This window comes from Pseudomonas defluvii (assembly GCF_001695625.1).
In the GTDB taxonomy this organism is placed as follows: Bacteria; Pseudomonadota; Gammaproteobacteria; order Pseudomonadales; family Pseudomonadaceae; genus Aquipseudomonas; species Aquipseudomonas defluvii.
This window is the reverse complement of sequence record NZ_MBPN01000025.1, coordinates 1-56,195: the sequence shown is the minus strand read 5'-3', so window position 1 is coordinate 56,195 and position 56,195 is coordinate 1. Positions and strand designations below refer to the sequence as shown.

The following is a 56,195-nucleotide window of genomic DNA, read 5'->3' as shown; positions in this document are numbered from 1 at the left end:
CAGATACGGCCGATGTTCGGCGGGGCAGGCGTCCAGTCGGCGCTGCCATTCGGCCTGCGCCTTGGCCAGTTCATCTGCCGCGAACAGCTCGGAGGCCTTTGGCACCTGCAGGCTCGGGTCGGCGTCGCTCCACTGGGCATAGGCCAGGTAGTGCGCCGGGAACAGGCGATAACCACCGAGAATCTGCCGGTCGATCGCCGCTGCCAACTGCTTGGTGTCTTCGTAAGCTTCGGTGATCGGCGCGGCGAAGTTGATGTGCACTCGGCCTTTGTAGCCGGTGATGCCCTGGGCAATGCTCAGGTCATCTTCACCTGGTGCCTTGGTGTAGCTGCCGGTGGTGGCGCGAATGTAAAGCTCGCGGGCCTTGGCCAGGTCGCAGGGGTCGTATTCGTAGCTGATCGACACCGGGCTCAGGTTCAGCGAGCGAATCACCTCACCGAATGGCTCGTCCTTGCGGCTCATGTGGAACATCTTGAGGATCGCCGAATCGGTGCGATCATCGCCATCTTTCGCCCGGCCTTCGGCCTGGGCAATCCAGATCGACTGGCCGTCGGTACGGATCGAATGGTTGATGTAGGCCGAAAGCAGTTGATAGGCCGCCAGTTTCTCACGGCGGCCGGTCAACGAACGGTGCACGATGAAACTCTTGTTCAGGCGCATCATGTCGCTGACAAATGGCTTCTGCAGCAGGTTGTCACCGATGGCGATGCGCGGGGTTGGCAGGCCGGCATGGTACACGGCGTAGTTGACGAAGGCCGGGTCCATCACGATATCGCGGTGATTGGCCAGAAACAGGTAGGCCGTACCGGACTTGAGCCCCTCGACGCCGGTGTAGGTCACGCCGTCGGTAGCCCGTTCTATAGTGTGATCGACGTAGAACTCGACCTTGTCCTGCAAGGTTGATACGCAGGTAACCCCGGCGAATTCATGGCGCAGGCGGCGGGCGATCAGGGGCTTGAGCAGCCAGCCGAACGCGCCAGCCATGCGCGGGAAGCGAAAGTGGGTGAGGATATCGAGGAAAGCCGGGTCGCTGAGCAGGCGTGCCAGAACGGCAGGGACCTCAGCGTCGTTGTACGGTCGGATGGCATCGAATTCGCCCATCATGCTCTCTTGTTGGAAACGGCTAGGGTAATAGTAAGGCCTGGGTCTGAAAAAACGGCTCAGACACGCAAAGGGCTTGTAAACAGACCGGTGATTATACGCACAAGTCACGCTGGAGGCCGCGATGCTGGAGACTGAGTTCCATGATTGTCCCTACTGCGGGGAGGAGTTTGAAGCGGTGCTCGATCTGTCGGGCGGCGATCAGGAGTATGTCGAGGACTGCCCCGTATGTTGTCGACCGATCGTGTTCATGCTGCAGGTTCACGATGGCGAGTGGATGCTCGATCTAAAACGTGAGGACGAGTGATGCAACGGATCTATGAGCCGGAGAATCTGCTTGAGGCTGAATTGCTCTTTGGCATGTTGGTCAGCGAAGGTATCGACGTGTACCTTGCGGGTCGCCACCTGCTGGGCGGTGTCGGCGAGCTTCCCATGCAGGGGTTGCTGGGGCTGACGGTGCCGGACGAGCAGGCAGAGCGCGCACGTCGGCTGATCGCCGAGTACAATGTTGCTCAACCCCTCGCGGGTGATGAACCGGAGAGCCTCCCCGGTATTCTGATTTGCTAGGTTGCCTGCCTCATGTGTGGACGTTACGCCCTGTTTCGCTGGTCTTCGGCCTTTGCCGCCTTGCCTGGCTTTCCCGCCGACCAGCAGGCGCAGTGGAACATTTCGCCCGGTGCGTCGGTGCTGATACAGCGCCGTGTCGACGGTAACCTGGAGCTTGCCAGGGCGCGTTGGGGGCTGACGCCGGCCTGGCTGACCGACCTGTCGCGCACACCGGCTCATGCGCGCGCCGAAACCCTGGCAGAGCAGCCAATGTTCCGCGACGCCTTCCGTTTGCGCCGTTGTCTGATGCCGGCCAACGGCTTTTACGAATGGCGCGGTTCAGTGCGCAAGCGGCCTTACTGGTTGACGCCGGGGGAAGGAGCTTCGCTATTCTTTGCGGCTGTCTGGGAAGCCTATCCGGTGCAGGAGCAGGTGTGGTTGAGCACGGCAGTGGTAACCCAGGCTGCGATGAGCCAGCGTCGGCCGCTCATTCTGGACGAGGCTGGCCAGGCTGCCTGGCTGAACCCCGAAACGCCGCTGGCCGAGCTGCATAGCCTGCTGGCCAGCCCTGCCGCGGCACTGCGTGAACGGGTGCTGGCGAACCTGGTCAATGACCCCAAGCTCAATGCACCGGAGTGCCTGACGCCGGCGTAAGGCCGGCGCTAAAGCAGCACAGGCCCTCTGCGCAGGTGCCTGGTCGTCTGAGGCTCAGACCTTGAACTGGTTGATCAGCCGCCGCTGCTGTTCAGCCAGTTTGGTCAGTTCGGCGCTGGCGTTGCTGGACTCGTCCGCACCACCGGCGACCTCGTTGGCCACCTGGCCGATGTTGATTACGTTGCGGTTGATGTCTTCGGCCACCGCACTTTGTTCTTCCGCCGCGCTGGCGATCTGGTTGTTCATGTCGTTGATCACCGAAACGGCCTGGGTGATGCTCTCCAGCGCTTCGGCTGCCTTGGCTGCCTGTTGCACGCTGTCGTCGGTCTTGCCCTGGCTGTCTTCCATGACCTTGACGACATCGCGGGTGCCTTGCTGCAACTGCTGAATCATCTGCTGGATTTCTTCGGTGGCCTTCTGGGTTTTCTGTGCCAGGTTGCGTACTTCGTCGGCGACCACCGCAAAGCCGCGACCTTGCTCACCTGCACGGGCGGCTTCGATGGCTGCGTTCAGGGCCAGCAGGTTGGTCTGCTCGGCGATGGCGCGGATCGCCACCAGAATGGCGTTGATGTTCTCGCTATCGCGGGCCAGGTTTTGCACGACCCCCACCGCACGGCCTATTTCATTGGCCAGTGCGCTGATCGAGTTGGAGGTGCTGCGCACGATCTGCAGGCCTTCGTTGGCGGCCTGGTCGGCGCTGCTGGCGGCTTGGGCTGCATGGGTTGCGTTACGGGCCACGTCCTGCGCCGTGGCGGTCATTTCATGTACTGCCGTGGCTACCAGGTCGATTTCGGCCATTTGCTTGTGCACACCCTGGTTGGTGCGAATGGCGATATCGGCGGTGTGTTCAGAGGAGTCGCTGACTTTCTGTACCGAGCTGACCACCTGAGTGATCATTGCCTGCAGTTTACTCAGAAAGGTGTTGAAGCCTTTGGCAATGGCGCCGAGTTCGTCGCTGCGATCACTGGTCAGTCGCCAGGTCAGGTCACCTTCACCCTGAGCGATGTCGTTGAGCATGGCCACCATCTGCCGCAAGGGTCGTGCGATACCGTGGGCCAGCAGCCAGATCACCAACAGGCCGAGTGCGGCGATAGTCAGGCCGACCAGGGTCATTCCGGTGATATCAGTGGCTCGTTGTGCACTCAAGTCGCTCTGCAGCTTATCCAGCTCGGCCATCACCGCGCTGATTGGCAATTGCAGCATCAGGGTCCAGCGAGCGTCGGTATTGCCGATGCGAAACGGCAAGAACAGCTCGATCTGGCCGTTGCTACGGTCAATCTCGTAACGCAGGTTATCGCCGGTCAGGCTATTCAATGCCTGAGCTTTATTGGCGCCAAGCACATCGCTGGCTTTTTCGCCGAACTTGCTTTCGTCCTTGGTGTAGGCCACCAGGCGTCCGTTGCTGGACACCAGCGCGAGTTCACCGGCGCCATTGTAGAGTTGGCTGTCGGCGGCCTTGAGCATGTCCTGAATGAAGTTCACCGACAGGTCGGCACCCGCAATGCCCTGGAACTGACCGTCTACCATGATGGGCTCGATGAACGAGGCAAGCATGACCACCTTGTCACCCACCTTGTAGGGTGCCGGGTCGATGACACAGGCCTTTTTCGAGTCTTTCGAGCACAGGTAGTACTCGCTGGCGCGCACGCCCGTGGCTAGTTGTGTCGGGTCGTCGACATCGGCCAGTTTATCCACGCCCAGGCTACCGTCGTCGTTGCGGAACCACCAGGGCAGGAAGCGTCCGGTGGCGCTGTCGATGCCGATGATCGAGGTGCCGACGAAGCGCGCATCGTCGTGGTCCAGCGCGTTGGGCTCCCAGCCGAGATAGCTACCGAGGATCAGTGGGTTGCTTGCTACGGTCTGCTTGACCATGGCGATCAGTTGTTCACGCTCGATGTTCAGCAGAGGCTTACCCGTAGCGTCCTTCATGCCCAGCATGGCGTTGCTGGTCGCCAGGCTGCGGGCGATCAGCAGCGGCGCTTCGAGGCCGCGCTGAATCTGGCTGACCTGGGTGCTCGCCAGCGCCGTCAGGCGTTGCTCAATGACGGTTTCGAACTGCTGCTGGGTGCGGCTTTGTACCAGCGTCTGAGTCCGTGCGCCGGAAAACACGGCGTACAGCACCAGTGCGGCAACGATGCTCAACACGATGGCGCCAGCAAGGGCTGCCACGGAAAACTGGATCGACTTGAACTTCATCAGGGGCTCCGAGCACACGTAATGGCGTCTGCACAGCGTTATCGGCCCGAAGTGTGAAAAGCATGAGTGCCGTTCGCGAAATGTTCGCGAACGGCAATAGCGTAGTTATCCTAGTCGGCCTAGGATACGCAGCGTGTTTGAATGGAGTGTTTTCATGCGTAAGTTATTTGTAATGGGTGCCTTGAGTGCCAGCGTCCTGCTCAGTGGTTGCCAGGCAATCAATACCACCAGCGGCGGAGCGGTCGGTGTCGAGCGCAAGCAGTACATGTTCAGCATGCTCTCGACCGATGAAGTCAATCAGATGTACGCCCAGTCTTACCAGCAAACGCTCGGCGAAGCGTCGAGCCAAGGCGTGCTCGACAAGACCAGCAGCAATGCGCGCCGCGTTCAGGCCATCGCTGATCGCCTGATTGCCCAGGCACCACAGTTCCGTCCCGATGCTGCGCAGTGGAAGTGGGAAGTCAACCTGATCCAGAGTGACGAGCTCAACGCCAACTGCGGGCCTGGCGGCAAGATCATTTTCTACAGCGGCCTGATCGACAAGCTGAAACTCAGCGACGATGAAATTGCTGCGGTCATGGGCCATGAAATCGCTCACGCCCTGCGTGAACATGGACGTGAAGCCATGTCCAAGGCGTATGGCATTGAAATGGCCAAACAAGGTGCCGGCGCATTGCTCGGCCTGGGCCAGGACAGCATGGCGCTGGCCGATACCGTGGTGCAGTACAGCCTGACACTGCCCAATAGCCGCGACAATGAAAACGAAGCTGACCTGATTGGCCTGGAGCTGGCCGCGCGAGCCGGTTACAACCCGAATGCCGCGATCACCTTGTGGAACAAGATGAACCAGGCGTCGGGTGGCGCATCGCAGCCTGAGTTCATGAGTACTCACCCGGCCTCCAGCAGCCGGATTGCTGCGCTGCAAGCGGCCATCCCGAAAGTGATGCCGCTGTACCAGCAAGCCAAGCGATAACGCCATACCCCTTGCAAGCAATGAAAACCGCGCCTCCTGATTGAGGCGCGGCTCCATCCTCGATAACAGGCGCTTGTGTCAGCTTATCCAGCCGCTGACTTGCATCGCCGAGTACACCGCTACTGCGGCCAGCACGAAGAAGGCTGCGGCTGCCAGGCGACGGATCAGCGTCAGTGGCAGTTTTTCGGCCGCAAAGTTGCCTGCCAGTACCACGGGCACGTTGGCAATCAGCATCCCCAGGGTCGTCCCTAGAATGACCAGGATCAGGTGAGGGTACTGGGCGGCCAGCATCACTGTGGCCACTTGGGTCTTGTCACCGATCTCGGCAATGAAGAATGCAATCAGCGTGGTCAGGAACGGGCCGAAGCGTCGTGCCGTGCTGCCTTCGTCATCGTCCATCTTGTCTGGAACCAGGGTCCACAGGGCAGTGGCGGCAAAGCAGGCGGCGAGGATCCAGTGCAAGGTCACGGCGGAGAAGAAACTGCTGACCCATGCACCCACCGCACCCGCAGCGGCGTGGTTGGCCAGGGTTGCGGCGATGATACCGGCAATGATTGGCCAGGGTTTGCGGAAGCGAGCCGCAAGGATGAGCGCGAGCAGTTGGGTCTTGTCGCCAATTTCGGCGAGCGCGACGATTGCGGTTGGGACTAGCAATGATTCCAGCATCAGGATTCCTACGGGGGCGGGTCGACACGGCTATGACACGTACGACCTCCCCGCCCCGGGTAAGGTGTGCGTGTCATAGGTCTTGTCAAACCCTGGGCTCGCTTTGCGGGCCGTGGGTCGCACGCGCCATGGTCTGTGGACCAAGTATGTTGACGCGTACCGGGCGAGCAGGGCGCTCGCGGGAGACTACTCCCCTAGGACGGAGCGGATTCTGCCTAGGCCAAGCCGATTCGGCAAGTGCTGTTTTAACTGCGGGTTGCCTGGTAGATCCGAAAGCCCTGCGCTTCGATGCGCAGCTGGCAGTTACCCAGCGCAGCCTCGATCAGCGGTTGATAGCGCAGGAAGTTGTTGGCGACCAAGCGCAGTTCTCCACCTTTTTTCAGGTGTTTGGCTGATTTTTGCAGCAGGTTCTCCGATGTCTGGTAGTGAGTGTGCACCCCGGTATGGAACGGCGGATTGCTCAGGATCAGGTCCAGATTGTCGGGGGCGGCGTCGATACCGTCACCACAGATGACCTCACCTTCCAGGCCGTTGGCGGCCAGGGTCAGGCGGCTGCTCTCGACGGCGAAGGCATCCACGTCGAGCAGGGTCACCTGGCTCTGTGGATAACGGCGTTTGACTACTGCGCCGAGCACGCCGGCACCGCAACCGAAGTCCAGCACATGGCCGATCGGTAGCTGCTCCAGGTGTTCGAGCAGCAGTGCGCTGCCGTGGTCGAGCCGGCCATGGCTGAACACGCCCGGCAGGCTGACCACGGTCAATGGGCCTTCGGCCAGCGGCAATTCGAAACGTTGAGCCAGGCTGTGCAGGTTTGGCGCTTCAGGCACGTTATCGACGGTCACCTGCCACAGTTGGCAATGGCGAGCACTGTCGAGTTTGCGCGGTTTGCCGAAGGCCTGCAGTTGCTTGGCCGCGCCCTCGATGCCGCCGCGTTTTTCCCCCACCAGGTACAACTCGCGGCCCGCCAGGCGTGAGGCCAGCGCGTTGAGCAGGTAACTGGCCAATTCACGGGACTTGGGCAGAAACAGCACCGCCGCCTCGAATGGCTGGGGCGTGACCTCTACTCCAAAATGGCTGCGGCCGCTGAAGCGCGCCTGCAGCGCAGCCTGATCGCCAGCATGCCAGCTCCAGCCGTGGGCCGCAGGCAGTTGGCCGAGCAGGTCGTCGGCGGGCAAGCCGGCCAGCAACAGCGAACCCTGAAACAAGTCGGCCTGTCGAAGCAACACTTCACTGCGCGGGTCCATGGACGGCGGCTCCTTAAAAAAGGGACGGAGTTTACCAGAAGCCTGGGTGTCAGCTGACAACCCGGCGTGGCTGGCCGGCAAAAAACGCCTGGGCGTTTTCGTGCAACTGCTCGACGATGCGCTGCCGCGCCTCGCGAGCACCCCAGGCGCTGTGTGGCGTGACGATCAGGCGCGGGACATCGGTGGCCAGCAATGGGTTGCCGTTAACGGGGGGCTCGACGCTCAACACATCCGTCGCAGCACCACCGAGATGACCCGAGCGCAATGCATCGGCCAGCGCCTGTTCGTCGATCAGCCCGCCACGGGCCGTGTTGACCACGAATGCACCGGGCCTGAGCAAGGCCAGTTCACGGGCGCCGATCAGGTTGCGGGTGTTGTCAGTGAGTGGGCAGTGCAGAGTCAGAGCATGCACCTGTGGCAACAGTTCATCCAGCGGCAGGCGGTCTTCACGGGGTGGGCGTCCTGGCAGTTGGCCAAACAGCACGCGCATACCGAAGGCTTCGGCCAGGCGCGCCACCGCTCCACCCAATTCGCCATGCCCGAGCATGCCCAGTGTCTTGCCTTCCAGTTCGACAATCGGGAAATCCAGCAGGCAGAACTGTTTCGCCTGCGCCCAGCGACCCGCGGCGACAGCCTGCTGGTAGTCCGTCAGGCGTGTGGCCAGGGCCAGCAACAGGGCCAGCGTGTGCTGGGCCACCGAGGGCGTGCCATAGCCCTGGCAGTTGCTGACGACAATGCCTTGGGCCCGGGCGGCATTCAGGTCGACATTATTGGTGCCGGTGGCGGCTACCAGGATCAGCTTCAAGTCCGGGCAGGCGGCCAGTGTGGCGGCATCCAGCACGACTTTGTTGCTGATGGCCACTGTGGCTCCTCGCAGGCGTTCAACAACCTGGTCCGCTGTGCTGGAAGGATACAGCTGCAACTCGGCGAAACCTTCACGCAGCGTACCGAGGTCAAGGTCGCCCAGATCGAGGGAGCTGTGGTCGAGGAAAACAGCGCGGTGAGGGGTATTCATCGAGGAAGGATTCCAGGTCGGCAAGGAGGTTTGGAAACACGGGCAGTGTGGCTACTTGAGGATCTTAGCGCTCCCCAGCCGCCCAGGAAACGTAGGGCTTTCGTATTTCAGCTCATCGCGGGTCGCGCCTCTTCCAGGCGGCTCAGCTCGAAGCTGCATTGCGCACGGGCGTCCTGAACGCTGGCTTCAAATTCGACCAGGCCATCATGCAGGCTTTGCAGCGTGTCGATCTGGGCGCGCAATTCGTGCTTTTTGTCGGCGATTGCCTGCTGGGCCAGGTCCCAGGGAATTTTATCGCCACGGTAATCCTGGAAAATCGCCTGCATTTCCTTGAGCTTGAAGCCCAGTTGCTGAGCGCATTTGATGAACGACAGCAGTTCGACACTCTGCTGGTTGTAGATCCGGTACTTGCCTTCGCGCACGGGCTCGGGCAGCAAACCGATCTTTTCATAGTGGCGGATGCATTTGACGGTGGTGCCTGAAAGCTGGGCTGCTTTGCCGATGTACATCGATAGTCCCTTCGTTCCTTGAAAAGTGGCAACGCACATGCCAACTCCCCGGCGCAGCCGTGCAGGCCTTAGCGACCGGCGAGGGTTCTGGTCTGGGCCAGCCAGGTTTCGCGCTGTGCCGGTGTCGAGCCAAGCATCGGCCCGAACGTCAGGGTACGGGTCGGCTTGATGCCGCAGAACGCCAACGTGGTCTTGCGTATCTGGTGCAGGCCGGGCATGCGGTAGATCCAGCGGTAATACCACGGTGGCGTGTCCATCGTCACCAGCAGATGGGCCGTTCGTCCCTTGAGCAGCTTGTCCGGAAAAGCGGAGTCGCTGCGGTATTTGAAGGCGAACCCGGGCAGGAAGACCCGGTCGAAGAAGCCCTTGAGCAAGGCTGGAATGCCGCCCCACCAGATCGGGTAAACGAAGGTCAGGTGATCCGCCCAGAGAATCTGCTTCTGTGCCTCCAACAGGTCGGGCTCAAGTGCCTGGATCTCCTTGTAACCCTCATGCAGGACCGGATCGAAATCCAGTGCCGGGAGGTTCAGCAGGCGAACCTCGTGGCCTGCTTCGGTGGCGGCTTTGACATAGGTGTCGGTCAGCGCGGCACAAAAGCTGTCGGATGAGGGGTGGCCAAGAACGACCAGAATACGTTTGCTCATGGTGACTCCAACGACAGGATGAAGTCGATGAGGGTAGAGTCTGCCCCTAACGGTAGAGTCAAGCAAAAAATCGTTGGTAACTGTGTCTGTTGCTCGAGGTATCGACTGGTCTAAGGTAGGCACCTTACTTAAATCCGTGACAAGGAGTCCCCATGTATTGGGCTGAGTTTCTCACCGTTGCCCTGATTCACTTGCTGGCAGTCGCCAGCCCCGGCCCGGACTTCGCAGTCGTGGTTCGTGAAAGCGTGACCCATGGTCGACGTGCGGGTACCTGGACTGCATTTGGCGTGGGAACAGCGATCTTCCTGCATGTGGGCTATTCGCTGCTGGGCATCGGGCTGATCGTGTCGCAGTCGATCATGCTGTTCAATGCGCTGAAGTGGCTGGCGGCGGCGTACCTCTTGTACATCGGCTTCAAGGCCTTGCGTGCCAGCCCCGCCAAGCCTGGTAGCGATGAGGTGCAGGCTGCAACGGTAGAGCGCACCCCGCGCGGTGCCTTTGTCGCCGGTTTCATGACCAACGGCCTGAACCCGAAAGCCACCTTGTTCTTCCTGTCGCTGTTCACGGTCGTCATCAACCCGCATACCCCCCTGCTGGTACAGGCAGGTTATGGTGTGTACCTGGCACTGGCCACTGGCCTGTGGTTCTGCCTGGTGGCGATGTTGTTCAGCCAACAGCGGGTGCGTGCCGGTTTTGCCCGCATGGGTCACTGGTTCGACCGTGCCATGGGAGCTGTACTGGTGGCGCTGGGTATCAAGATCGCGTTTACCGAGATGCATTGATCGATGCCGTTTCCAGTAGGCCGCTGATCCCGGCGTCGTTCAAATCATTCCTTTGGCTGATTTGGACGGCGCAGCGGCGTTCTAAAGTGAAGGTCTGTTTTGACCCAGACCATGCACTTCAGAAAAGGGACACTTCATGTTGCAGACTCGCGTCATTGCCCCTGCCGAGGGCGCTTATGAGTACCCGTTGCTGATCAAGCGCTTGCTGATGTCTGGCGGCCGCTACGAGAAAACCCGCGAGATCGTTTACCGCGACCAGCTGCGCTACAGCTACCTCACCCTGAATGAGCGTATTGCAAGGTTGGCCAACGTATTGACCGAGGCTGGGGTCAAGGCGGGCGACACGGTGGCGGTGATGGACTGGGACAGCCACCGTTACCTGGAGTGCATGTTTGCCATTCCGATGATTGGTGCGGTGGTGCACACCATCAATGTGCGCCTGTCGCCGGAACAGATTCTCTACACGATGAATCACGCCGAAGACCGTTTCGTGCTGGTCAACAGTGATTTTGTCGGCCTTTATCAGGCTATTGCCGGTCACCTGACCACCGTTGAAAAGACGCTGCTGTTGACCGATGGCGAGTCAAAAACCGCCGAGTTGCCAAACCTGATCGGTGAGTACGAACAGCTGCTGGCTGCGGCCAGCCCGCGTTACGACTTCCCGGATTTCGATGAAAACTCGGTGGCAACGACGTTCTATACCACCGGCACGACCGGCAACCCGAAAGGGGTGTACTTCACGCACCGGCAACTGGTGCTGCACACCTTGGGTGCAGCGGCTGTGACCGGCAGCATCGACAGCGTCCGCCTGCTCGGCAGCAACGATGTGTACATGCCGATCACCCCGATGTTTCACGTGCATGCCTGGGGTATCCCTTATGTGGCGACCATGCTCGGCATCAAGCAGGTCTACCCTGGGCGTTACGACCCGGAGCTGCTGGTGGAACTGTGGCGCAAGGAAAAGGTCACGTTCTCCCATTGCGTGCCGACCATCCTGCAGATGCTGCTCAACGCCAAGGGCGCGCAGGCCGAGGACTTTGCCGGCTGGAAGATCATCATCGGCGGCAGCGCCCTGAACCGTGCGCTATATGAGGCGGCCAAGGCCCGCGGTATCCAGCTCACGGCGGCTTATGGCATGTCGGAAACCTGCCCGCTGGTTTCCTGCGCTCACTTGAACGATGAGTTGCTCGCGGGCAACGAGGATGAGCGCATCACTTACCGGATCAAGGCCGGTGTACCGGTACCCCTGGTAGAGGCGGCGATCATCGACAGTGACGGCAACTTCCTGCCTGCTGACGGTGAGTCCCAGGGCGAGTTGGTGCTGCGAGCCCCTTGGCTGACCATGGGGTATTTCCGTGAGGAGCAGAAGGGCGCCGAGCTCTGGCACGGCGGCTGGTTGCATACCGGCGACGTGGCCACGCTGGACAGCATGGGCGTGATCGACATTCGCGACCGGATCAAGGATGTGATCAAGACCGGCGGCGAGTGGGTGTCGTCCCTGGAGCTCGAGGACCTGATCAGCCGTCATTCTGCGGTGCGTGAGGTCGCGGTGGTCGGTATCGCCGATCCGCAGTGGGGGGAGCGGCCGTTCGCATTGTTGGTGGTGCGCGAGGGGCACAGCATTGACGCCAGGGGCCTCAAGGAGCACCTGAAACCGTTCGTGGAATTGGGCCATATCAACAAGTGGGCTATCCCCACTCAGATCGCCCTTGTTACCGAAATTCCCAAGACCAGTGTTGGCAAGCTCGACAAGAAGCGTATCCGCCTCGATGTCATGCAATGGCAGGCCAGTAACAGCACCTTTCTTTCCACGCTCTGAGCCCCCGGGGTTCGCGCCGGTCGCGGTGCGAACCCCGAGCCAGACACCTCGCGACTTGTAAAAAGGTAATTTTCAGCCATGCTTGGCGCCGCTCAGGCAGGGGCATGCCCATTAGGGCCATGCCTGCCTGCTTGTACACAGCAAATCACACTTTAGAGGGATCAAGCCCTGGTACCTGCTGGCTATAGTCGGCCCAGGGGATTTTTAGAAACGGGGGGACGTGCAATTGAGCATGCATTCCATTGCGCCGTTTTTAGAAGGACTCACTGCCATAACAATAAAGAACATGGAGTAGCGTCGATGACATCTGCACATCTGTTTTGGCGTCGGGCAAAACTGCCTTTGGCCGTCAGCCTCGCTTCTACGCTCGCTGGCCCAGCATTCGGCGTCAGTTTCAACATCGGTGAAATCGAAGGCCAGTTCGATTCGTCGCTGTCCGTTGGGGCTAGCTGGTCGACAGCCAAGCCGAACGAGAACCTGATCGGCGTCAACAACGGCGGCAAGGGGCTTTCGCAGACTTCTGACGATGGCCACCTGAACTTCAAGCGCGGTGAGACCTTCTCGAAGATCTTCAAGGGCATCCATGACCTGGAGTTGAAGTACGGCGATACCGGCGTATTCGTGCGCGGCAAGTACTGGTACGACTTCGAGCTCAAGGATGAACACCGCGAGTTCAAGGACATCAGCGACTCCAACCGCAAGGAAGGCGCACAGTCTTCTGGCGGGCAGATTCTTGATGCCTTCGTGTACCACAACTATTCCATCGCCGATCAACCCGGTTCGGTACGCCTGGGCAAGCAGGTGGTGAGCTGGGGAGAGAGTACTTTTATCGGTAACGGCATCAACTCGATCAACCCGATTGATGTGGCGGCTTTCCGTCGGCCAGGCGCCGAGGTGAAGGAGGGCCTGATCCCGGTCAACATGTTCTATGTTTCCCAGAGCCTGACCGACAACCTGTCTGCCGAAGCGTTCTACCAGATCGAGTGGGACCAGACCGTAGTGGACAACTGCGGCACCTTCTTCTCGCAGCCGGACATCATCGCGGATGGTTGCTCGAACAACCTGCGCCTGCTGAACAGCAGCCGTAGCGTTCCAGGAGCGTTCCTGCCGTTTCTCGCTGCCAACGGCGTCGATATCAACGAGGAAGGTGTTCTGGTGCGCCGCAGTGCCGACCGTGATGCGCGTGACAGCGGTCAGTTCGGGGTGGCGTTCCGCTACATGTTCGAACCGCTGGATACCGAATTCGGCGCGTACTTCATGAACTACCACAGCCGCGCGCCAATTTTCAGCGCTACCGGCGCAGACCCGGCTGTGTATACGGGGGTTGCTGGTAACCCGCTGGCGCCGCTGATTGTCGCGGGCAATTCCAGTTATTTTGTCGAGTACCCCGAGGACATTCGTCTATACGGGCTGAGCTTCTCGACCACCTTGCCTACTGGCACGGCCTGGAGTGGTGAAATCAGCTACCGGCCAAACGCTCCGGTGCAACTCAATACCACCGATATCCTGTACTCCGCTGTGGTTCCACTGGGTGGCCGATACACCAACGCCTCCCTGCTGACCGGCGTGCCGGGCGAGGACCAGCACGGCTACCGTCGCAAGGAAGTCACCCAGTTCCAGACCACCCTGACCCATTTCTTCGATCAGGTCATGGGGGCCAGCCGCCTGACTGTTGTCGGTGAGTTGGGTGTTACCCATGTGGGTGGCCTGGAGGACTCCAGCAAACTCCGTTATGGCCGTGACCCGGTCTACGGCCCTGGCCCACTGCCAGCTACCGGAGGGTTGAATACCTGCTCGGCAATTCTCAACACCGGCACAATCAACGGTGCGGGCCCAGGTGCTTCAACCGCCAACCTCAGCCGCAATTGCGAAGATGACGGTTTCACCACCAGCACCTCCTGGGGTTACCGCGCACGGGCCATCTGGGATTACAACGACGTCTTTGCCGGGGTCAACCTCAAGCCGAACATCGCCTGGTCCCATGACGTTTCCGGCTACTCCCCAGGCCCTGGCGGCAACTTCGAGGAAGGCCGTAAAGCCGTCAGCCTGGGCCTGGATGCCGAGTACCAGAACACCTACACCACCAGCCTGTCGTACACCAACTTCTTTGATGGCAAGTACACCACGGTGGACGACCGCGACTTCATCGCCCTCAGTTTCGGCGTGAACTTTTAAGCGCACTGATTCAGGAAGAGCACAACTATGAAAACAACCAAGAGTCTGCTGCAAGCCGGTGTGCTGGGCCTGACCCTGCTGGCCAGCAGTGTCATGGCAGCCGTTCCCGCCAGCGAAGCTGCCAAGCTCGGCGCCAGCCTGACACCGATGGGGGCTGAAAAGGGCCCTAACGCCAATGGTTCGATCCCGGCCTGGAGCCCGTTGCCGAAAACCGCCGGCTCGGTGGATGCCAAAGGGTTCCTCGCCGACCCTTACGGTAACGAGAAGCCGCTGTTCACCATCACGGCGCAGAACGTCGATCAGTACAAAGACAAGCTGGCGCCGGGCCAGGTTGCGATGTTCAAGCGCTACCCTGACACCTATACGATTCCGGTCTACCCAACGCACCGTGGTTCTACTGTTCCCGACGAGGTGTTTGCGGCGATCAAGGAAAACGCCACCGCCACCAAGCTGGTGCAGGGCGGTAACGGCCTTGAGAACTTCAAGACAGCCATTCCGTTCCCGATTCCACAGAGTGGTGTCGAGGTCATCTGGAACCACATCACCCGTTATCGCGGCGGCAGCGTGACCCGTCTGGTGACCCAGGCCACCCCTCAGGCCAACGGTTCGTACAGCCTGGTGTACTTCCAGGACCAGTTCGTTTTCCGCGACAAGATGAAGGATTACGACCCGAACAACCCGGGCAACATCCTCTTCTACTTCAAGCAGAAAGTGACGGCGCCAGCGCGTTTGGCCGGTGGTGTGCTGCTGGTTCACGAAACCCTCGACCAGGTCAAGGAACCGCGCCTGGCGTGGGTCTACAACGCCGGTCAGCGTCGTGTGCGGCGTGCCCCGCAAGTGTCCTATGACGGCCCGGGTACGGCGGCGGATGGCTTGCGTACCTCCGACAACCTGGACATGTACAACGGCGCGCCGGATCGCTACGACTGGAAGCTTGAAGGCAAGAAGGAGATGTACATCGCCTCCAACAGCTACAAGCTCGACTCGCCGAACCTGAAGTACGCGGACATCCTCAAGGCCGGCCACATCAACCAGGACCTGACCCGTTATGAGCTGCGCCGTGTCTGGCATGTGGTGGCAACCCTCAAGCCTGGTCAGCGTCATATCTATGCCAAACGTGACTTCTACATTGACGAAGACACCTGGCAGGCAGCAGTAATCGACCACTACGACGGTCGCGGCCAGCTGTGGCGTGTGGCGGAAGCCCATTCCCAGGACTACTACAACGTTCAGGTGCCGTGGTACACCCTCGAGACGATCTACGACCTGCAGTCCGGTCGTTACCTGGCGCTGGGCATGAAGAACGAAGAGAAGAAAGCCTACGACTTCGGCTTCACGGCCAACACCAGTGACTTCACCCCTGCAGCGCTTCGCCAGGACGGCGTGCGCTAACGCTGTAACCTCCGTGTGATCCCCAGAACGCCCCGGCTTGCCGGGGCGTTTCTGTTTGCGCCGGTCGCCTGTCTGGCAATCCGTCGGTGGCTGATGCGATGTGCGTGCGGGGCGCTGACTTTTTTTGTTGTAGTCTTTTTTGGGTAATACGCGGCAATTGTCTTCAAATGTGCAGGTTAAGCCGTTAGTCTGCCCTGATCCGTTCTGCCGACAATCCAAACCAAAACGAGCCGGTCATGACTGATCTGTCCCGCACGCAAGGATTTTCCAGCCTGGCCGTCAGCGCCCTGGAGGGACGTTTCTATCGTCCGCCATTGCCCGACGCTCATGTGCCGCGCCCGAGGCTGTGCCAGCGTTTGCAGGCCGGATTGGGTGGGCGCCTGTTGTTGGTCAGTGCGCCGGCCGGTTTCGGTAAAAGCTCGCTTGCGGTGGAGTTCTGTCAGGGCCTGCCAGCGCACTGGCAAAGCCTGTGGTTGAGCCTGAACCGACGCGACAGCGACCCGGGGCGTTTCCTTGAACGCCTGCTTGAAGGGCTTCAGCATTACTGCCCGGCTCTGGGCGCCCAGGCCTTGGGCTTGTTGAAAATGCGCCAGCGGCATCAGCCATTCGCTTTCGAGGAGTGGCTCGACGGCCTGCTGGATGACCTCAGCCGGCATTTGCAGCCCAACAACCCGCTGTTGGTGGTGCTGGACGATTACCACCTGGCACAGGGGCCGGTGCTCGACCGTTGCCTGCAGTTCTTTCTCAACCATCTGCCGCCGGGGCTGGTGCTATTGGTCACCAGCCGTCAGCGCCCTGACTGGCACCTGGCGCGGCTGCGTTTATCGCGCCAGTTGTGTGAGCTCAACGAACAAGACCTGCGCCTGACGCCGGATGAATCCCATGCGGTGCTCGTACAGCACCCTACAGCCCTGCGTGGTCAGGCCCTGGACAACCTGATCCAGCGCAGCGACGGCTGGGTCGCCGGCCTGCGATTCTGGCTGCTGGCAGCCAGCGAATCCGGTACCGACAACGCCTTGCCCCAAGCCCTGCATGGCGGGGAGGGGTTGATTCGTGATTACCTGCTTGAGGAGGTGATCGACTGCCTGCCCAGTGAGGTCCAGGCGTTCCTCTACGACACGGCCTGTCAGGAGCGGTTCTGCAGTGAACTCTGCGATGCCCTGCGCGAGAGCCATGACAGCGCCGACATTCTGCGTTTTCTGCAGGCGCATCAGGTGTTCCTGGTGCCGCTGGACGAAAACGGTCGTTGGTTCCGTTACCACCACCTGTTTTCCGACCTGCTGCGTAGTCGGCAAACCAGTTTGCCGCTGTCGAGCCTGCATCTGCGCGCCTGTCGCTGGTTCCACAGTCAGGGATTGCTCGATGAGGCTGTCGAGCAGGCGCTGCGTGCCGGGCATCTGGACGTAGCCGCCAACCTGGTGCAGAACCTCTCGGAAGAGCAACTGTTGGCCGAACAGAACGTTGGCATGCTGCTGCGCTGGAAGATGGACTTGCCCGACAGCCTGCTGGTCAGTACGCCACGGCTGATCGTGCTGTACAGCTGGGCGCTGGGGTTGGCCTGCCAGCTGGATGCCGCCGAAGAGTTGGCCAGTCACCTGAGCCGCTTTCTGCCGGCGCCGTCCGCCACGGCTCAAAAGTCGATGCTGGCTCAGTGGCTGGCCTTGAGTGGGGTGATCGCCCGGGGGCGTGGTGATCGCGCGCGCACCTTGGCCTACTGCACCGAGGCCCTGCGCAGCCTGCCGCAGAAGCGCTACGGGCAGCGGCTGGTGTGTTTGTCGACCTTGTCCAACCTGGCGATTGCCGATGGTGATTTCTGGCGTGCACGTGGCTGGAACCGTGAGGCCCTGGAGTTGGCCCAGCGGGTGGGCAACCCGTTATTCGAGGCCTTGGCCCATTACGACCGGGCGCGCGTGCTGCATGCCCGTGGCGAAATACTCCGGGCGCAGGATGAAGTGCGCCAGGGGCTGCAGCGCCTGCAAGGGCTTTCGGCCCAGCGGCTGTACGCGGCGCGCGCCCGCTTGACCCTGTATGAAGGGTATCTGCTGGCCGCGCGTCTGCAGCCCCAGGCGGGTCGCAGCCGCTTGCGCGCGGGAGTGGTCGAGGCGCGGGCGTGTCGGGACATCAGCGTGTTGATCGGTCATTGCATGATCGCCACGCTCGATGGTCGTGAAGGACGCTTTACCGAGGCGTATGCCGAGCTCGCCGAAGCCGAACGGCTGATGCATATCTGGGACGTGCCACCGATTTTCTATCTGGCAATGATCACCTTGGTCAAATGTGAGCTGTGGTTGGCGCAAGGGCGCATCGACCTGGCTGACGCCTGGTTGCAGCGCCTGGGGCAGACCTATGGCGGCAAACTGGCCGCCGCTGCACCAGAGTTTCACCCGCTGTTGCCGTTGCATATCGAGCTGCAGCAAGCACGTTTGGAGCGCGTACAGGGGCGCAACGAGCAGGCCGAGCAGCGCTTGCTTGCCTTGAATGAGCGGGGGCAGGCCAACGGTGGGCAACTGCTGTGTGTCATGGCGTTGTGTCAGCTAGTGGCCTTGAAGCTGGCCGGCGGTCGCGAGAGCGAAGCCCGCAGCCTGCTGGTGCAAAGCCTGGACGCGGCGAAGGGCGGTACCCTGCAACCTTTCCAGATCCTGCTGAACGAACAACCGGGCTGGCTGCGCGAGCAACTGCTTGGGCAACCTGTCGGGCCGGTTCGAACCAGTTTGCTGGCCTTGTTGCCGGTGCCTGAAAGCGACACGTCAGGGGCGCCCAGCGAGGCACTGAGTGCGCGGGAGCTGGCAGTACTGGAGCTGATCGCCCAGGGTTGCTCGAACCAGGAAATCAGTGAGCGTCTGTTCATCTCCCTGCACACGGTGAAAACCCACGCCAGCCATATCAACAGCAAGCTTGGCGTGGAGCGACGCACCCAGGCGGTGGCGCGCGCCAAGGCGTTGGGCCTGTTGAACTAGCGATAAACGATGCTTGGTGATTGCAGCAAGCTTTACGTTAACGTAAAAGAGCAGGAGTGGTGTCCTCGCCGTTTCCTTGGCGTGGGACTTGCTTGAATCGGACAATCCGATCCGGAGCAGCTCATGAACAGAATAAAAACAACAACTGAAGTTCCGCCGTTCGATGCTCGCCTTGCGCGTGAGCGGCTGTCGCTGGAAGGGCAATTGCCCGACGGTATTCTGCGTGCCGAAATCGATGCGTCCTGGCGCCGTAGCCTGGGCCATGGGGTGCCGCTGAACAGCCGTCACGACTTCGACTTGAGTTCGTCGGCCAACCTCGACCTGCTGCTGGCCAGCAACCGCGTGTTGTTGGATGCAGCCACTGCCGAAATCGATTACCTGCGTGCGCGCCAGGGCAAGGACAGTGTGATCATCCTGGCCAACGCCGACGCCACCATCCTGACCATCGAAGGCCAGGCTGACGCCCTGAAGCACGCAGGCCTCGGCGACATCAGGCCGGGCACGTGCTGGAGTGAATCGGCACGTGGCACCAACGCTCTGGGTACCGCACTGGTTGAGGCGCGTACGGTGCAGATCGATTGTGGCGAACACTACCTGGAGCGGCTCAGTGATTTTTCCTGCACCTCGGTGCCGATCCATTGCCCGCAGGGCGACCTGCTGGGTGTCCTCGACCTGACCCGCCAAGGGCCGTTGGGTCGGGTGCAGGATCGCACCGCGCTGCTGGCGCTGGCAGTCAGTCAGATTGAAGGCCGTTTGTTCAACACCAGCTACCCGGACCAGGTGGTACTGGCATTTCACAGCCGCCGACAGTTTCTTGATTCGCCCTGGCAGGGGCTGGTTGCCCTTGGGCTTGACGGGCAGATCCTCGCCGTCAGTAATCAGGCCTGCCAACTGCTGGGTGTGGCCCGTCCCCAGTTGGTCGGTCAACAGTGTGAAAGCCTGCTGGGCATGCGTTTGGAACAATGGTTGGCGCGCCTGCAATTGGGGCGCGTCGACGCCATCGAGACCGCCAAGGGCGCATTTTTCTACAAGACCCTGCAAGTGCCGCTGCGAGCGGTGAGCGTGCCTGTCACGCCCCGGCGCAGTCCTCGCCCGAACATGGAACATCCTGACCTGCAAAGCCTGGGTGCGGGCAATAGCCGCTACGCCCGCGCCCTGCGCATGGCCCGCCAAGGGCTGGTCGGTGAGTTGCCGGTAGTGCTGTTGGGGGAGACCGGTAGCGGTAAGGAAGTGGTGGCGCGTGCGTTGCACCTGGCCAGCCCACGGGCAGCGAAACCCTTTGTCGCGGTCAACTGCGCGGCGATTCCCGAGGGCCTGATCGAGTCTGAACTGTTTGGCTACCGTGAGGGCGCCTTTACCGGTTCCCGGCGTGGCGGTGTGGTCGGGCGCTTGCAGCAGGCCCATGGCGGCACACTGTTCCTCGACGAAATCGGTGATATGCCACTGGCCTTGCAGGCTCGTCTGTTACGGGTGCTGCAGGAGCGCAAGGTGGCGCCGTTGGGGGCCGCCGAAGAACAGGACCTGGATGTTGCGTTGATCTGCGCTACTCACCGCGACCTGAAGCGTCAGGTCGAAGAACGCCACTTCCGCGAAGACCTGTACTACCGCATTAATGGTATCAGCGTGCAACTGCCGCCCCTGCGTGAGCGGGAAGACCTCATGGCGCTGGTTGCCAGCCTGTTGGAAAAGCTCGGCGGCAAAGGGGCGTACCTGTCCGATGAATTGTCGGCGCTGTTCATCGGTTACCACTGGCCGGGCAACATCCGCCAACTGGAAATGACCGTGCGCACCTTGCTGGCCATGCGCGAGGAGGGTGAGCTTGAACTGGGCCTTGAACACCTGCCGGACAACCTGCTCGAAACCTTGCGGGGCACCCAAGCGGCTCAGGCCAGTGGGCGGATACGGGACAACGAATTGACCCTGATTCGTCAGGCGCTGGAGCGCCATCATGGCAATGTGTCGGCGGCCGCCCAAGACCTGGGCATCAGCCGTGCCACGCTCTACCGCAAGTTCAAGCAGTTGCAGTCATGATGCGCTGGCTTGCCCGTTTGATCGATCACAAGGACCCCGAAGCCTTGCAGCAGTCCCTGCGCTGGTTGTACGGCTTCGTTCGGCCGCAGCGCATGGCGATTGCCGGGCTGTTGGGGTTGTCCTTGTGTGCCACGCTGCTGGTGCTGGTGCAGCCGTGGCTGACCAAACTCTTGATCGATGATGGCCTGCTGGCGCGTAATTTCCCGGCCCTGGCCACCATTGCTGGCGTGATGGTCGTGGCCGGTATCCTCGGCACGCTGCTGTCGGGGCTCAACCGCTACCTGCACACGCGGCTGTCCGGGCGCATTCTGTTTGCCCTGCGCGATGAAATCTATCGCCACCTTCAGGGCTTGTCGCCGACCTTCTACGGCCAGCGGCGGATTGGTGACTTGATGTCGCGGCTCGACGGTGACGTGGCCGAGATCCAGCGCTTTGCCGTCGACTCGCTGTTCTCGGCCGTGTCCAGCGTGATCGGCTTGGTCTGTGCGCTGGGCATGCTGCTGGCGTTGTCATGGAAGCTGTCGTTGCTGGCGTTGGTGTTGATCCCGCTGGACGTGCTCTGGCTGCGCTGGATGCGGCGCAAGGTCGAGCGAGAGGTGCGCCAGTTGCGCGAGCGTTCGGCGGATGTGTCTTCGTTTCTGGTCGAGACTCTGCCCGCGATGAAGTTCATTCAGTCTGCTGGCCAGCAGCAGCGTGAAGCGCGGCGCCTTGATGGGCTCGGCCAAGGCTACATGCAGCAGTTGCTGCGTTTGCAGGTCACTGAGTTTTTCACCCAAGCCGTACCCGGTACCCTGACTTCGCTGTCGCGCGCCTGCGCCTTTCTGGTGGGCGGCTATTGGGTGGTGCAGGGTACCTGGCAACTGGGTGCACTGATTGCCTTTTCGACCTACCTGGGCATGGCCGTGGGGCCTGTGCAGAGCTTGCTCGGCTTGTACGTGGCGATGCAGCGCATGAGCGTCAGCCTTGGGCGGGTGATGGAGCTGCGCGGTGAGGTGCCGAACGTGGTCAACCCGGCATCACCCCGTGCGATGCCGAGCACGTCCGACTTGCAGTTCGAGGGGGTGTGCTTCGCCCACCCCGGTCGGCCGCCGTTGTTACGTGAGGTACAGGCGTCGATTCCTCAAGGCTGCAAAGTGGCATTGAGTGGTATTTCCGGCGCAGGTAAATCGACCCTGATCGACCTGCTGCAGCGTTTTTACGATCCCCAGGCCGGGCGAATCGTGCTGGGCGGCTGCGACCTGCGTGAGCTGGACCTGTTCGAGCTGCGCCGCCGGGTCGCGGTGGTCAGCCAGGACATTGTGCTGTTTCGCGGCAGCCTGGCCGACAATCTCGCCTACAGCGTGCCGGATGCCAGTCGTGAAGCCATTGCCGAGGTTGCACGTCTGGCGCAACTGGACAGCCTGATCGCCAGCTTGCCCGAAGGCCTCGACAGCCCCTTGGGCGAGCGCGGCCAGCAGTTGTCGGGTGGGCAGAAGCAGCGTATCGCGATTGCCCGGGCCTTGCTTCAGGACCCACTGATTCTGGTGTTGGACGAAGCCACCTCGGCGGTCGATGAAGCGACTGAGCGTGAGGTGATCGGCGCAATTGATCAGCTGTTCCGTGGGCGTACGCGGATTTTGATCAGTCACCGTTCTTCGACCCTGGCCGATGCCGATCTGCGCCTGGAATTGTTTGACGGTCAGTTATCCACAACTGGAGCCGTGAGCCATGAAGCCTGAGGTGCGTATTGGCGTGGTCGACAGTGGCCATGACCTCAGCGAGCAGCCGCCTGTGGCTGCCCGCCGGTTTGCCCTGGCGCACGCCGGTTTGCTTGAACACGAAGCCGAAGCAGATGCATTGGGCCATGGCAGCGCGGTATCTGCGGCCATTCTTGAGCGGGCTGGCGAGGCGCGTTTGTACGTGGCGCAGGTGTTCGATGGCCGTGGGGTGACCAGTGCCTTGCAGGTTGCCGCTGCCATTGAGTGGCTGCTTGCCTGCCAGGTGCGGGTGATCAACCTGAGCCTGGGGCTGCGCGAAGATCGCCCCGCACTGCGCCAGGCCTGCGCCTTGGCGGTGGAGGCCGGCATCCTGCTGTGTGCTTCGAGCCCGGCGCAAGGTTCACCGGTGTACCCAGCAGCCTACCCAGGGGTGTTGCGGGTGACCGGCGATGCCCGTTGCCTGCCGCAGCAGTGGAGCTGGCTGGGCAGCGCCCAGGCCGATGTGGGGGCTTGTGTGCGCAGTGCCGATGGCCGGCTGTCCGGGGCTAGCCTGGGGTGTGCGGCCCTGACCGGGCATCTCGCAGCATTCTTGCAGCAGCACCCGGATGCCAGCAATCAAGGGATCCGTGACTGGCTGCATGAGCAGGCACACTATCACGGTCCTGAACGGCGGCTGGCACCATGAGCCGGGTACTGGTGCTTGGCGCCGGGCCGGCGGGTGCTGCCGTCGCTCTGGGCTTGCGGCGGCTCGGCCATGACGTGTGCGTGGTCAGTGAGTGGCGCCGTTTTGCGGCCCTTGAGGGCGTTTCACCGCGTGTACTCGAAGGCCTGCGTGGGGCGGGGTTGTTGCGTGCCCTGGCCGCTGCCAGCGAGCCTTCGCAGCGGCAGGTGCAATGGAACGGGCAGAGCACGGCACAGAACCTGGAATACCTGCTCGACCGACCGCGCTTTGATCAAGGCCTGCGCGATGATCTGCACGCGGCGGGAGTAGCGCTGATCGAAGGGCGGGTGCTGAGTGTCGAGCGTGACGCTGGTCAGATGGGCGTCACGCTTGAAGGTGCGGCGCCCGTGTTTGCTGATTTTCTGGTGGAGGCCCGTGGTCGACAGGCACCGCAGGCGAGCAAGGCGTCGTCGGGCAGGGCCTGGCGCGGGCCGGAAACCCTGAGCCTGTTGAACCGCTGGCAAGGGCGACCAGGCCCGAATGCCAGCGCGGTGCAGAGTTTTGCCGATGGTTGGGCGTGGATGGCACGCCAAGCGGATGGTCGTTGCTACTGGCAACTGACCCTCGACGTTGCCAGCACTCAACTGCCGGACAAGGCCGCGCTGCTGGACTACTGCCGTGCACGGCGTCAGCAATCGGAAATGGTCTGTCGCTTTTTCGGTGCCGACGAGGAACACGACCTGCACCTGCATGCCCGCAGCAGCACAGCCATTCTCAGCCGGCAGACCGGCGCAGAGGGCTGGCTGCGTGTTGGCGATGCGGCGATGGCCGTCGATCCCTTGTCGGGCAACGGTATCTTTCAATCGCTGTCGTCGGCATTGCAGGCGCCAGCGGTGATCAACACGCTGCTGCAACGGCCTGAACGTGCGGCGTTGGCGTTGCAGTTTCACCAGCAACGGGTCGAGCACCTGTTCTGGCGCTTTGCCCGTAATGGGCGAGACTTCTACGCTCAGGAGCAACAATGGCCTGATGCGCCGTTCTGGCAGGCTCGCAGTTGCTGGCCCGACCAGGCGCCCGCACACCAGGAGGCAGACTTTGCTGCCTTGCAGGTGCAGGCCGGCCCGGTGCTTCGGGATGGCTGGGTGGATGAAGTGGAGCTGGTGGTGAGCCCTGATCAGCCAATGGGGATCTGGCATGTACAGGGCGTGGCGGTGGCGCCGTTGGTGAAGCGCCTGAAGCACGAACCGGCCGAGCAGGTGCTGGCCGGTCTGGAGCCTGAGCAGGCGCGGATGATCCGCAGCTGGTTGCTCAGTCAGGGCTATCGCCCCTGAGGCTTACAGCTTGATCAACACCGACTTGAGTTCGGTGTAGTGCTCGATGGCTGCTGCGCCCATCTCGCGGCCCACACCGGACATCTTGTAGCCACCGAACGGCAGCGCCGGGTCGAGGGCGCTGTGGCAGTTGACCCAGACTGAGCCGGAGCGAATGCGTGGGATCATCCGGTGGACGGCGGCCAGGTCGTTCGACCAGATACTCGCCCCCAGACCATAGGGGCTGTCGTTGGCCATGCGCAGGGCGTCGGCCTCGTCATCGAATGGAATCGCCACCAGCACCGGGCCGAAAATTTCTTCCTGCACCAGTGGGTGACGCTGATCGACATCGACGATGACCGTTGGTTTGACGAAGTAGCCGGGACCAAACTGTTCACCTCCACAGGCAATGCTGGCACCGCTGTTGCGGCCTTGCTCAATGTAGTTGAACACCCGCTGTTGCTGCCGTGCGGAAATCAGCGGGCCCATCTCTACGCTGGGGTCCAGGCCGTTGCCGAGCTTCATGGCGTTGGCAATACCGGCGATATCGGCGACCACATTGTCAAAATGCTTGCGCTGCACATATAACCGCGAACCGGCGCAGCAGACCTGCCCCTGGTTAAAGAAAATCGCACTGGCAGCACCCGCCGCCGCGCTGACAAGGTCGGCATCGGCCATGACGATGGTGGGTGATTTACCGCCCAGCTCCAGGGTGACCCGGGTCATGTTGTCCATGGCGATCTTGCCGATCTGCTGGCCGACAGCGGTCGAGCCGGTGAAGGTCAGTTTATCCACCCGTGGGTTACGGGTCAGGGCATCGCCAGCGACGACGCCGGTGCCGGTGACCACGTTGAAGACCCCGGCCGGGTAGCCGGCTTCGAGAGCCAGTTCGGCCAGCTTGAGGGCGCTCAACGGCGTTTCATCGGCGGGCTTGAGTACCACTGTACACCCGGTTGCCAGCGCCGGGCCGAGCTTCCAGCAGGCCAGCAGCAGCGGGAAGTTCCAGGCCACGATAGCGCCGACGACACCGACGGCTTCACGGCGAATGAAACCGTGAAACTGATCGGCGGGCATCAGCGGCATCGACACATCCACCGTGCTGCCTTCGACCTTGGTGGCCCAGCCGGCCATGTAGCGCAGAAAATCGATGGACAGCTGCACGTCCATCACCCGTGCCACGGCGGCGCTCTTGCCGTTGTTCAGGCATTCGAGCTGGGCCACGATCTCGGCGTCCCGCTCCAGCAGGTCAGCCAGGCGCCACAACAGGTTCTGCCGTTCGCGCGGGCGGGTGCGGCTCCACGCCGAGTCGTCAAAGGCCTTGCGGGCGGCGAGCACGGCGCGTTCGACATCGGCTGGCGTGGCGCTGGGCACCTGGCACAACGGTTCGCCAGTGGCAGGGTTGCGCAGCGTCATCAGCGCACCGTCGGTGGCTTCAACCCAATCGGCACCGATCAACATACGGGGAGCACGCTGCAGAAACGCCTCAACGGCAGGCAGCAGGGGGGCAGTGGCGGACATGGCAAACCTCGTTCTTGTGAGTGAATGCCGTGGGTATTCGCAACCCTTGTGCCAAGCTCAAGAACCCCCTGAAAACAGGGGGCTTGGCTGCTTGAGGCGGGTTCTGGCGTCTCAAACTGAGACAGTGCTGAGACGCGACAACTGCCCTGTTGAAAACAACGCCCTGCGCAGAGGGCGTTGCTGCAGGGTCAGACTTTGAACTGTGCCACCAGCCCGTTCAGTTGCACGGCCAGGTGTGCCAGTGATTGGCTGGCGGCGTTGCTCTGGTTGGCGCCGGCCGAGGTTTGCATCGACAGGTCGCGGATGTTGATCAGGTTGCGATCTACCTCGCGGGCGACTTGGGCCTGCTCCTCGCTGGCACTGGCAATCACCAGGTTGCGTTCGTTGATGGCGGCAATGGCCTGGGTGATCTGTTCCAGCGCATGGCCTGAGGCCAGTGCAGCATCCAGGGTGGCGTGTGCCCGTTCATTGCTGTTGCGCATGGCACTGACTGCGCCCTCGGTACCCTGTTCGATGGTGCCGATCATCGACTCGATTTCCTGGGTCGACTGCTGGGTGCGGTGCGCCAGTGCCCGCACTTCATCGGCCACCACGGCAAAGCCACGGCCCGCATCGCCTGCGCGGGCCGCTTCGATCGCGGCGTTGAGGGCCAACAGGTTGGTCTGCTCGGCAATCGCTCTAATCACTTCAAGCACCTGGCCAATGTTGCGCACATCACCGGCGAGGTGTTCAACCTGTTCACAGGTACGGGTGACGTCTTCGGCCAGCAGGCCAATGGAATCGACGGTCTGTTGCACCTGCTGACGACCATGGCGTGCGGTCTGGTCGGTTTCGCCCGAGGCCTCGGAGGTGCTGACCGCATTGCGGGCCACTTCCTCGACCGCGGTGGTCATTTCGTTGACCGCCGTTGCCGCCTGTTCCACTTCGTTGCTCTGCTGGAGCAGGGTCTTGGTGGAGTCATTGGTGACGGCTTGCAACTCTTCTGCGGCCGACGCCAGTTGGCTGGAAGAGTCGGCGATGCGCTGAATGGTCGTGCGCAGGCTGGTCTGCATGCGCTTGAGTGCCTGCAGCAGTTGTGCCGGTTCGTCGCTGCCGACCACGGTCACTTCGCTGCACAGATCGCCACTGGCGATCACTTCGGCGACGCTCACAGCCTGGCTCAGCGGGCGCACGATGCTGCGGGTCAGGACAATGGCGAGCACGACCGTCAGCAGCACGACGACAATCATCATGGTCATGACCAGTTCATTGGCATTACTGAATACCGTGTCGCTTTCCAGCGAGGCCTGCTTGGCCCCTTGTTTGTTCAGGTCGATCAGTGCGATCAAGGCCTTGACCATGGCATCCGCGTGTTCATAGAGGGTGCCGTTGGCAATAGTGATGGCCTGGTCCTGGTGGCCCTGCTGTGCCAGTGCGCTGAGCCGTTCCTGCTCAGCCATGTACTGCGCCTTGGCGTTCTGGAAGTTTTCATAGGCAACCTTTTCTTCGTCCAGGCTGATGAGCTGTTCATAGCGCTGCTGCTGGGTTTGCAGCAGTTGCTTGAGCTCGGTGAGACGTTCCAGGTTGCTTCGCATGTCCTCGTCGGTGCGTACGGTCAGCAGGCGCAGGGTGATTGTTCGTATGCGCGATACGCTCAGAGCCGTGTCATTGAGGGCGAGAATCGAAGGCAGCCAGTTGCGATCAACCACACGCGACTGTTCGTTCATGCGGCGCATTTCCAGCAGCGAGAAGCTTCCTAGCAGCAGCGCCATCAGCGCGATCAAGGCAAAGCCAAGGCCCGCGCGGCGGGAAATTTTCATCGTTCTCAAGAGCATCTGTGTATTCCTTGTGGCAGCAACAAGCGCGACCTGCGAAGCCATTCGCAGGCCAGCGTCAATGCGGCGCTCTTAGGGTGGTAGACCACGGCGTCGTCAGGTTGTGCAGGCAAGGGGTGATGCAACGCACCGTCGAGTCACGCGAGAGGTGCTTGTCTTATGATGGTTTTTTATGACATGCAGGGCGTGGGAGCCCTGATGGAAAGTGGCTCAATGATGGCATTTTGTGCCAGAACGGTAAAGTGCAAGCCGTTCTGTCGCGCCGTCTCAGAGTGCTACAGCTGTCGCGAAATTAAACGCAGCGCAAGCGGTAAAAGTGCTGGAAGCCCTGTAGGAACGGGGTTTTGAGTTCTTGGCATGCAATATGTATCGCTACTGACAGTACCTCTTCAGCCTGTGCATTGCCTGATCCATCCCGGCCGGCAGGAAGAGACCACTAAAAAACAACGATAAGAATAAGCCCCGTGGGAGGTCAGACATCGATGAAGAGAACATTCCGGTTCGCCAGTGCCGGTGGCCTGCTGGCGTTGGCGGTAAGCCTTGCCTTGCAGCCCCAGACCAGCCAGGCACGCGAAGCCCAGGCCATCCTCAAGGAAACCTGCATGGGTTGCCATACGCCTGAGGGTGAGAATGCCTTTAGCCGCATCAGCCATCAGCGCAAAACCCCCGAGGGGTGGCTGATGAGCATTGCGCGCATGCAGACCATGCACCAGTTGAAGATCAGCGATGAAGATCGCCGCACCCTGGTCAAGTACCTGGCCGACAACCAAGGCCTGGCACCCAGCGAAACCGACGGTGTGCGTTATGCATTGGAGCGTCGCCTGAACACCGTCGAGCAGTTCGACGACCAGACCAAGCAGATGTGCGGTCGTTGCCACTCGGGGGCACGGGTGGCCTTGCAGCGTCGCCCGGCGCAGGAGTGGGAGCACCTGGTGAACTTCCACCTCGGCCAGTGGCCGTCGCTGGAGTATCAGGCACTGTCTCGCGACCGCGACTGGTTCGACCTGGCCCGTAAGGAAATGGTGCCATTGCTCGCCAAGCGTTACCCGCTCGACAGCAAGGCCTGGGCTGACTGGCAAAAGTCGATGCCCAAGGCTCAGGCCCTGGTCGGTGACTGGACGTTCAGCGGCCACCTGCCAGGCAAGGGCGAGCTTAACGGGGTGATGAAGGTTACCGCTGCCGAGGGCGATCATTTCACCCTCAGTGTTGATGGCCAGTACGCCGATGGCAGCCCGTTCAAGGGCCAGGGTACGGCCATTCTCTACAGTGGTTATGAGTGGCGCGGTAACGTCGATATCGACGGGGTGAAAATGCGCCAGGTTTTTGCTGCCAATGGCGCGCAGCTCAAGGGCCGGATGTTTGAGACCGCGCACGATGAGCGTGGCCTGGACTTTATCGCTGCGCGGCAGGATCACCCACAACTGCTGGCGGTTCAGCCGGGTTACCTGAAGGCCGGCAGCGAAACCGAAGTCAGCCTGATCGGCAGCGGCCTGAACGGTACGCCATCGTTCGGCAAGGGGGTTGAAGTGGTCAAGGTGCTGGAGCAGAGCCCGCAACGTGTGCGCGTGCTGCTCAAGGCCGCCGCCGATGCTCCGGCCGGGTTGCGCGAGGTGACTGTCGGTGCACTCAAGGGCCAGCAATTGGCGGTGTACCGCGACATTGCCGAGGTCAAGGTAGTGCCGGCGTTCTCGGTGGCCCGTATCGGTGACAACGGTGGTTCGACACCGAAGGTTCAAGGCCGCTTCGACGCCGAAGCCTGGGGCCGCAGCGCGGACGGCAAGGCCTACCGCATTGGTGTGTTCCCGGCGCAATGGAAGGTCGAGCCGTTTGATGACCGTGCCCGCGAGGATGAAGACGTCAAGTTTGCCGGCAGCATGCAGGCCGATGCGGGTGTATTCACCCCAGGTGATGCCGGGCCAAACCCAGAGCGCAAGATGTCGACCAACAACGCCGGCAACCTCAAGGTCATTGCGGCGGTGGACGATGCAGGCAAAGCCCACACGGGTGAGGGGCATCTGATCGTCACTGTTCAGCGCTGGAACAATCCACCGATTCCTTGATACGGGCCTGTTACCCCAGCCATATCAGCGGAATGAAAAGGGGGCCGGCAATGCCCGGCCCCGCTTGAGGAGGTTGCGATGGGCGTTACCTTGAACCTGGTGGAGCGCAACCTGCACGAAGTGCAGGTTGATGACGCACGCATGTTGTTCCATATCCCCAGCAGCTCGCTGTTCGCCAGCGATGCGCTGACCGGGGAAATTATCGACGTCCTGCGTGGTGAGGGCTGTTCCAGCGAAACGCTGCAGCAGCGCCTGGCCCCGCGTTTTGGCGGCGAGCAAATCAATGAAACCCTGCGCGAGCTGATCGCCCTGGAACTGGTCAGCGACGGTTCGCCGTTGACCCCCGAAGTGGCGACTAGGCGGGTCGAGCGCACGGCGATCAACACGGTGGTGTTGAACGTCAACACCGGCTGTAACCTGAGCTGCACCTACTGCTACAAAGAGGACCTGGACAAGCCTTCGCAAGGCAAGCGTATGGATGTCGAGACCGCCGTGGCCTCGGTGGAAATGCTGCTCAAGGAGTCGCCGGACGAGTCGGTCTACACCGTGGTGTTCTTCGGCGGCGAGCCGCTGAGCAACCGCAAGCTGATCGAGTACATGGTCGACTACTGCGAGCGGCGTTTCAGTGAGGCGGGCAAGCGGGTCGAGTTCGTCATGACTACTAATGCCACCTTGCTCACCGAAGACATCGTCGATTACCTCAATGCCCACCGATTCGGTTTGTCGGTGAGTATCGACGGGCCGAAGACCGTGCACGACCGCAATCGCATCACGGTCGGTGGGCAGGGCACCTACGATGTGGTTCGGCGCAAGGTCGACATGTTGCTGTCGCGTTATGACAGCCGCCCGGTCGGCGCCCGTGTCACCCTGACCCGGGGCGTCACCGATGTCGAAACCATCTGGAACCACCTGTTCAACGAACTGGGCTTTGCGGAGGTCGGCTTTGCGCCGGTGACCTCTGGCGATATCAGCGATTACAACCTGAGTAGCGAAGAGCTGGTACAGGTGTTCGCCAACATGAAAGCCCTCGGGCGGCGGTACCTGGAGGCAGCGCTGGAGCACCGCAGCATCGGTTTCTCCAACCTGCACCAGTTGATCACCGACATTCATGAAGGGCACAAGAAGGCTCTGCCTTGCGGGGCCGGGCTGAAGATGCTGGCGGTCGATCACAAGGGGGAGTTGAACCTCTGTCATCGCTTCACCGGCTCGTCGTTGCCAACGTTCGGTAACGTCCACAGCGGGGTCAAGCAGGTCGAACTCAACGACTTTCTCTCACAGCGCCTGGACCGCACCAACACCGGGTGCGACAGCTGCCGCATTCGCAACCTGTGCTCAGGCGGCTGCTACCACGAAAGTTACGCTCGCTATGGCGACCCCGCTCACCCGACCTATCACTACTGCGAACTGATGCGTGACTGGGTGGACTTCGGCATCGAAGTCTACAGCCGGATCATGGCCGAGAACCCGGCCTTCATCAGCCGCTACATCACTCCGCGCAAGGTCCACTGACATGAAGCATCTCAAGCCGATCAATAACAAAGCGCTCAAGCTCGAACAGGCTGCCGACGAGAACCGCATTGAAGAGGTTGTGGCCATGAACTCGGTGGCCGGGTGTGCCTCGACCACAGACCCGGGCTGGGAAATCGATGCCTTCGGTGGCGTTTCGTCGCTGTGCCAGCCGATGGAATCAGACCTGTATGGTTGCTCTGACCCTTGCTGGTGGCCGGCCCAGGTGCCGGACATGATGAGCACTTACCCGGACTGGAACAAAGACGCCCAGGCCTCCAACGACAATTGGCGCAACCTGGGGACCGTGTTCCCGGAAGACAAATGAGCCCCCAGCCGAACAAGAGGGATACCCGCATGCTTCAGACTGCAACGCGCGGCCTGGCCGCCATTCTGGTGCTTGGCGCCTGCTCCGGGCCACTGTTGGCCGACGAGGGCAAGGCGCTCAACCGTGGCCACGAGTACATGGTCACCACCAACTACCCGAACAACCTGCACATTCTCGACCTGGCCACCGACAGCCTCTACAAGACCTGCCAGATGCCGGACGCCTTTGGGCCGGGCACCGTGCAACTGTCGCCAGACCGCACAATTGCCTATGTGTTGAACAACCATTACGCCGACATCTACGGGGTCGAGCTGGACACCTGCAAACAGGTGTTCCATGCCAGCATTACCCAGCAGCCGGGGGAAAAGGCTCGTTCAATGTTTTCCTTCACTGTCAGCCATGATGGCAAGGAGTTGTACACCGTCGCCAACCCGACACGGATGCTCAACGATCGCTATGAAGTGCAGCAGCCGCGCCTGGATGTCTACGCCACCAATGCCGGCATGAGTGCCAAGCCCGTGCGCAGCTTCCCGGCGCCACGCCAGCTGACCATCATGCAGACCGGTGACGACGGCAGCCTGTACATCGCCGGGCCGGACATCTACAAGGTCAACGTGCAGACCGGCAAGTTCGACGTGCTGGTGCCGAGCCGACACTGGAAGCGCCCGCTGTACAGCGCCCCGGATGTGCTCTACGTGTGGAACCAGCAGACCTACCGGCATGATTTCTCGCTGCTCTACACGGCCGCCAAGTTCAAGGACAAGAAGGAAGACCCGGCAACCGCTGACTATGTTTACGGCTTCTTCAACATCGACCTGGCCACCGGCAAGACCAAGACCGTCGACTTTGGCCCGCTGACCGAGATCTACTTCAGCGGCATGGTGTCGCCCAAGGACCCGAACCTGGTCTTTGGCGTGCTCAACCGTCTGGCCAAGTACGACATCAAGCAGAAGAAAATGCTCCAGGCAGCGACCCTGGATCATTCCTACTACTGCATTTCGTTCAACAAGGCCGGCAGCAAGATCTACCTGGCCGGTACCTTCAACGATGTGGCGATTTTCGATGCTGACAGCCTGAAGCCACTGGGCAAGATCAAGTTGCCGGGGGGGGACATGGCAATCACCACGGCCCAGGTCTTTACCCGCTAGTAGAACCGGCGTGGATCTGGCGAGTCGATCAGGCTCGCCAGTTCCCGCCTCACCGAAACGGACCATCGGGTTAGCAGGCTTTTGTGTACAACTTGCTTCGATTAAGATGGCGATTAGCCATTTATTATCGAGTGCCCCGCTGTCATGACGGCAGTCCTGAACGTGCTACTTCTCTGGATGTGCCTTGGCATCGTGGTGCTGCTGATAGTGTGGCGCCGTGCGCTGCACCGCGAGCGCGACCTGAGTGCTCGCCTGGCTGAGCTTCAAGCGCAACTGGCGGGCTCACCGCCGGGCGTTTGCAGCCAATGTGCCCAAGCGAGCGCCATCCTCCCTGACGACATCGAGCGTTTCAAACGCAGCCAGTACTTTGCCCGCATTGGCACCTGGGACTGGGATGTCGACACCGAGCAGTTGTACTGGTCTGAAGCCATCTACGGCATGTTCGGCTATCAGGTGGGCGAGATCACCCCCAGTTATGAACACTTCTGCAACAGTGTCCACCCGGACGACCGTCAGCAGGTCAGGGCGGGCGAGTTGCGCTGCATTGAAACCGGCGAAAACCATGACGAGGAGTACCGGGTGATCTGGCCCGATGGTACGGTGCGTTGGCTGCGCGAGACCGGCAATGTGATCAAGGACGCCCACGGCAAGGCCATCAAGATGATGGGGGTGGTACGCGACATCACCGAAGAAAAAGCCTGGGCCAACCAACTGCACAGCATGGCCCATCAGGATGCGCTGACTGGCCTGGCCAACCGCCTGGTTCTTGAGCAGCGGCTGTCGGCGGCACTTGAGCAGGCACGCATCCAGCGCACCCGAGTGGCGCTGATTTTTCTCGACCTCAATGGCTTCAAGGCGATCAACGACAGCTACGGTCACGCTGCCGGCGATCAGGTGCTGATTACCACGGCCAAGCGCCTCAAGAATTTGGTGCGTACGGCCGATACAGTGGCACGTATCGGGGGCGATGAGTTCGTGCTGGTGCTCGAAGGTTTGTCGTCCGACCTGAACATACAACAAGAAATCCATGTGCTTTGCGAAATGATTATCCGGGCACTTTCAATGCCGATGGAGATTGCCAGTGAAACGTGTGTGATCGGCACCAGCCTGGGTGTGGCGGTATTTCCCGACCACGCCACGAGTATGGATAACCTGATCCACACCGCAGACCTGGCGATGTATGACGCCAAGCGCTCGGGGAACAATCAATATCGTCTGGGGAGCCAATTGGGTGTGTGACAGGGTGGTGTTGCAGTGCGTGATAGCCCAACCGTTGGTTATCAGCTGTGCGCCATAGCGGGCTAAAGGGATGAGCCTGTCGTTGTAATCGTTGCTTGCGTGTATCTCCTTACTACCCCATGACAGGTTCCTTGGATGTTGGTTTACAGCCAAAAAAGTTTTCTCATTGTCGATGACTTCTCCGACTTCCGCAGCTCTGTCCGCTCCATGCTGCGCGAGCTGGGCGTGCGTGACGTCGATACTGCTGACTGCGGCGAGCAGGCGCTGCGCATGTGTGCGCAGAAACGCTATGACTTCATCCTGCATGACTTTCACTTGGGCGATGGCAAGAAAAACGGCCAGCAAACCCTCGAAGACCTGATGGTCGACAAGCTCATTAGCCATGAGTGCGTGTTCATCATGGTCACGGCTGAGAGCAGCCAGGCAGTGGTGCTCAGTGCTCTGGAACATGAGCCTGATGCCTATCTGACCAAACCGTTCAACCGGATCGGGCTGGCCCAGCGGCTGGAAAAGCTGGTACAGCGCAAAACCTTGCTCAAGCCGATTCTGCAGGCGCTCGACCGTGGCAAACCCGCCGAGGTCCTGGCCGCGTGCGAGAACCTCTGCCGCCAGGACCAGCGTTTTGCGCCGTTGTGCCTGCGCTACCGAGCCAACGCCCTGCGTGACCTGAACCGCTATGAAGACCTTGAGCGATTCCTCAAGGCCATCCTCAGCAGCCGTGCCACGCCCTGGGCTTATGCCGCCCTTGGCGCATTACTGTTCAAACGTGGCCAGATTGGCCAGGCCCAGGGCATCTATGAGCAAGCCTTGAAGGCCTTCCCGCTGATGCCTGGCCTGTACGACGGCCTGGCCGACGTACTGACGGCCACCGGCGAAACCAAGCGCGCTCAAAGCGTGCTTGAAGAGGCGGTGCGCCTTTCGCCACTGGCAGTGCGTCGGCAGATGCTGTTGGGCAAGCTGGCGCTGGGCAACGAAGACTTCGACAGCGCTTCACGCGCCTACCGTCAGGCGGTCAGCCAGGGCCAGCATTCGCGTTTCAAAGACCCTGAAAGCAACCTGGGCCTGGCCCAGGCCTTGATCAGCAAGAACGGTGGCGGCGGCATGGATGCGCGCACGCGGGTAGAGATCAACTCGGCCTTGAGCGAAGTGGCCAAGGAGTACACCGACGACCAGGGCCTGCAAGTGCGCGCCCGCCTGATGAAAGCCACCAGCCTGATCAAGGCTGGCGACCCCGAGACCGCCGCCAAGCTCACCGAGCAGGCCATGGCTCGCATCGAGGGCATGGACCAGTTCTTCTCTGCCGAAGCAGCCTTGCTGGTGGCGACCCAACTGCAACAACTCGGGCAGGAAGCGGCCAGTAACGGCATCTTGAAGAACTGCGTTGAGGTGTATGGCGACGACCCGGCGGTGATGAAAAACATCGCAACCCTGACCGATGACCCGGCGATTCTGGGTGGGGGCAACGAAGCCGTCGACCTTAACCGCCAAGGCGTGCGCAGCTACCAGGCCGGCAACCTGGGTGGCGCCCTGGACCTGTTCCGTCGAGCACTGGTGTTGCAGCCGAAGAACATCAGCATCGCCCTGAACACTACCCAGGCACTGCTGCGCCTGGCCGGTGATACGCCAACCGCAGCCGTACTGGAAGAGTGCCGCGCCTGCCTCAGCCGGGTGGCCGGTATTCCTGAAAGTGACGCGCGCTACGAGCGCTATCGCAAACTGCATATACGGGCATTTGGTGGATGAGCGAAAACAAGCAGGGGCTCGACTTCTCCACGGTGATCGCCTCCACCGTACACGACATGAAAAACTCCCTGGCGATGCTCATGCAGACCCACAGCCAATGGCTGGCCCGTTTGCCTGACACGCAACGTGGCGGCAGTGAGCTGGGCGTCATGGAACACGAATTCGCCCACCTCAACGGCATGCTGGTGCAACTGCTGGGCCTGTACAAACTGGGCGTCAACCAGTTGCCGATGTGCCCTGGCTACCATGAGCTGGACGACTTCATCGAAGCGCAACTGGCGGCGCACCAGGACGTACTGAGCCATCGCGACCTGCTGGCCAGCTACCGGATCGACACCGTCAACCCGCTGGGCTTCTTTGACCGTGAGCTGATTGGGTCGGTGGTGTCCAACATCCTCAACAACGCCATCCGTTACGCCGGCCACGCCTTGCTGATAACCGTCAGCGAAGAAGACGACCAACTAGTACTTAGCGTCAACGATGACGGCCCAGGTTATCCTCTGCAGATGCTCGAACGCCAGAGCGACTACGTGCAGGGCATCAACCCCAGCAGCGGCAGCACCGGCCTGGGCCTCTACTTCGCGGCCCGCATTGCTGCGCTGCATGAACGCGACGGGCTGCAGGGGCGCATTGAAATCGGCAACGGCGGGCCGTTGGGCGGCGGCGTGTTCAGGCTCTACCTGCCGTAAGTGCGCTGTATCGTTGCCATTGTGCTAATACTCCAGCATGTAGCATGGCTTAATGCTGGAATATTGGCACTTTGGGTCTTCTACACCGGCTATTGGATGAGCTGCATACGTTGGGAACCCTGCGGGTTCCATCGCCACCAAGGTGTGCTCCCACGGTAGGTGCGCCACCACTGGCAAGTCATCTGCTCAAGTGCTGCTTTCAATGCTCAGCAGCAACGCTTCAACCAGCCCTTTAGACATATCCAGCGCATTGCGGGTTGCCCAGAGCAAGTGACGGGTTTGTGCATCGACCAGATCGCAGGCTTGGTTGTTGGCGGCATCCGCGCTGCGAAGCAGGACCGACAAATGCACCAGCGCATGTTCGGCCTCAACGCCGGCGCACACTCGGAACAGCGGGGCATGGCTGCCTTCGCAGGAGCCAAAGGTGGTTGTGGTGGTTGTCAGGGGTGAGCCGGCTGGCGGGGGATCGGGGACAATTTTTGTCATAGTGGATCTCCTTTTGCTGTGGAGCCGCCCAACATCACTTGCAGTTGATAGGGAGGCGGCTGCGTGCGGGTCTGCAAGACCGGGGCAAAAGGAACCCGGCAGACCCGAAGGTCTCCCACACGCAGCCACCACAAAGCAGAATCAACGGCACGAGAAAGCGCCGATAACTCGGGTGGTGGCGGAATGCGCCTTTTGCTTGCCGGGCTTGCAGTCCCGGTCGCTGAATTGGCAGCGACTGGGTGATGTTAGCGGGGTTGGGGGAGGGGGACAAGGTGGGTTGAGCAGTGATGGGTTACCTGAAACTTGCCCATTTTGCGTGTGGCGCATACATTAGCCCCAACACGGCCCCCGCCTCTTGGTTCCTAGTGAGCTTACGCGGGGGTTTTTGTTTCCAGCTCCAGCAATCCCCTGACCTGACAGTTTTCCTGCCCGACCATTGCCGTATATGCCTTGAGTAACGGCCATGTCCTACTACGGAGGGCGCGAGCTGCTTAATTTTCCTCGCTATGCCTCTTGGATTTAACCATTACTCGCCAAGTGGCAGTACTCGTCGCACTGAATGTTGAAGGTATCGTCTATTACGTCACCGCCTGTTCAACAAGGGTGCTAGCCAACTGCTCATTGATCTGGCTTGCCTGGGTTAGGCAGGTTTTCAGTTGGTCACAGAGAGCCATTAGTTGGTCGACTTTGGCGACGATGCGGTGTTGTTCGACAAGTGGAGGGAGGGGGAAAAAGACGGCTCCGATTTTTCCTGGGGATGTATGCTTAACTTTCATTCCAGTCGAGCTATCAGCAACGCACGATCTGAGATATGCCCCATTGAAGTAGTGGAAAATATATCCAGAAGAAACAATTTCACTATCAAAAAGAAGCTTCCCCAAGCGTTGATTATGTAAATAGCTCTTTCCGTCATTCGGAACAAGAGCTGCACTTCCAAGAAGCCCCGCAGCCTGCTCAGTCATTGCAACAATAAGATCGCCGGGATTAAGAACAAACTCTTGATCAACCGGGCCGCAGTAGTATTTTGTACGATCACCTCGATCCCGAAATCCACCCACCTCAAAAAAATTACCTGGTGTGGTCAGGACGTATGGTGAGACTGACTCGCAAAAATATGAGCTCGAAAAAGCATAACCATGCTTTATGGAAATAAGATCACTTACACGGCACCATTTCCATGCTTTCGGAACCGCAAACGGCTTTTTCTCTTCCTCACTCTCTGCAAGTAGCGTTTGCTTCTTGGTCTGCCCTTCAGCAACCAACTGACTCTTCTCGCTCATGATGCGCTTAAGCAGATCACTGGCCGGCTCATCACTCGGGTCTTGCGGCACCAGTTTCCCCATCACGGCCAGTTGCAGCAGGGTTTGTTTGAGGGCGTCGATGCTGGGTTCGGTAGTGAACAGGGTTTGGAAGTGTTCGGCCAAGCGTTGCCAACTGGCGGCGAAGTCGTTGGCGTCGCTGGCTTGGGTCAGGCTGTCGAGCAGTGCTTGTACCAGTTGGGCGTGGGCGCTTTCGGCATCGGCCTGCTGGGCTTCCAGGCTGTCGCACAGGGCCATCAGCTCATCGACTTTGGCGACGATGCGGCGTTGTTCTGCGAGCGGCGGGAAAGGTATTAGAAACTGGGCCAGTTTCCCAATGCTGAGACCTTCACGCGAAACGCCGACCTGCACATCCATTACGGTCTGCTGGACCAGTTGCGAGACCAGCACCACATGAAGGAACGGCTGAGAGTCGCTTGAAACTGGCCGAATAATAGTTACGTGCTGACTAACGTTACCCGTATCAAAGTCAGAAGGAACTGTGGCGCAGCGCCCAATGGACGCACCTGTGATATTGAAAAGCAGGTCACCTGCTTCAACATGTGTTCCCGACATTTTTTGGTGTGTTGCTTCAGGTATGAAAGCAACGTCATTAAGGCGAAGTCCTTCATTCCAAACGTTCTGAGATCGAAGAAATTTGACCCCGTCAGCTACGTAAGCCTGTTTCCCACCTAATGGAGTGCTACCAGCCCCAATTTTCTTAAGCAGTGAATCAAGCCGTACCCACTCCCAATGAGTGGGTATGACAAAAGGTGTTTCCTCTTTCGCAATCTCCGCCAATGGCTTCTGCTTCTTAATCTTCCCCTCAGCCACCAACCGCGCCTTTTCCTCAGCAATCCGCTTAAGCAACTCACCGGCCGGCTCATCACTGGGATCTTGCGGTACCAACTTGCCGCGCACGGCCAATTCCAGAATCAACTCACGCAGCTTCTTGATGCCATTCGGCGCACCGGCCAGCAGGGGCAGATTGTCGGTCAGCAGCGCGGTCATACCTGGCGCTCCAGGGCTTCGGTCAGTACGGCTTTGAGTTGGTCGCGCAGGTCGCTGATTTCGCCTTGTAGCTGGGCGTAGTTACGCAGCAGTTCGTCCGGGTCGTGGCTGATTTGCTCGCCGACATGCGGGTTTTTGCAGTCCAGGTTCCAGTTGCGCGCTTGCAGTTCGTCGACGCTGACTTTCCAGGCAAATTCGTTTTCTACCCGAGCGGCAAAACCATCGGCTTCATTGCCCCACCAGGCTTCTTCCACGGCGAATTCTTCGAGGCGCATGGGGCGGGTTTTGGAGTAGTTCTTCACGCCTGCCGGGTACTGGTGTTCGTAGAACCACACGTGCTTGGTCGGTGTGCCTTTGGTGAAGAACAACAGGTTGGTCTTGATGCTGGTGTAGGGGTTGAACACGCCATTGGGCAGGCGAACGATGGTGTGCAGGTTGCACTCGGTGAGCAGCTTTTCCTTGATGCGGCTCTTGATGCCTTCGCCGAACAGGAAGCCATCGGGCAGCACCACGGCGGCGCGGCCACCGTCTTTAAGCAACTGCATGATCAGCACCAGGAACAGGTCGGCAGTTTCGCGGGTGCGGAAGGCGGTGGGGAAGTTGGTTTCGATGCCGTCTTCTTCCATGCCGCCGAACGGCGGGTTGGCGACGATGCAATGCACGCGCTCGCTTGGGCCCCAACTGATCAGCGGCTTGCTCAGGGTGTTGTCGTGTCGGATCTGGCTGGGCACTTCGATGCCGTGCAGGATCATGTTGGTGGTGGCCAGCAGGTGCGGCAGCGGCTTTTTCTCCACGCCGAAGATGCTGGCTTGCAGGGTGCGTTCGTCTTCGGCGGTTTTTACATAGCGGCTGCGTTTGTGCTCAATGGCACAGGTGAGGAAGCCGCCGGTACCGCAGGCCGGGTCCATGACCTTTTCATCCAGCTTGGGGTCGACCATGCGCACCATGAATTCGGTGACCGGGCGCGGGGTGTAGAACTCGCCGGCGTTACCGGCGTTCTGCAGGTCACGCAGCAGTTGCTCGTAGAGGTTGCCGAACTCATGGCGCTCTTGGGCCTTGTTGAAGTCCACGCCTTCCTGGATCTTGTTGATCACCTGGCGCAGCAACTGGCCGGACTTCATGTAGTTGTAGGCATCTTCAAATACGCTAAGCACCACGAACGCCGAGGGTGTGGTGCTGTACTCCTGCAGGTTCTGCAGTTGCGGGAACAGGTTGTTGTCGATGAAGTCTTTCAACGTGTCGCCGGTCATGCCTTCCGGGTCGGCGGCCCAGGTGCGCCAGCGGCAGCTTGTGGGGATGGGCGAGCGGTAGTTGTCGTCCATCAGCTCCCATTCCAGTTCGCGGTCGTCGAAGATTTTCAGGAACAGCAGCCAGACCAGTTGGCCAATACGTTGCGCATCGCCGTCGACGCCAACGTCTTTGCGCATGATGTCCTGGATGGATTTGATGGTGCTGCTGATCGACATGTAAATCTCGCTGGTGTGCTGCAAAACAGGGGGAGGGCGTAGGCACGCAGGGCGGCCTACGCCAAAACGCGGGGCGTTACCTTAACTGGCGTAGAGCGCTTCTTCCAGTTCGTGAACGGCTTTCTCGTAACCCGTTCGGTTACCGAACACGTTGATAAGCTCCATCGGCGTGCCCAGGTTGCTGAAGGGGGCGTTGCACAGGATTTTCACATCCTCGATGTGTTCGATGCCGGTGTCGGCATACTTGTCGAGCAACGCTTCCAGTACCTGGCGCGCTGCGCCCTGGTACTTGCCGAAGTAGTTGCGCTTTTTTACCTGTTCGGCGCGCTCTTTGCGCGACAGGGCCGGTTGGTCGAAGGCCACGTGGCAGATCAGGTCGAAGGGGTCGAGTTGCTTGCCCTGTTTCTTTTCCACTTCTTCGGCCAAGGCCTCCCACATCACGCCTTGGGCGGCCATTTCCTCGATGATGACCTTTTTCTGCTCGGCGTCACTCCAGCGGCGCAGGAAGTCATCCAGCGAGGCAAACTGTTTTTGCACGCAGGTGCGGGTGTAGTCGTGCAGCGATTCGGTGATCAGCTTGCCGTCCGGGCCGTAGTATTGAACACGCTCGGCAAGCACATACACCGGAATGTTATCGACCACGTATTTGACACGTTTTGTGCCACCTTCATCGTCGTCGAAAGGGCCAAACACGTCATCGCCGCTACCGGTAGTGGTGGGGTCGTCGTGCTCACCTTGATCATCCAGCGGTTCATCGGGCGGAACGGGGGATTCATTGTCACCCGGTACGTAGATGACCACGGGGTCGCCATCAAATGCGGGGTCTGCGAACAGTTCGGTGGCTTTCTTGAAGTCCATGATGGTGAACCAGTACTTGTCGAACTCTTCGTTGATACGGGTGCCACGGCCAATGATCTGTTTGAACTCGGTCATCGACCTGATGTGCTGGTCGAGCACGATCAGTTTGCAGGTCTGGGCATCAACGCCAGTGGTCATCAATTTGCTGGTGGTGGCGATGACCGGGTAGCGCGCTTCAGGGTTGATGAAGTTATCCAGCTCGGCTTTGCCTTCCTGGTCATCACCGGTGATGCGCATGACGTATTTGCGGTTCTCGGCCACGCGCTCGGGGTTGAGGTTGACCAGGGCCTGACGCATGCGCTCGGCGTGGTTGATGTCGTCGCAGAAGACGATGGTTTTCTGGAACGGATCGGTGGCCTTGAGAAACGCGGAAACCTTCTGCGCGACCAGTTGGGTGCGGGCCTCGATGACCAGGGTGCGGTCCATATCCTTGAGGTTGTAAATACGGTCTTCGATCAGCTCGCCATTCTTGTCGAGCATGCCCTTGGGGGGGCGCCAGCCTTGCAGGTCTTTGTCAAAGTCGATGCGCACCACTTTGTAGGGCGCGAGGAAGCCGTCTTCGATGCCTTGCTTGAGGGTATAGCTGTACACCGGTTCGCCGAAGTAGGTGATGTTTGACACCTCTTTGGTTTCCTTCGGCGTAGCGGTAAGGCCGATATGGGTAGCCTTGGAGAAGTAGTCGAGAATTTCCCGCCAGGCGGCATCTTCGGCGGCGCTGCCACGGTGACATTCGTCGATCACGATCAGGTCGAAGAAGTCACGGGAGAACTGCTTGTAAACGTTCATCTCTTCTTCGGCGCCGGTGACGGCCTGATAGAGCGACAGGTAGATCTCGTAGGAGGTGTCGATCTGGCGCCTGGCGATCTTGGTCATGGCCGGGCCAAACGGTTTGAAGTCGTTGCTCTTGGTTTGGTCGACCAAAATGTTGCGGTCAGCCAGGAACAGAATGCGTTTCTTCTGTTTGGACTTCCACAGGCGCCAGATGATCTGGAAGGCGGTGTAGGTTTTACCCGTACCGGTGGCCATGACCAAGAGAATGCGGTCTTGCCCGCGTGCGACGGCCTCGACGGTGCGGTTGATGGCGTTGGTTTGGTAGTAGCGGGGCATTCGGCCAGAGCCGTCGTCGTAGTAAGGCGCTTGGACTTTTGCTGGCGCATCGCCTACCAGGCCTTTCCACTGGCAGTAGCGCTGCCACAGCTCGGCAGGGCTAGGAAATTGTTCAAGGGTGAGTTCGGTTTCAATCTGCTGGCCGGTGCGGCTGCGGTCATGGAACAGGAAGCCGTCGCCATTGCTCGAGAACACGAACGGCACATCCAGCGCCTCGGCATACCCCAATGCTTGCTGCATGCCAGAGCCGATAGCGTGCTTGTTGTCCTTCGCTTCGATGACTGCAATGGGCAAGTTGGCTTGATGGTAGAGGATGAAGTCGGCCCGCCGGGACTCTCCTCGGCTGTGCAGCTTGCCGCGAACGATGATGCGGCCCTTGGTAAAGCTGACCTCTTCGCGTACCTGCTTTTTGATGTCCCATCCCGCCTGCTCAATGGCGGGGGTGATGAATTTGGTACAGATGTCACGTTCGGAGAGGGACTTTTTGTCCATTTACCCGGTTCCCTGTCTCGCCAGCCTGGTCGCTCCATGCCGGCATTGCTGATGGCGATTTGGTGTCAATGTACCTTGTTTGCCACAGGTTGGGGGCGGGATGCACTGCGGGCGCCCTGAACATGCGCCCGCAGTAGCGTGTGCCGGTATCAGCCAATCATATCCTGCGCACTGAAGCTGTTGACGCCCACCAGGTGAATCTCGAAGTCAGCGTCCGGGGTGGCGTTGACGTTGCCGTAGAGGATGTGATCGACAAAGCGCACTTGCCCGGCGGCGCTGAATGCATCGGCACCAATGAAGCTGAAGGTGTTGATGCCTTTGGCGAGGACGTTGGCGTCGAGCTTCGACAGGTCGATCTTGTCGCCTTCGCTGCTGTTGAAGTCGGTGATGACGTCGCGTGCGTTGCCTTTGCCCAACTCGTTCAGCAGGTTGAAAACGAACCGGTCGGCGCCGCTGCCGCCAGTGAGTGTGTCGGTGCCGAGGCTGCCGATCAGCAGGTCGTTGCCCGCCCCGCCATTGAGTTGGTCATTGCCTGCACCACCGTTCAGGGTGTTGTTGGCGCTGTTGCCGATCAACACGTTGTTGAGTCCGTTGCCGGTGCCGTTTAGGTTGGCACTGCCGGTAAGGGTCAGGTTCTCCAGGTTGGCACCCAGGGTCCAGTTGACCGAAGCGCGCACGGTATCGATCTCGCGGGGCAGGGTGCTGGTTTCAACGAGGGTGTCGCGCAGGTTGTCGACCACATAAGTGTCGTTGCCGGTACCACCGATCAGGGTGTCGATACCTGCGCCACCGTCCAGCAGGTTGTCACCTGCGTTGCCGGTGATGCGGTTGTTGAGGGTATTGCCGGCGCCGTTCAGGTTGGCACTGCCGGTGAGCGTCAGGTTTTCCAGGTTGGCGCCCAAGGTCCAATTGACCGAAGAGAAGACGCTGTCGATTTCCTTGAGCGATGTTCCTCGTTCAATGATGAGGTCGTCGGTGCTGTCGACGTAATAGGTGTCGTTACCTGCACCGCCGTCGAGGGTATCGGTACCGCCAGCGCCGTTGAGCAGGTTGGCGCCGCTGTTGCCCGTCAGGGTGTTGTTCAGTGTGTTGCCGGTCAGCTTGAGTGCGCCACTACCCAGCAGCGCGCCGTCTTCAACGTTGGCGGCAAGGGTGTAGCTGACGCTGCTGCGCACCAGGTCGCGGCCTTGGCCGCTGGCCTCAATGACTGTGTCAGCGATGTTGTCGACCACATAGATGTCATTGCCGAGGCCGCCGCTGAGGGTATCGGCACCCGCACCGCCGTTTAGCAGGTTGTCGCCTGCGTTGCCGGTCAGCACGTTGTTGCGCGTGTTGCCGGTCCCGCTGAGGTTACTGCTGCCGGTGAGCACGAGGTTTTCCAGGTTGGCGCCCAGGGTCCAGTTAACTGAAGTGCGAACCGTGTCGATTTCACTGGCAGAGGTGCTTTTTTCGATGATGACATCGCGCAGGTTGTCGACCACGTAGGTATCGTTGCCGGTGCCACCGGTCAGGGTGTCGATCCCGGCACCGCCGTCCAGGATGTTTGCTCCGGCATTGCCGGTGATGCGGTTGTTGAGTGCGTTGCCGGTGCCGTTGATCGCAGCCAGGCCGGTGAGGGTCAGGTTCTCCAGGTTGGCGCCCAGGGTCCAGCTCACTGTTGAAAAGACATTGTCGATCTCGGTTGGCGAGGCGCCTCGTTCGATGACGGTGTCCGCGAGATTATCGATGTAGTAGGTGTCGTTGCCAGCGCCTCCGTCGAGGACATCGGCACCGCCAGCGCCGTCCAGCACGTTGGCGCCACCGTTGCCGGTCAGGGTGTTGTTCAGCGCGTTGCCCACCAGCTTGAGCGCGCCGCTGCCCACCAGCAGGCCGTCTTCGACGTTGGCGGCCAGGGTGTAGCTGATGCTGCTGCGGACCAGGTCGCGGCCTTCGTTGCTGGCCTCGATGACCTTGTCGGCGATGTTGTCGATCACATAGATGTCATTGCCAAGGCCGCCACTGAGGGTATCGGCACCCAGGCCACCCTCGAGTAGGTCATTGCCCGCCCCGCCATTGAGTTGGTCATTGCCTGCGCCACCGTTCAGGGTGTTGTTGGCACTGTTACCGGTCAGCACGTTGTTGCGGGTGTTGCCGGTGCCGTTGAGGTTACCGCTGCCCGTCAGGGTAAGGTTTTCCAGGTTGGCGCCCAGGGTCCAGCTCACTGAGGCACGAACGGTGTCGATCTCGCTGGCCAAGGTGCTGGTTTCAATGATGATGTCGGCGCTGTTGTCGACCACGTAGGTGTCGTTGCCGGTGCCACCGATCAAGGTGTCGACCCCGGCACCGCCGTCCAGCACGTTCGCTCCGGCGTTACCGGTGATGCGGTTATTGAGTGCGTTGCCAGTGCCGTTGCTGCTGGCTTTACCGGTGAGCGTCAGCACTTCAATGTTGGCGCTCAGGGCGTAACTGACTGAGGAGAGAACGGTGTCGATCTCACTGCTCAGGGTGCTGGTTTCACTGACGATATCGCCGACGTTGTCGACAATATAGGTGTCGTTTCCCGAACCGCCGATCATTGTGTCGCTGCCGCCACGACCATCCAGCACGTTGTTCAGGGCGTTGCCAATCAGGGTGTCGCCAAAGGCCGACCCCGTGGCGTTTTCGATTTTTGCGCCATAGGCGATAGCCAGCCCGTTGTTGATGGCAGCTCCGCTCGGGTCATAGAAGGCCTTGCCGATGTTGCTGAACTGGCCTTCATTCAGATTGAGCAGCACCGAGGCTTTCTGGTTGCTCGCGTCAAGGGTATCGATGCCGCCGGCATCCCAGAGGGTTTCGAAGACTGATTGGTCGGCGCCCCACTGGTAGGTGTTGTTACCGGTTTGCCATTGGGTATTTGCGCCATAGAGCTTCTGGATCGCCAGGATGTCCAGCAACATGGGCGAGGTGGGCTCAAAGGAATAGGCGTTGTTGTAGCTCATCAGGGTGTAGTGGACATCGTCGAGCTCTGGCGCCAGTACGGTGTAGTTGTAGGCACTGGTGCTGAAGGGGTGTTTCAGGCCAAGTGCATGGCCAATCTCATGCACAAAGGTCATGTAGTCATAGGTGCCCTTGACCGGCGCCTTGTTGTTGGTTGCTGGCCCGATCCAGACATCGCCAGCACTGGGCGCTCTGTCAGGAAAGTAGGCCCAGGCCGCGGTGTCGTCACTCATGTAGGCGTAACCGCCAAAACGCAGGTCGCCGACGTTGCTCGCAGTTTCCTTGACCTGGGTAAACTTGATGTTGGCCACCGCAGACCAGTTGTTCAGGGCGCTGGAGACAGCGGCCTGTTGCGGCGCGGTCAGGGCATAGCTTGCCTGGTACTCGTTGTCGTACGTGTAGCTGCGGGCGAAAAGCGAGACGTATGGATTGATGAAACTGTACGTCAGGTTCGTCGTACTCGCGCCGTTGCCCCAGGCAGTACCAAACAAAAGGCTGTTGAGCTGGACGTTGTTGCTGAGAGAGGCGTACCAGACAGAGGAGTAACCGAGTGGACTGGGCATTTTAGCTTCCTGGGCGAACGGCGGCCTTTCCTTGGGTGGCCGCTACGGTATCGCGCTTTTTATCAGAATCTGTAGCGTTGATACAGGCGAGTTGGTTAATTTGGCGTCAAAAAAACGCGAATTTCATCTGGAGCCTTCAGATGGGGATGCGCTGCTGACCTCACGATGATTTATGGAATTCAGGGCATGTCCTACGTATTCAAGATGATGGGTTCACCTGTCGGCCAATTGACCCTGATTGCAAGCGCCTCCGGGCTCGCCGCAGTGCTCTGGGAAAACGAGAAGCCCAATCGGGTTCTCTTGAGTGCCGTGCGTGAGGCGCTTGAAAACCCGGTGTTGCTGGCCACCGAGCGGCAGCTCGGTGAGTACTTCGCCGGTACACGAAAGCGCTTTGAGTTGGACCTCGACTTTGTCGGTACTGAGTTTCAATGCAAGGTCTGGCAAGCGCTGTTGACGATCCCGTTTGGCGAAACCCGTAGCTACAGTGACATCGCCCGGCAGATTGGCTGCCCGAAAGCGGTGCGCGCCGTAGGGGCAGCCAACGGCAAGAATCCGATTTCGGTCATTGTCCCTTGCCACCGGGTGATTGGCGCCTCGGGCAGTTTGACCGGCTATGCCGGTGGGTTGGCGGCCAAGCAGTTCCTGTTGGCACTGGAAGGCAGGCAGACGCTGGCGCTGGGGTTTTGAACCGACTACCGGCCAGTTTTCACGAAAGTGATATCGGCGGGTTCAGCCGGCTGTGCCAAAATATGCCATCTCCTTTTGGCAGGATCACCTCATGCAAACCGCCAGCCCCGCGCTGATCCGCGAAACCTTCCCCGTCGGCCCTTTGCAGTGCAACTGCACCCTGATCGGCGACCCGATTACCAAGAAGGCCATCGTCGTCGACCCGGGCGGCAACCATGAGCAGATTATCGCGCGCCTTGATGCTCACGGTTTGAAGCTGGTCAGTATCATCCATACCCATGCGCACCTGGACCATTTCCTGGCCTCCGGCCTGTTGAAGGAAAAGACCGGTGCTACGCTGCACTTGCACAAGGAAGACCAGTTCCTCTGGGATAACCTGGAAATGCAGTGCCGGATGTTCGGCGTACCCTACACGCCGGTACCGTCGCCGGATCGCTGGCTGGCCGATGACGAAGAATTGGCGTGCGGTTGTGGGGTTGCCTTGCACACGCCGGGGCATACCCCGGGTTCGATGAGTTTCTGGTTCGCCGATGCCAAGTTGCTGATCGCTGGCGACACGCTGTTTCGTCGTGGTATTGGCCGTACCGATTTGTGGGGCGGCGATCAGCCGACCATTGTCCGTTCGATCAAAGAGCGCCTGTACCGGCTGGATGAGGACGCTACCGTTATAACCGGGCATGGACCAGACACCCGTTTGGGTGATGAAATGCGTGAAAATCCATTTGTTCGGGCCTGAGCCAGGGAATTATTTGCGTTTGTCGCGTTCCAAGGCCCGTATAGGTCTGCCAATTTTCGATGTGCTTTAGAATCCCTGTAGGAGCTTTTCCATGTTCACCTCGCGTCGTCTGATTATTGTCGCTACCGCAGTTGCCATGCTGTCCGGTTGTGCCACCCCAAGCCCTTACGATAACCAAGGGCAGGCACAGCAAAGCACTGGAATGAGCAAAACTGCCAAGTACGGCGGCCTTGGCGCGCTGGCCGGCGCAATCGCGGGTGCTGCAATCAACCACGACAACCGTGGCAAGGGCGCACTGATCGGTGCGGCAGCTGTGGGTGCAGCGGCGGCCGGTTACGGTTACTACGCCGACAAGCAGGAAGCGGCACTGCGTGAAAGCATGGCCAACACCGGCGTGGAAGTGCAGCGCCAGGGCGATCAGATCAAGCTGATCATGCCGGGCAACATTACCTTCGGCACCGACTCGTCGGATATCGCCCCAAGCTTCTATTCGCCGCTGAACAACCTGGCCAACTCGTTCAAGCAGTTCAACCAGAACACCATTGAAATCGTTGGCTACACCGACAGCACCGGCAGCCGCCAGCACAACATGGACCTGTCGCAGCGCCGTGCGCAGGCTGTCAGCACTTACCTGACATCCCAGGGCGTTGACAGTTCGCGTCTGTCGGTACGCGGTGCTGGCCCGGATCAGCCGGTTGCGAGCAACGCCGATGCCAATGGCCGTGCACAAAACCGTCGTGTAGAGGTCAACCTGAAGCCGATTCCTGGTCAGCAGTACCAGTAACCGTCGGCCTGTGGCCAGCAAGGCGGATTGCTACGGTATGTAGTAACCCGCCTTGCGGGTATCAGCGTTGACGGTGTAACTGCGCCAAATGCTGATCCTTCTCTTCCCATAGCCGGTTGATCCATTGCTGGAACGCCAGCCGGTACGCGTCATCCTGGTCATAGCTTTTGCCGAGGAACTCCTCGGGAATGGCCAGTTCCTGAATATGCACCGCTACCCGTGTCATCCGCCCGCACAGCAGGTCCCAGAAACCCGGCGCACCGTCTGGGTAGTAGAGGGTCACGTTGATGATCGATTGCAGTTGTTCACCCATCGCATCCAGCACGAAGGCGATGCCGCCAGCCTTGGGCTTGAGCAGGTGCGGGAACGGTGACTGCTGTTCGGCATGTTTTGCCTGGGTGAAGCGGGTACCTTCGGCAAAGTTGAAGATGGCGGTTGGCGTGCCACGAAACTTTGCGCAGGTGCGGCGGGTGGTTTCCAGGTCCTTGCCTTGCTTCTCCGGGTGTTTGGCCAGGTAGGCCTTGGAGTAGCGTTTCATGAACGGAAAGCCCAGTGCCCACCAGGCCAGCCCGATCACCGGTACCCAGATCAGGGCGTGCTTGAGGAAGAACTTCAGCGGCCGAATACGCCGGTTCAGCACGTACTGCAGCACCAGGATGTCCACCCAGCTCTGGTGGTTACTGGTGACCAGATAACTGTGCTGGTAGTCGAGCCCTTGAAGGCCCTCCACCTGCCAGTGGGTATGCCTGATCAGGTTCATCCAGCCCTTGTTGTTGCTGATCCAGGCTTCGTGGATGTGGCGCATCAGTTCGTCGGTCAGCTTCTGTGCCGCCGGAAACGGCAAGCACAGCTTGAACAGGCTGACGATGAACAGCGGGGTACAGCACACAAGGGTGTTCAGCCCCAGCAGCAACGAGGCAATGATCCCGCGCACAGGCGCGGGCAGAAAAGCGAGCATGGTTCAACTATCCAGAGAGCGGTTGGCCTGAATCGCAGTCAGGGCAATGGTGTAGACGATGTCGTCGACCTGGGCACCGCGGGGCAGGTCGTTGACCGGTTTACGCAGGCCTTGCAGCATTGGCCCGAGGCTGACGCAGTCGGCACTGCGCTGCACGGCTTTGTGGGTGGTGTTGCCGGTGTTGAGGTCTGGGAAGACGAACACGGTGGCGCGACCTGCTACCGGGCTGTTTGGCGCCAGTTCGCGGGCGGTGTTTTCGTTGGCCGCCGTGTCGTATTGCAATGGGCCGTCAATCTGCAGGTTGCGTTGGCTTTCCTGGGCGAGCAGGGTGGCTTCGCGTACTTTCTCCACCTCTTCGCCACTGGCTGAGTCGCCACTGGAGTAACTGATCATTGCCACCCGTGGCGTGATGCCGAAGGCTTCGGCCGAGTCGGCGCTCTGCAGGGCGATTTCGGCCAGTTCGCTGGCGCTGGGGTGCGGGTTCATCACGCAGTCGCCGTACACCAGCACCTGCTCGGGGAAGAGCATGAAGAATACCGACGAGACCAGGGTGCAGCCCGGCGCGGTCTTGATCAGTTGCAAGGCCGGGCGGATGGTGTTGGCGGTGGAGTGCACCAGGCCCGAGACCAGCCCGTCGACTTCGTCCAGCGCCAGCATCATGGTGCCGATGACCACCGGGTCTTCCAGTTGCTGCTCCGCCATTGGCGCGTTGAGGCTCTTGCTTTTGCGCAGGTTGACCATCGGCTCGACATAGCGCTCGCGGATCAAGTCCGGGTCGAGGATTTCCAGGCCTTCTGGCAGCTCGATACCTTGGGCGCGGGCCACCGCCTGCACCTCTTGCGGCTTGGCCAGCAGCACGCACCGGGCGATGCCGCGGGTCTGGCAGATGGCCGCAGCCTGCACGGTCATGGGCTCGGCGCCTTCCGGCAGGACGATGCGCTTGTTGGCCTGCTGGGCACGTTGTATCAGTTGATAACGGAACACCGCAGGTGACAGGCGCATCTCCCGTGGGGTGCCACAGCGCTGATGCAGCCAGCTGGCGTCGAGGTGGCTGGCGACGAAGTCGGTGATGATCTCGGCGCGCTCGCGGTCGTCGACCGGAATTTCCTTGTTGAGCTGGTTCAGTTGGTTGGCCGTGTCGTAGGAACCCGTGCTCACCGACAGTACCGGCAGGCCTGCCGCCAGTGCTCCCCGGCAGAGTTCGAGGATGCGCGGGTCGGGTTTGCTGTCGCTGGTCAGGAGCAGGCCGGCCAGTGGTACACCATTGATCGATGCCAGGCTGACGGCGAGGATGATGTCGTCGCGGTCGCCCGGGGTTACCACCAGGGTGCCAGGTGTAAGCAGTGGCACCGTATTGGCGACGGTACGGGCGCAGAGGATGATCTTGTTCATCCGCCGTTGTTCACAGTCCCCGGCGTTGAGCACCTGGGCGCCAAGCAGTTCCGCCACATCGCGGGTGCGCGGTGCATTGAGGTCGGCCTGGTAGGGAATGCAGCCAAGCAGGCGGAAATCGCCGCTGCGTAGCACTGGCGAGTGCTCTTTGAGGCGTGTGGCGAAAGCGTGCATGCTTTCGTCGCTACGCACCTTGTTGAGGATCACCCCAAGCACTTTCGGGTCCTTCGGCCCACCGAACAGCTGCGCTTGCAGCTCGACCCGCCCGGACAGTTCGGCCAGCACGTCGCTTTCCGGTGCCGAGACCAGGATGACCTCGGCATCCAGGCTTTTCGCCAGGTGCAGGTTGACCCGCGCAGCGTAGCTGGCGTGGCGGGTCGGCACCATGCCTTCTACGACGACCACGTCCTTGCCCTCGCAGGCTTGCTGGTAGAGGGTGATGATTTCTTCGAGCAGCTCATCGAGCTGGCCGTCGCCCAGCATGCGCTCGACGTGGGCCAGGCTCAGTGGCTTCGGCGGCTTCAAACCGTGGGTGCGTGCGATCAGCTCGGTGGAGCGCTCTGGACCGGTATCACCTGGGTGTGGCTGGGCGATCGGCTTGAAAAAGCCCACCTTCAGGCCGGCCCGCTCCAAGGTGCGGACCAGGCCCAGGCTGATGGAGGTCAGGCCGACACCAAAGTCGGTCGGCGCGATAAAAAATGTCTGCATGCGAGCGTCTCGAGGTGAGCTGTGCAAAAGAATCAATTGCCAAGGGTATCGCTATCGACACCCTGCGCGCACCAGCCGCAGGAAAAAGGCTGGCCGATACGCTGTTGGCGCTGGTCGGCGTCCAGCACCCACGCGCGCGATTGCCAGGGCGGCTGGTGGCGCAGGTGCTGAGTATGGCCGCAGGACAATTCGACCACCCAGTGGCCGTCCTCGTCCTGATGAAAACCGAGAATGCGGCTGTCGCTCATGGTATTCCGTTTGTCTGGGTTACGTTCGCTTTCGGACGAGGCCTTGGTTACACTTATGGCTCTATATTCTTCTGCAAAAGGTCTCGCCCCATGCTGATCGCCGCCAACAAGGCTGTCTCCATCGACTATACCCTGACCAACGACGCTGGTGAGGTCATCGACAGCTCCGCCGGCGGCGCTCCGCTGGTCTACCTGCATGGCGCAGGCAACATCATCCCGGGCCTGGAGAAGGCTCTGGAAGGCAAGAAAGCCGGTGAGGAACTGAATGTTGCCATCGAACCTGAAGATGCCTACGGCGAATACCTGGCTGAACTGGTCAGCACCCTGAACCGCAGCATGTTCGAAGGTGTCGACGAGCTGGAAGTCGGCATGCAGTTCCACGCTTCGGCGCCGGACGGCCAAATGCAGATCGTCACCATCCGTGATCTGGACGGCGACGACGTTACCGTCGATGGCAACCACCCACTGGCTGGCCAGCGCCTGACCTTCCAGGTCAAAGTGGTTGACGTTCGTGACGCCAGCGAAGAAGAAATCGCACATCGCCACATCCACGGCGAAGGTGGTCATCACCACTGATTTTCTGCGCTAAGCTCAGAAAGTCGCGAAGGCGGTCGGGACGATCGGTCAGGCACCCACTGGGACCTGCGATCAGCCCGGGCGCCTTTTTAGTGGGCGAGCCAAAAGGGCGCCGTGGCCTGGATTGGCAATAGAGGAGTTAGTCATGAGTGTATTTCACGACCTGAAGTTGCAAGCGCTGGATGGCCAGGAGTTACCCCTGGCGCCCTTCAAGGGCCAGGTGGTGCTGGTGGTCAACGTCGCCTCCAAGTGTGGGTTGACGCCGCAATACGCTGCGCTGGAAAACCTCTATCAGCAGTACAAAGCCAAGGGTTTCAACGTGCTGGGCTTGCCGTGCAACCAGTTTGCCGGGCAGGAGCCGGGCACCGAGAGCGAGATCCAGGCCTTTTGCAGCCTTAACTATGGGGTGAATTTCCCTCTGGGCAGCAAACTGGACGTTAACGGTCCGCAGCGACACCCCCTGTACCGTTTGCTGGCCGGCGAAGGCGCGGAGTTCCCAGGCGATATCACCTGGAACTTCGAAAAATTTCTGGTTGGCAAGGATGGTCGGGTGTTGGCCCGCTTTGCCCCGCGTACCGCACCGGATGATCCGACTGTGGTGCAGGCGATCGAGAAAGCGCTGGGCTAACCCGTTCTAACGGGCGATTTCGTTCACCCGTGGGGTGCGGATGAGCCCGGCTTGATCGTCAGTGGCACAGGTGGTTGGCGTACGCTGGCCGCTTGTTCGCACGCTGTACGCAAGTAGGCCTCGAATTGCTCGACAATCGCTGGCCAGCATTGGCGGCTGGCATGTTGGCGAGCATTCAGGCGTACCCGGCGCAAGGTCTCACTGTCTTCAAGTAGCCAACTGGCGGCGTCGATGAATGCGTTCTCGTCACCCGGCATGGCCAGTGCGCCACTGTGCCCGTGGCGGATATGCTGAGCCGCAGCGGCTTCATCATAGGCCACGACGCCCAGCCCTGACGCCAGTGCTTCAAGCACGACATTGCCGAAGGTTTCCGTGAGGCTGGGGAACAGGAAAATATCCCCGGACGCATAGTGTTCGGCCAAGGCCGTGCCGCGTTGGGCACCACAGAAAACCGCCTGTGGCAGTTGCTGTTCCAGTGCAGCCCGCTGAGGGCCGTCGCCGACCACAATCAGCCTGATGCGCCGCTGTGGATAAGCCTGGCACAGCGCCTCGACACTGCGGCGTAACAGGCCCAGGTTCTTTTCCACAGCCAATCGCCCGACGTACATCAGGGCAATGTCCTCGTTACCCAGCCCCCAGTGTTCACGCAGCGCCTGGCTGCGTCGCGCCGGGTTGAACAGGTGGCTGTCGACACCGCGGGCGAGCAGGCCCAGGCGCTCAAAACCTCGTCGTTGCAGTGCCTGGCGCTGGCTGATGCTCGGTACCAGGGTAGTGTGCGTGCGGTTGTGAAACCAGCGCAGGTAGTGGGTGAGTGCATGCTTCAGCAGGCCCAGACCGTATGGGGCGGTGTACAGCTGAAAGTTGGTATGAAAGCCACTGACTACGGCAATCCCCAAGCGCCGTGCAGCCCGTAGGGCGCTCAAGCCGAGGGGGCCCTCGGTCGCGATGTACAGCACGTCCGGGCGCTGCCGACGCCAGTGACGCAGGAGTTTGTGCATCGATACCTGGCCCCATTGCAAGCCGGGGTAGCCGGGCAGTGGCCAGCCACGGCACAACAGTGCCTGGTCGTCGCCAGTGCCAGGTGAGTCACTTGCCTGGCGCGGGCGTACCAGTTCGACATCATGCCCGCGTGAGCGCAACCCCTCGCTGAGGCGGCCCAGCGTGTTGGCGACCCCGTTGATTTCGGGTGGGAAGGTCTCGCTGACCAGGGCGATGCGCAAGGTATGTGCTGTCATGACGTACAGTTTCATGCCCGTGGATTGCGCAGGCGTGACGGTGGCATGACGGCTTTGTGACGCCTGACCTCGGGGCTTGTGTGACCGAAATATTTCGCATTGGCGCGCTCAAGAATGTCGAACAATCGGCCGATGCAGATGCATTCAATTGAAGGTCTTGCGCTCCAGGGGCGGTAATGTTCAACAGCAAACTGAAAAAAGAAATCCTCCAGCTGCGTGAAGACCTGCTTTCCATGGAGCAGGTCAAAAGCAGTCTCGACAGTGAGATGCTGGTACTGCACCTAGACCCACAGGGCCGTATCGAGTCGGTCAACAGCAACTTCGAGAAAGAGATGCTGTACGACAGCAGCCAGTTGGTTGGCCGCAACATCGAAGAAATCGTTCCGTCCCACGTCAAACAGCTCGATTTTTACACGAAAATGAGGGGGGCCATCACCCGCGGTGAACACCTCAATGGTGCTTTCCGTCTGCTGCGTGGCAACGGTGAGGAAGCCTGGCTGCGTTCGATTTTGCAGCCAGTCAAGAACAGTGCAGGGCGGCTTCAGTACTTTACGCTGCACTCCAGCGACCTGACCCGCACCATTGAAACCTCTCGTGAGCATGAAAGCCTGATCAATGCGCTGATGCGCTCTACGGCTGTGATCGAGTTCAATCTCGACGGCGAAGTGCTCACGGCCAATGACCGCTTTCTGCAGACGATGGGTTATACCCTCGAGAAGCTGCGCGGCAAGCACCACCGGGTGTTCTGTACGCCGGAAGATTACAACTCGCCCGAATATCAGGCGTTCTGGGACAAGCTGCGCCATGGCGAGTTCATCGTTGACCGTTTCAAACGCATTGATGCCCATGGGCGCGAAGTCTGGCTGGAGGCGTCCTACAACCCGATCATCGATGCGCATGACGTGCTGTACAAGGTGGTCAAGTTCGCCACGGTAATCACCGATCAGGTCAAGCAGGAACAAGCTGTTGCCGAGGCCGCCAACATTGCCTACGAGACCTCTCAGCAGACTGACGCCAGCGCTCAGAAGGGCGCCGAGGTTGTGAACAATACCGTTGAAGTCATGCGTGGCCTTGAGGCCTATATGCAGGATGCAGCGGAGGGTATCGAGGCATTGGACAAGCAGTCTCAGGTGATCGGCTCGATCATCAAGACCATCAGCGACATTGCCGGGCAGACCAACCTGCTGGCACTCAACGCGGCCATTGAAGCCGCTCGCGCGGGCGAACAAGGCCGTGGTTTTGCGGTGGTTGCCGACGAAGTACGGCAATTGGCGTCGCGTACCAGCGCCGCCACTGAGGAAATCGCCCGGGTGGTGCAGCAGAACGAACAGCTGGCCAAAGCCGCAGTGGACATTATCGACAGCAGCAAGCGTCAGGCCGAACAAGGCCTGGAACTGGTCGGGCAGACCGGAACGGTGATTGTCGAGATTCAGGATGGCGCCAAGCGCGTGGTCAGCGCGGTAGGCCAGTTCTCCAGCCACCTGGCGAGCTGATGCCAGCCTGACCAGAGACGCTACGGCCTGCCAGAAGGCAGGCCGTATCAAGGCGTTAGCGTACCTTCGTCGTTGTTAGCGCCTTGTCACCGTCTTC

At 60.5% G+C, this 56,195-nt stretch carries 43 protein-coding genes, 3 pseudogenes and 1 riboswitch; of the genes and pseudogenes, 26 read left to right on the top strand and 20 right to left on the bottom strand.

Annotated features, from left to right (window positions below):
* Positions 1–1,104, bottom strand: a 1,104-nt coding sequence (locus EKA13_RS09535; protein ID WP_176717414.1) for a 1-acyl-sn-glycerol-3-phosphate acyltransferase, incomplete at its 3' end; no start/stop codon positions are given.
* 121 nt (positions 1,105–1,225) lie between these two features.
* Here EKA13_RS09535 and EKA13_RS09530 point away from each other — a divergent pair.
* Genes EKA13_RS09530 through EKA13_RS09520 form a run of 3 tightly spaced genes read left to right on the top strand, consistent with a single transcriptional unit; the run spans position 1,226 to position 2,301 of the window.
* On the top strand, positions 1,226–1,408 hold the full coding sequence (locus EKA13_RS09530) for a CPXCG motif-containing cysteine-rich protein (RefSeq protein WP_065759153.1): 183 nt from the start codon (positions 1,226–1,228) through the stop codon (positions 1,406–1,408).
* Positions 1,408–1,668 (top strand): putative signal transducing protein, encoded by a 261-nt coding sequence (locus tag EKA13_RS09525; protein ID WP_065759152.1) that lies wholly within the window; start codon positions 1,408–1,410, stop codon positions 1,666–1,668. Before EKA13_RS09530 ends, EKA13_RS09525 begins: the two co-directional genes overlap by 1 nt.
* A gap of 12 nt (positions 1,669–1,680) precedes the next feature.
* The gene (locus EKA13_RS09520) at positions 1,681–2,301 is read left to right on the top strand and encodes an SOS response-associated peptidase (protein ID WP_065759151.1); all 621 of its coding nucleotides are present in this window, start codon (positions 1,681–1,683) and stop codon (positions 2,299–2,301) included.
* Positions 2,302–2,355: 54 nt separating this feature from the next.
* On the opposite strand, the gene EKA13_RS28815 is transcribed toward EKA13_RS09520, so the two are convergent.
* Together EKA13_RS28815 and EKA13_RS28810 are read right to left on the bottom strand one after the other, a co-directional pair.
* Positions 2,356–3,099, bottom strand: a complete 744-nt coding sequence (locus EKA13_RS28815) for a methyl-accepting chemotaxis protein (protein ID WP_425415169.1) — start codon at positions 3,097–3,099, stop codon at positions 2,356–2,358.
* 111 nt (positions 3,100–3,210) lie between these two features.
* A pseudogene (locus EKA13_RS28810) lies at positions 3,211–3,414 on the bottom strand (HAMP domain-containing protein); the annotation flags it as partial.
* 1,237 nt (positions 3,415–4,651) lie between these two features.
* Between EKA13_RS28810 and EKA13_RS09510 the strand changes: the two are divergent.
* Positions 4,652–5,470: a M48 family metallopeptidase gene (locus tag EKA13_RS09510; RefSeq protein WP_065759149.1), complete on the top strand. Its 819-nt coding sequence runs from the start codon at positions 4,652–4,654 to the stop codon at positions 5,468–5,470.
* Between the two features lie 78 nt (positions 5,471–5,548).
* Here the strand turns inward: EKA13_RS09510 and EKA13_RS09505 are convergent, their stop codons facing one another.
* From EKA13_RS09505 to EKA13_RS09485, 5 genes are all read right to left on the bottom strand, one after another.
* Positions 5,549–6,136, bottom strand: a complete 588-nt coding sequence (locus EKA13_RS09505) for a TMEM165/GDT1 family protein (RefSeq protein ID WP_065759148.1) — start codon at positions 6,134–6,136, stop codon at positions 5,549–5,551.
* Between the two features lie 87 nt (positions 6,137–6,223).
* Positions 6,224–6,344, bottom strand: a riboswitch (yybP-ykoY riboswitch).
* A gap of 37 nt (positions 6,345–6,381) precedes the next feature.
* Positions 6,382–7,380, bottom strand: a complete 999-nt coding sequence (locus tag EKA13_RS09500) for a methyltransferase (RefSeq protein ID WP_065759147.1) — start codon at positions 7,378–7,380, stop codon at positions 6,382–6,384.
* Positions 7,381–7,429: 49 nt separating this feature from the next.
* Entirely contained in the window at positions 7,430–8,395 is a 966-nt protein-coding gene (locus EKA13_RS09495) for a 2-hydroxyacid dehydrogenase (protein ID WP_065759146.1), read from the bottom strand.
* A gap of 107 nt (positions 8,396–8,502) precedes the next feature.
* The gene (locus tag EKA13_RS09490) at positions 8,503–8,904 is read right to left on the bottom strand and encodes a MerR family transcriptional regulator (RefSeq protein ID WP_065759145.1); all 402 of its coding nucleotides are present in this window, start codon (positions 8,902–8,904) and stop codon (positions 8,503–8,505) included.
* Positions 8,905–8,972: 68 nt separating this feature from the next.
* Positions 8,973–9,548, bottom strand: a complete 576-nt coding sequence (locus EKA13_RS09485) for an NAD(P)H-dependent oxidoreductase (RefSeq protein ID WP_065759144.1) — start codon at positions 9,546–9,548, stop codon at positions 8,973–8,975.
* Positions 9,549–9,700: 152 nt separating this feature from the next.
* Here EKA13_RS09485 and EKA13_RS09480 point away from each other — a divergent pair, with 152 nt between their 5' ends.
* From EKA13_RS09480 to qhpG, 9 genes are all read left to right on the top strand, one after another.
* Positions 9,701–10,330, top strand: a complete 630-nt coding sequence (locus tag EKA13_RS09480) for a LysE family translocator (protein ID WP_065759143.1) — start codon at positions 9,701–9,703, stop codon at positions 10,328–10,330.
* A 136-nt stretch (positions 10,331–10,466) separates the two neighbouring features.
* Complete coding sequence (locus EKA13_RS09475; protein ID WP_065759142.1) at positions 10,467–12,149, top strand: fatty acid--CoA ligase; 1,683 nt, start codon at positions 10,467–10,469, stop codon at positions 12,147–12,149.
* Positions 12,150–12,449: 300 nt separating this feature from the next.
* Positions 12,450–14,324 carry a DUF1302 domain-containing protein gene (locus tag EKA13_RS09470; RefSeq protein WP_065759141.1) on the top strand — a complete coding sequence of 625 codons (1,875 nt, stop codon included), beginning with the start codon at positions 12,450–12,452 and terminating at the stop codon, positions 14,322–14,324.
* 27 nt (positions 14,325–14,351) lie between these two features.
* Positions 14,352–15,716, top strand: coding sequence for a DUF1329 domain-containing protein (locus EKA13_RS09465; protein ID WP_065759140.1), 1,365 nt, complete (start codon positions 14,352–14,354; stop codon positions 15,714–15,716).
* A gap of 236 nt (positions 15,717–15,952) precedes the next feature.
* Positions 15,953–18,673 (top strand): winged helix-turn-helix domain-containing protein, encoded by a 2,721-nt coding sequence (locus tag EKA13_RS09460; protein WP_065759139.1) that lies wholly within the window; start codon positions 15,953–15,955, stop codon positions 18,671–18,673.
* A gap of 123 nt (positions 18,674–18,796) precedes the next feature.
* On the top strand, positions 18,797–20,704 hold the full coding sequence (locus tag EKA13_RS09455) for a sigma-54-dependent Fis family transcriptional regulator (RefSeq protein ID WP_065759138.1): 1,908 nt from the start codon (positions 18,797–18,799) through the stop codon (positions 20,702–20,704).
* Positions 20,701–22,422: an ABC transporter ATP-binding protein gene (locus EKA13_RS09450; RefSeq protein ID WP_065759137.1), complete on the top strand. Its 1,722-nt coding sequence runs from the start codon at positions 20,701–20,703 to the stop codon at positions 22,420–22,422. Before EKA13_RS09455 ends, EKA13_RS09450 begins: the two co-directional genes overlap by 4 nt.
* Positions 22,412–23,086, top strand: coding sequence for a subtilisin-like serine protease QhpE (qhpE, locus tag EKA13_RS09445; protein WP_065759136.1), 675 nt, complete (start codon positions 22,412–22,414; stop codon positions 23,084–23,086). Before EKA13_RS09450 ends, qhpE begins: the two co-directional genes overlap by 11 nt.
* Complete coding sequence (gene qhpG, locus EKA13_RS09440; protein WP_065759135.1) at positions 23,083–24,393, top strand: flavin-dependent monooxygenase QhpG; 1,311 nt, start codon at positions 23,083–23,085, stop codon at positions 24,391–24,393. Before qhpE ends, qhpG begins: the two co-directional genes overlap by 4 nt.
* Positions 24,394–24,396: 3 nt before the next feature.
* Here the strand turns inward: qhpG and EKA13_RS09435 are convergent, their stop codons facing one another.
* The 3 genes and pseudogenes from EKA13_RS09435 to EKA13_RS28800 all read right to left on the bottom strand — a co-directional run.
* The gene (locus EKA13_RS09435) at positions 24,397–25,890 is read right to left on the bottom strand and encodes an aldehyde dehydrogenase family protein (RefSeq protein WP_065759134.1); all 1,494 of its coding nucleotides are present in this window, start codon (positions 25,888–25,890) and stop codon (positions 24,397–24,399) included.
* Positions 25,891–26,078: 188 nt separating this feature from the next.
* Entirely contained in the window at positions 26,079–26,942 is an 864-nt protein-coding gene (locus EKA13_RS28805; RefSeq protein WP_425415168.1) for a methyl-accepting chemotaxis protein, read from the bottom strand.
* A pseudogene (locus EKA13_RS28800) lies at positions 26,937–27,689 on the bottom strand (MCP four helix bundle domain-containing protein); the annotation flags it as partial. The pseudogene EKA13_RS28800 and the gene EKA13_RS28805, both read right to left, overlap by 6 nt.
* Before the next feature lie 497 nt (positions 27,690–28,186).
* Here EKA13_RS28800 and peaA point away from each other — a divergent pair.
* The 7 genes from peaA (at position 28,187) to EKA13_RS09395 (ending at position 36,417) form a co-directional block, all read left to right on the top strand.
* Positions 28,187–29,764 carry a quinohemoprotein amine dehydrogenase subunit alpha gene (gene peaA / locus EKA13_RS09425; RefSeq protein ID WP_065759132.1) on the top strand — a complete coding sequence of 526 codons (1,578 nt, stop codon included), beginning with the start codon at positions 28,187–28,189 and terminating at the stop codon, positions 29,762–29,764.
* Positions 29,765–29,842: 78 nt separating this feature from the next.
* Positions 29,843–31,273, top strand: coding sequence for a quinohemoprotein amine dehydrogenase maturation protein (peaB, locus tag EKA13_RS09420; protein WP_065759131.1), 1,431 nt, complete (start codon positions 29,843–29,845; stop codon positions 31,271–31,273).
* A 1-nt stretch (position 31,274) separates the two neighbouring features.
* On the top strand, positions 31,275–31,598 hold the full coding sequence (qhpC, locus tag EKA13_RS09415) for a quinohemoprotein amine dehydrogenase subunit gamma (RefSeq protein ID WP_065759130.1): 324 nt from the start codon (positions 31,275–31,277) through the stop codon (positions 31,596–31,598).
* Positions 31,599–31,627: 29 nt separating this feature from the next.
* Positions 31,628–32,746: a quinohemoprotein amine dehydrogenase subunit beta gene (gene peaD, locus EKA13_RS09410; protein ID WP_065759129.1), complete on the top strand. Its 1,119-nt coding sequence runs from the start codon at positions 31,628–31,630 to the stop codon at positions 32,744–32,746.
* A gap of 162 nt (positions 32,747–32,908) precedes the next feature.
* Positions 32,909–33,985 (top strand): sensor domain-containing diguanylate cyclase, encoded by a 1,077-nt coding sequence (locus tag EKA13_RS09405; protein WP_065759155.1) that lies wholly within the window; start codon positions 32,909–32,911, stop codon positions 33,983–33,985.
* A 135-nt stretch (positions 33,986–34,120) separates the two neighbouring features.
* Complete coding sequence (locus tag EKA13_RS09400; RefSeq protein WP_065759128.1) at positions 34,121–35,728, top strand: tetratricopeptide repeat-containing response regulator; 1,608 nt, start codon at positions 34,121–34,123, stop codon at positions 35,726–35,728.
* The gene (locus EKA13_RS09395; protein WP_065759127.1) at positions 35,725–36,417 is read left to right on the top strand and encodes a sensor histidine kinase; all 693 of its coding nucleotides are present in this window, start codon (positions 35,725–35,727) and stop codon (positions 36,415–36,417) included. Before EKA13_RS09400 ends, EKA13_RS09395 begins: the two co-directional genes overlap by 4 nt.
* A gap of 186 nt (positions 36,418–36,603) precedes the next feature.
* Here EKA13_RS09395 and EKA13_RS09390 read toward each other — a convergent pair whose 3' ends face one another.
* The 5 genes from EKA13_RS09390 to EKA13_RS28605 form a co-directional block, all read right to left on the bottom strand.
* The gene (locus tag EKA13_RS09390; protein ID WP_065759126.1) at positions 36,604–36,903 is read right to left on the bottom strand and encodes a DUF6124 family protein; all 300 of its coding nucleotides are present in this window, start codon (positions 36,901–36,903) and stop codon (positions 36,604–36,606) included.
* Between the two features lie 578 nt (positions 36,904–37,481).
* A complete protein-coding gene (locus tag EKA13_RS09385) occupies positions 37,482–39,212 on the bottom strand; it encodes a restriction endonuclease subunit S (RefSeq protein ID WP_065759125.1) in 1,731 nt (576 codons plus the stop codon).
* A complete protein-coding gene (locus EKA13_RS09380; RefSeq protein WP_065759124.1) occupies positions 39,209–40,678 on the bottom strand; it encodes a type I restriction-modification system subunit M in 1,470 nt (489 codons plus the stop codon). Before EKA13_RS09380 ends, EKA13_RS09385 begins: the two co-directional genes overlap by 4 nt.
* Before the next feature lie 81 nt (positions 40,679–40,759).
* A complete protein-coding gene (gene hsdR / locus EKA13_RS09375) occupies positions 40,760–43,135 on the bottom strand; it encodes an EcoAI/FtnUII family type I restriction enzme subunit R (protein WP_065759123.1) in 2,376 nt (791 codons plus the stop codon).
* Between the two features lie 149 nt (positions 43,136–43,284).
* Positions 43,285–46,653, bottom strand: a complete 3,369-nt coding sequence (locus tag EKA13_RS28605; RefSeq protein ID WP_065759122.1) for a M10 family metallopeptidase — start codon at positions 46,651–46,653, stop codon at positions 43,285–43,287.
* Positions 46,654–46,839: 186 nt separating this feature from the next.
* Between EKA13_RS28605 and EKA13_RS09365 the strand changes: the two genes are divergently transcribed.
* The 3 genes from EKA13_RS09365 (at position 46,840) to EKA13_RS09355 (ending at position 48,860) form a co-directional block, all read left to right on the top strand.
* On the top strand, positions 46,840–47,340 hold the full coding sequence (locus tag EKA13_RS09365; RefSeq protein ID WP_065759121.1) for a methylated-DNA--[protein]-cysteine S-methyltransferase: 501 nt from the start codon (positions 46,840–46,842) through the stop codon (positions 47,338–47,340).
* A 91-nt stretch (positions 47,341–47,431) separates the two neighbouring features.
* On the top strand, positions 47,432–48,076 hold the full coding sequence (locus EKA13_RS09360) for an MBL fold metallo-hydrolase (protein WP_065759120.1): 645 nt from the start codon (positions 47,432–47,434) through the stop codon (positions 48,074–48,076).
* A 91-nt stretch (positions 48,077–48,167) separates the two neighbouring features.
* Positions 48,168–48,860: a YiaD family glycine zipper/OmpA-like lipoprotein gene (locus EKA13_RS09355; protein WP_065759119.1), complete on the top strand. Its 693-nt coding sequence runs from the start codon at positions 48,168–48,170 to the stop codon at positions 48,858–48,860.
* Positions 48,861–48,921: 61 nt separating this feature from the next.
* Here the strand turns inward: EKA13_RS09355 and EKA13_RS09350 are convergent, their stop codons facing one another.
* The 3 genes and pseudogenes from EKA13_RS09350 to EKA13_RS09340 all read right to left on the bottom strand — a co-directional run bounded on the left by EKA13_RS09350 (position 48,922) and on the right by EKA13_RS09340 (position 52,288).
* Complete coding sequence (locus EKA13_RS09350; protein ID WP_065759118.1) at positions 48,922–49,818, bottom strand: acyltransferase; 897 nt, start codon at positions 49,816–49,818, stop codon at positions 48,922–48,924.
* A gap of 3 nt (positions 49,819–49,821) precedes the next feature.
* Positions 49,822–51,918 (bottom strand): phosphate acetyltransferase, encoded by a 2,097-nt coding sequence (pta, locus tag EKA13_RS09345; RefSeq protein ID WP_065759117.1) that lies wholly within the window; start codon positions 51,916–51,918, stop codon positions 49,822–49,824.
* 32 nt (positions 51,919–51,950) lie between these two features.
* Positions 51,951–52,288: pseudogene (locus EKA13_RS09340) on the bottom strand (DUF3565 domain-containing protein).
* Between EKA13_RS09340 and EKA13_RS09335 the strand changes: the two are divergent.
* Both EKA13_RS09335 and EKA13_RS09330 read left to right on the top strand, forming a co-directional pair.
* Entirely contained in the window at positions 52,257–52,742 is a 486-nt protein-coding gene (locus EKA13_RS09335) for an FKBP-type peptidyl-prolyl cis-trans isomerase (RefSeq protein ID WP_065759116.1), read from the top strand. The pseudogene EKA13_RS09340 and the gene EKA13_RS09335 overlap by 32 nt on opposite strands.
* 145 nt (positions 52,743–52,887) lie before the next feature.
* Positions 52,888–53,370, top strand: a complete 483-nt coding sequence (locus tag EKA13_RS09330) for a glutathione peroxidase (RefSeq protein ID WP_065759115.1) — start codon at positions 52,888–52,890, stop codon at positions 53,368–53,370.
* 23 nt (positions 53,371–53,393) lie between these two features.
* Here the strand turns inward: EKA13_RS09330 and EKA13_RS09325 are convergent, their stop codons facing one another.
* Positions 53,394–54,605: a glycosyltransferase family 4 protein gene (locus EKA13_RS09325; protein ID WP_065759114.1), complete on the bottom strand. Its 1,212-nt coding sequence runs from the start codon at positions 54,603–54,605 to the stop codon at positions 53,394–53,396.
* Positions 54,606–54,781: 176 nt separating this feature from the next.
* Between EKA13_RS09325 and EKA13_RS09320 the strand changes: the two genes are divergently transcribed.
* Positions 54,782–56,098: a methyl-accepting chemotaxis protein gene (locus EKA13_RS09320; protein WP_065759113.1), complete on the top strand. Its 1,317-nt coding sequence runs from the start codon at positions 54,782–54,784 to the stop codon at positions 56,096–56,098.
* Positions 56,099–56,195: the final 97 nt, after the last annotated feature.

Excerpts from the sequence above, each read along its gene's own strand:
- EKA13_RS09530 (WP_065759153.1), top strand. The coding sequence starts at position 1,226 with ATGCTGGAGACTGAGTTCCATGATTGTCCCTACTGCGGGGAGGAGTTT.
- EKA13_RS09525 (WP_065759152.1), top strand. The coding sequence starts at position 1,408 with ATGCAACGGATCTATGAGCCGGAGAATCTGCTTGAGGCTGAATTGCTC.
- EKA13_RS09520 (WP_065759151.1), top strand. The coding sequence starts at position 1,681 with ATGTGTGGACGTTACGCCCTGTTTCGCTGGTCTTCGGCCTTTGCCGCC.
- EKA13_RS28815 (WP_425415169.1), bottom strand. The coding sequence starts at position 3,099 with ATGGCCGAAATCGACCTGGTAGCCACGGCAGTACATGAAATGACCGCC.
- EKA13_RS09510 (WP_065759149.1), top strand. The coding sequence starts at position 4,652 with ATGCGTAAGTTATTTGTAATGGGTGCCTTGAGTGCCAGCGTCCTGCTC.
- EKA13_RS09505 (WP_065759148.1), bottom strand. The coding sequence starts at position 6,136 with ATGCTGGAATCATTGCTAGTCCCAACCGCAATCGTCGCGCTCGCCGAA.
- EKA13_RS09500 (WP_065759147.1), bottom strand. The coding sequence starts at position 7,380 with ATGGACCCGCGCAGTGAAGTGTTGCTTCGACAGGCCGACTTGTTTCAG.
- EKA13_RS09495 (WP_065759146.1), bottom strand. The coding sequence starts at position 8,395 with ATGAATACCCCTCACCGCGCTGTTTTCCTCGACCACAGCTCCCTCGAT.
- EKA13_RS09490 (WP_065759145.1), bottom strand. The coding sequence starts at position 8,904 with ATGTACATCGGCAAAGCAGCCCAGCTTTCAGGCACCACCGTCAAATGC.
- EKA13_RS09485 (WP_065759144.1), bottom strand. The coding sequence starts at position 9,548 with ATGAGCAAACGTATTCTGGTCGTTCTTGGCCACCCCTCATCCGACAGC.
- EKA13_RS09480 (WP_065759143.1), top strand. The coding sequence starts at position 9,701 with ATGTATTGGGCTGAGTTTCTCACCGTTGCCCTGATTCACTTGCTGGCA.
- EKA13_RS09475 (WP_065759142.1), top strand. The coding sequence starts at position 10,467 with ATGTTGCAGACTCGCGTCATTGCCCCTGCCGAGGGCGCTTATGAGTAC.
- EKA13_RS09470 (WP_065759141.1), top strand. The coding sequence starts at position 12,450 with ATGACATCTGCACATCTGTTTTGGCGTCGGGCAAAACTGCCTTTGGCC.
- EKA13_RS09465 (WP_065759140.1), top strand. The coding sequence starts at position 14,352 with ATGAAAACAACCAAGAGTCTGCTGCAAGCCGGTGTGCTGGGCCTGACC.
- EKA13_RS09460 (WP_065759139.1), top strand. The coding sequence starts at position 15,953 with ATGACTGATCTGTCCCGCACGCAAGGATTTTCCAGCCTGGCCGTCAGC.
- EKA13_RS09455 (WP_065759138.1), top strand. The coding sequence starts at position 18,797 with ATGAACAGAATAAAAACAACAACTGAAGTTCCGCCGTTCGATGCTCGC.
- EKA13_RS09450 (WP_065759137.1), top strand. The coding sequence starts at position 20,701 with ATGATGCGCTGGCTTGCCCGTTTGATCGATCACAAGGACCCCGAAGCC.
- qhpE (WP_065759136.1), top strand. The coding sequence starts at position 22,412 with ATGAAGCCTGAGGTGCGTATTGGCGTGGTCGACAGTGGCCATGACCTC.
- qhpG (WP_065759135.1), top strand. The coding sequence starts at position 23,083 with ATGAGCCGGGTACTGGTGCTTGGCGCCGGGCCGGCGGGTGCTGCCGTC.
- EKA13_RS09435 (WP_065759134.1), bottom strand. The coding sequence starts at position 25,890 with ATGTCCGCCACTGCCCCCCTGCTGCCTGCCGTTGAGGCGTTTCTGCAG.
- EKA13_RS28805 (WP_425415168.1), bottom strand. The coding sequence starts at position 26,942 with ATGCAGACCAGCCTGCGCACGACCATTCAGCGCATCGCCGACTCTTCC.
- peaA (WP_065759132.1), top strand. The coding sequence starts at position 28,187 with ATGAAGAGAACATTCCGGTTCGCCAGTGCCGGTGGCCTGCTGGCGTTG.
- peaB (WP_065759131.1), top strand. The coding sequence starts at position 29,843 with ATGGGCGTTACCTTGAACCTGGTGGAGCGCAACCTGCACGAAGTGCAG.
- qhpC (WP_065759130.1), top strand. The coding sequence starts at position 31,275 with ATGAAGCATCTCAAGCCGATCAATAACAAAGCGCTCAAGCTCGAACAG.
- peaD (WP_065759129.1), top strand. The coding sequence starts at position 31,628 with ATGCTTCAGACTGCAACGCGCGGCCTGGCCGCCATTCTGGTGCTTGGC.
- EKA13_RS09400 (WP_065759128.1), top strand. The coding sequence starts at position 34,121 with ATGTTGGTTTACAGCCAAAAAAGTTTTCTCATTGTCGATGACTTCTCC.
- EKA13_RS09395 (WP_065759127.1), top strand. The coding sequence starts at position 35,725 with ATGAGCGAAAACAAGCAGGGGCTCGACTTCTCCACGGTGATCGCCTCC.
- EKA13_RS09390 (WP_065759126.1), bottom strand. The coding sequence starts at position 36,903 with ATGACAAAAATTGTCCCCGATCCCCCGCCAGCCGGCTCACCCCTGACA.
- EKA13_RS09385 (WP_065759125.1), bottom strand. The coding sequence starts at position 39,212 with ATGACCGCGCTGCTGACCGACAATCTGCCCCTGCTGGCCGGTGCGCCG.
- EKA13_RS09380 (WP_065759124.1), bottom strand. The coding sequence starts at position 40,678 with ATGTCGATCAGCAGCACCATCAAATCCATCCAGGACATCATGCGCAAA.
- hsdR (WP_065759123.1), bottom strand. The coding sequence starts at position 43,135 with ATGGACAAAAAGTCCCTCTCCGAACGTGACATCTGTACCAAATTCATC.
- EKA13_RS28605 (WP_065759122.1), bottom strand. The coding sequence starts at position 46,653 with ATGCCCAGTCCACTCGGTTACTCCTCTGTCTGGTACGCCTCTCTCAGC.
- EKA13_RS09365 (WP_065759121.1), top strand. The coding sequence starts at position 46,840 with ATGTCCTACGTATTCAAGATGATGGGTTCACCTGTCGGCCAATTGACC.
- EKA13_RS09360 (WP_065759120.1), top strand. The coding sequence starts at position 47,432 with ATGCAAACCGCCAGCCCCGCGCTGATCCGCGAAACCTTCCCCGTCGGC.
- EKA13_RS09355 (WP_065759119.1), top strand. The coding sequence starts at position 48,168 with ATGTTCACCTCGCGTCGTCTGATTATTGTCGCTACCGCAGTTGCCATG.
- EKA13_RS09350 (WP_065759118.1), bottom strand. The coding sequence starts at position 49,818 with ATGCTCGCTTTTCTGCCCGCGCCTGTGCGCGGGATCATTGCCTCGTTG.
- pta (WP_065759117.1), bottom strand. The coding sequence starts at position 51,918 with ATGCAGACATTTTTTATCGCGCCGACCGACTTTGGTGTCGGCCTGACC.
- EKA13_RS09335 (WP_065759116.1), top strand. The coding sequence starts at position 52,257 with ATGCTGATCGCCGCCAACAAGGCTGTCTCCATCGACTATACCCTGACC.
- EKA13_RS09330 (WP_065759115.1), top strand. The coding sequence starts at position 52,888 with ATGAGTGTATTTCACGACCTGAAGTTGCAAGCGCTGGATGGCCAGGAG.
- EKA13_RS09325 (WP_065759114.1), bottom strand. The coding sequence starts at position 54,605 with ATGACAGCACATACCTTGCGCATCGCCCTGGTCAGCGAGACCTTCCCA.
- EKA13_RS09320 (WP_065759113.1), top strand. The coding sequence starts at position 54,782 with ATGTTCAACAGCAAACTGAAAAAAGAAATCCTCCAGCTGCGTGAAGAC.